The sequence below is a fragment of the Herbaspirillum rhizosphaerae genome (genome assembly GCF_001189965.1).
GTDB lineage: Bacteria > Pseudomonadota > Gammaproteobacteria > Burkholderiales > Burkholderiaceae_D > Herbaspirillum > Herbaspirillum rhizosphaerae.
This window is the reverse complement of the sequence record NZ_LFLU01000005.1, coordinates 171,245-228,915: the sequence shown is the minus strand read 5'-3', so window position 1 is coordinate 228,915 and position 57,671 is coordinate 171,245. Positions and strand designations below refer to the sequence as shown.

Here is a 57,671-nt window from a genome sequence, read left to right as displayed (position 1 = left end):
AGAACGGCGCGCTCGCCTTCCGCATTCTCGTCGACGCGGTCGAGGCGGCCGTGCAATTCGATGCCGCCGCCCGGCCATTCCAGCATGTGCTGCAAGGCGATTTCACCGAAGGCGAAATGCCAACCCTGCCCTTCGCGTTCGTTGGCCCAGACCAGGTATGCTGGCATCACCTTCTGCCAGCGCGCAGCGTAGCCGAGCGCAGCCGGATGCTGGCTGATGGCTTTGCCGAATACCTGGTCGGAGATCGTTGCAAGCAAGGCTGCACGTTGCTCCAGCGGCGTCTTCTGATCACGCACGGTCTCGTGATAAGTCATCAGGATTTCATGCAGCCAGCCGCCGTAGTCGCGTTTCTCAGGCATATCGGACAGTTCATCCATGACGCTCACGCGCAGCATGCGCAGTGCGAAGAATTGATACGGGCAGGCGACGAAAGTGTTGTAGCCGCTGGCCGACAATTTCGGCGGCAGCAGCGTCGGCGCCGACGGCGTGGGCATGCTTGCCGGCTGCGCCTGCAACTGCTGCGCCGGCAGCGGATGGCGCAACACGCGTATCGGATCCATGCCGGCCCTTGCCAGACACAGCTCCATGCGCTCCAGCCAGGGGCTCATGGGATTGGGTTCGCCGTCCTTGTGGGTCTGCCAGCTCAGCACTACTTCGCGGTTGGCGCACAAGAGTTCGGTGAGATCGCGCAATTGCTGATGCTGGCGGCTCAGGCGCGTCGGCAAACCGAGTTCGTGCCGCACCGCGTTGGAGAAGAACAGAGTTTCCTGCGGCTGCGACGGCAGATGCTCGGCATCGGCGCCGATCACCAGCACCGCGTCGAAGTTGCGCAGGCGCGCGCCGTTAAGCGGCAGCATCACCACGCGGCGATCGGTGATCGGTGGCATGAAGGTCACCGCATCGAGTTGCAGGTTCAGCAGGGCGCGCCACTCGGCGAAAGAAAACAGTTCACCGCCATCGGCATTGCGGGCGCTGTCGTCGCCCAGATCCTGCAGCAATTGCAGCGCCTGCTGGCCGGCAGTGTCCTCTTCGAACGCACGGCGCATGTCGAGCGCATCCAGCAGTTGCTGGGCGCAGTCGCTCCATGCCGACAGGCTCTTGCGGCCATCGAAGACGGCAGCTTGCCGGGCAACCGCGTTGAGACAATCGGCGGCAGCGGATTCATTGTTGAACACGGCGAGGATGCTGCGCCATTCGCTGGCGATGTTCTGGCGCCGCAATTGCCACTCGATCTGCATCACGGCGGCCGGCTTGTCCGCCATGCCGGCAAAAATGAACGGCGACTTCAGCAAGTCCAGCAAGGCGGTGGTTTCGCCGCGCGAAGTGACGACGTCGCACCATGCAGCCAGCGCTGCGGCGGCGCGCGTGGTGGACAGCTTCCATCCGGTTTCGTCGGCGACCGAGACCTCGGCGCGCTCCAGCAGGGCGCGCAGACGGCGGGCGCTGACGCGATCCTGCGCGACGATGGCGATGTCCTTCTTGCCTTGCTGCAGCCAGTCGAGCACGACCAGCGCGCTTTGCTGCGAGGCTTCTTCCAGGCTGCCGGCCGGGCACAGCGCCATGGTCGGCGCGTCCATCTGCGGCGCGAACAGATCGTCGGGCATCGGGGCCAATTCTGCATCGCACAACTCCGGCCAGGCAGTCTGATAGAGCAAGGGAATATCCGGTCCGCGCCAGTCGATGACGACCGGCTGCACGTCGGTGTGCGCGGCATAGGCTTCGAGAAAGGCCAGCTCCATCGGCTCCGGCGCGACCGGGCTGATCCAGATCAGCGGCGCCAGTGTGCCATGCAGCGGCGGCTGCGCCAGGGCCAGCATGCGGGCATAGCGCCGCACGGTTTTGTCGTTGCCGTCGAGCTGGCTCTTCCAGATCGACCACACCAGTTGCGCCTCGTCCGAGAGCATGCTGCGCGCCGACGGCGACAATTGATTGAGGGCGGCTTGCCAGCGCTCGTCGGCATCGCCGGGCGCTTTTTCCATGGCGGGCAGCAGCGCCTGCGTGAGTTCGTCCGAGAGCGACAGCAGTGTTTGCGCCAGCGGCAGCAGATCGGTATTGCGGCGCGCGGTGAACATCTTCTTGAGCCAGCCGTGCTGGCGCAATTGCGCGTACAACTGCATCAGCCGCTCGCTGTCGGCGGTGGCCGGCTCGGGTTCCTGCATGGCCAGCCAGCCGGCCATGGTGTTGATGCGCGGCGGGATGAAAGCGCGCGTGCCTGGAGCGATCTTCGCCAGCTCCTGCGCCAGCGCAGCGCGCCAATGCACCGCGTGCGAAAACGCCGGCACCACCACCTGATAGCCGGAAAAATCGCGCGATCCGGCGCGCACCGCCTGGCCCAGCGCATGGTCGGCGTCCAGCAGCGCGGCGGCGGTCTGCGGCCAGAAATCGATGGACGGGCTGATCAGCAAGGGCGAATGAAGCATGCGATGGGAATCGGGGCGAAAAAGAGGTGGAAGCGCAAAAAAACGCAAAATAAATATCTATCGAAAGCATTGCCGGAAACTATCGCCGGACCATGCCTTTGCGGCATTGTATGCGAGAGCCCGCCCGAATGCGCGGGCACATGGGCCATGGCGCAGGCAAACGCCCGCGCAACAAGGCTTTCAATCTGAAACGCACTTTTTTCAAAAATGGGTTATGATTGCCTCCGTACCCCGCCGATTACCCGCTGCCGCACTTCAAAATAACTTGAATTAGGGCGCAACGACTCCATCTGCTTTAAGCAATGACTTAATAAGCACTTAGGCATTTCAGGAAGCGTTGATGGCATAGCCACGCAAGCGGTATGTTCCCACGGCGCTATTTGACTACTTATATATCCCTCATACCGAGGAAATACCATGAGCGAAAACATCAAACATATCTCCGACGCATCTTTTGAAGCTGACGTTTTGAAATCCGACAAGCCGGTCCTGGTGGACTTCTGGGCTGAATGGTGCGGACCTTGCAAAGCGATTGCGCCGATTCTGGAAGAAGTCGCCAAAGAATATGACGGCAAGCTGCAGATCGCCAAGCTGGACGTCGATTCCAACCAGGCTATTCCAGCCAAGTTCGGCATCCGCGGCATTCCGACGCTGATCCTGTTCAAGAACGGTGCGGCAGCTGCGCAAAAAGTCGGTGCTTTGGCCAAGGGCCAGCTGACCTCGTTCATCGACAGCAACATCTAAGAAGATTCAAGGCGGCGATACGCTCGTATCGCCGCTTGTTATGCTTACCGGTAGCCTGATTAGATACAAGTAAGCTTGTTCTTTAATTTACACACCACGCAACTCCCTCCCCCACCTTTTACTATTCCCATCCCGGGACACTCATATGCACTTATCAGAATTAAAGGCGTTACACGTCTCCGCATTGCTCGAAATGGCAATTGGCCTGGACATCGATAACGCGGCGCGCCTGCGCAAGCAAGAACTGATGTTCGCGATCCTCAAGAAACGCGCGAAATCGGGAGAACAGATTTTCGGCGACGGCGCCCTTGAAGTCCTGCCTGACGGCTTCGGCTTCCTGCGCTCGCCCGACGCCAGCTACATGGCGTCCACCGACGACATTTACATTTCGCCCTCGCAAATCCGCCGCTTCAACCTGCACACCGGCGATTCCATCGAAGGCGAAGTGCGTACACCAAAAGACGGCGAGCGCTACTTCGCGCTGGTCAAGGTCGACAAGGTCAACGGCGAAGCGCCTGAAGCTTCCAAGCACCGTATCCTGTTCGAAAACCTGACCCCGCTGCACCCGAACAAGATCATGCAACTCGAGCGCGACATGCGCGGCGAGGAAAACATCACCGGCCGCATCATCGACCTGATCGCACCGATCGGCCGCGGCCAGCGCGGCCTGCTGGTGGCGTCGCCGAAGTCCGGCAAATCGGTCATGCTGCAACACATCGCCCACGCGATCACCACCAACCATCCCGACACCGTGATGATCGTCCTGCTGATCGACGAACGTCCGGAAGAAGTGACCGAAATGCAGCGCTCGGTGCGCGGCGAAGTCGTTGCATCGACCTTCGACGAACCGGCAACGCGTCACGTGCAGGTCGCCGAAATGGTGCTGGAAAAAGCCAAGCGCCTGGTTGAAATGAAAAAAGACGTGGTCATCCTGCTGGACTCGATCACCCGTCTGGCGCGCGCCTACAACACCGTGATCCCGGCATCCGGCAAGGTCCTGACCGGCGGTGTCGACGCCAATGCGCTGCAGCGTCCGAAGCGTTTCTTCGGCGCTGCGCGTAACGTCGAAGAAGGCGGCTCGCTGACCATCATCGCCACCGCGCTGATCGAAACCGGCAGCCGCATGGACGACGTGATCTACGAAGAATTCAAGGGCACCGGCAACATGGAAGTCCACCTGGAACGCCGCCTCGCCGAGAAGCGCGTCTATCCGGCGATCAACCTCAGCAAATCCGGCACCCGCCGCGAAGAACTGCTGATCAAGCCGGACCAGCTGCAAAAGATCTGGGTGCTGCGCAAGCTGATGTACGACATGGACGAAATCGAAGCGATGGAATTCATCCTCGACAAGATGAAGTCGACCAAGAACAACGCCGAGTTCTTCGACATGATGCGTCGCGGCAGCTAAGCGTCATCCATGCAATGCCGCTGACGGCATTGCAAACCTGCCGTACAAAAATCCGCCGAGCAATCCGGCGGATTTTTTTGCGCCCGCATTTCCGTGTCATCCGACAGACATCGTTCAACACGGCGTTCACATTTTCTCCTTGCAGTCTGCAAGAAGGCGCTGCTGCATGCGAAGAACGGCGAGGCTCTTCACGGTTTCGTTTCAGGTAACGACCAGCGAACCCGACATGCTTTCATGGCCGGAGCCGCAGAAGATGTCGCAGTAGAAGGTGAATTCGCCGGTCTTGTCCGGAATGAACCGGAGCTTCGCAACCTTGCCCGGCAACATGTCGGCGCGCACGCCGAAGTCCGGCGCGTTGAAACCCATCGGGATGTCGAGGCTGGTCAGCTCCAGAGTCACCGGCACGCCTTTCTTCAACGGGATCACGCTCGGCGAAAAATCGAAGCGCTTGGCCGTCACTTTGATGACCTTCTCCTTGGGCTGGGCTACGGCAATCGCCATCGCGCCCAGTCCGCCTGCCGCGCAACCGGCCAACAACAAACGTCGTTTCTTGTTCATCATATTCATGCTCATGATTTCGCCGCTCCTACGGCCAGTTCGGCCAGGGTGTATTCAGTGTTGCGTGGGCGCGGTTCCGGCTTCACCGTCCGCACGCCCAGTCCTTGGTAAGGATGCGCGGCATCCCAGGCCAGCGGCGTGCGCCTGGGTTGCGAGCCCGGCGCCGGCAACGGGAAGATCAGCGACTTCGCGGAGTGATGCGCGATGTGGCCGGTCATGTGATGGTTTTCCTGATGAATGTGGCCGTAGAACACGGTGACGTTGGAGTACGGCATCAGCAGCTCCACCGCCCTGGCGCCGTCGCGTGTGGCCCAATCCCATTGCGGATACAAATCGAACAGCGGGCGATGCGTGAACACCACGATGCGGGCGTCGGCCGGCTGCTGCTTCAGGTCGGCCGCTAGCCAGGCGAGCTGCTCGTCGCCGATGCGCGCCGCCGGATCGGAGACATTGTCCAGCACGATGAAGTGCACGCCCTTGTGATCGAAGGTGTAGTGCGTCTTGCCGAAGAATTCCTGATAAGCCTTGCCGTTATCCAGCGCGGCATCGTGCTCGCCCGGCATGTAGTAGACCGTCTTGACCTTGAGCGCCGAGACGATGTCGCGAAACTGCGCCAACCGCTGGCGCCGCTCGCGCGGGTCGTCCGTGGTGTGTGTCAGATCGCCGGTGAAGACGATGAAATCCGGCGTCTGCTCCAGTGCGTTCACCGTCGCGACGGCTTTCTGCAAGGTGCCTTTGGCGTCGGGATTGACGTCGCCTTCAAACCCCCAATGCGAATCCGACAGCTGCACGAAGAAAAAATCTTGCGCCGCAGTCATACCGCCCGCAGAGCCGCTCGCCTCCGCCGCATCGGCCCAGCCGCTCAGGCCGGAGGCAAAGATGACGCCGCCCAGCCCGGCCAGGCGCAGAAAGCTGCGCCGGTCGACGCCGCTGCTGGTGTCATTGTCGATGCCATTGCTGAAATCGCTATTTGTGCCATTGTTCGTATCATTGCTACTATCGTTGCCCATGACGTCCTCCAAGGTTGGACCGATCACCTGATCGATACCGACCTAAACCGGCGTCCCGGCAAATTTATTCCCATTATTTTTTCGCCGTATCGGGAATAAAAAGAAGAGATTTCCAGTTTCAGCCTGATAACCATGGAAACGCGTGCATGACCGATCCGATAAAGAACCGACGATTTCACATGCTGGTGATGCCGCATCTGAACTCGGCATTCAACCTGGCCTGCTGGCTGACGCGCAGCCGCCACGATGCGGAAGATCTGGTGCAGGAAGCCAGCCTGCGGGCCTTCCGCTTTTTTGATGGATTCCATGGCGACGATGCCCGTGCGTGGCTGCTGACGATCGTGCGCAATACCTTCTACACCTGGTATCAGGAGAATCATGCGCAACAGCAGAACACACTCTTCGACGAAGAGTTTCACAGCCTCGACACTACGGATGCCGTCGACATGCACTACCGCGACAACAATCCGGAAAAACTGCTCTTGCGCAAGGACAGCGAACGCCAGTTACAACAGGGACTTGCCGCCTTGCCGCTGGAGTTTCGCGAGGTGATGGTCATGCGCGAACTGGAGGATCTGTCGTACAAGCAAATCGCCGGCATCGTCGGCATCCCGATCGGCACGGTCATGTCGCGCCTCGGCCGCGGCCGCAAGCTGCTGGCGAAAATTCTTGCTCCGGCAAATCAGGGGGAATGATGGAACACAGCGAAATCATGGAACTGCTGCCGGCCTATGTGGACCAGGAGCTCGGCATTGCGGAAACGCTGACCGTGCAACGCCATCTGGACGGCTGCCTTGAATGCCGGCGCGAATACACCGAACAAGCGGCGCTGAGCAAACGCGTCCGCAGCGAAACCGCATACTTCAAGGCGCCGCCGGATCTGGCCGCCCGCATCGCCACGCATATTCCGGATACCTTGCCGCAGGACAAGCCCCGGCGGATCAGCCTGCCCAGCTTTCCGGCAAACTGGAATCTGAGCTGGCTGCAGCTTGGCACGGCGATGGCAACCTTGCTGGTTGCAGTCTGGAGCGCCGGCCTGTACCTCAACCTGCCGACAGCGGATGACCGTATCACCGAAGAAGCCATCTCCAACCACGTACGCTCCTTGCAAGCCGACCATCTGACCGATGTCGCCTCCACCGATCAGCATACGGTAAAACCGTGGTTCAACGGCAAGCTGAATTTTGCGCCGACGGTGATCGATCTCGCGCCCCAGGGCTTCGTGCTGGAAGGCGGCCGGCTGGATTACCTCGACGGCCATCCGGTCGCGGCGCTGGTCTATCGCCGCCAGAAGCATCCCATCAATCTGTACATCTGGCCGGCCAACGGCAAGGACGCCGGGCCGAAGGCCGAGAGCAGCCGCGGCTACCACGTGGTGCGCTGGACGGCGGACGAGATGCATTACTGGGCGGTATCCGACGTGGAAGAAAGCGAATTGCTGAAGTTCTCCGGGATTTTGCGCCTGGCGACGCATCAGTAAGCCCGCCAGCCGATTTCCCCCTGAAAAGCCGTGACGCCCGTCGCGGCTTTTTTATGTGCAACAGTCGCTGAAAAACCGCTTGACCGTGATTTTCTGCGTACACTACTATTTCAGGCACGCTGCGGTCAGGACGGGAAAGAACCGGGGCAAAAAAACAAATAAGAATCAAAGCAGAGACAAACACAAAAAAGTACCAGCAGCCAATCCTCCGGCAAATATTTCATCACCAGCAAGCGCAGCATCGTTGTATTTTGGAAGCGTTGTAGAACCAGCGGCACACCGGTCATGCATCCATGCCGGCGCAAGAGAGCACCGCGTTAAAGCAGCCGTCCATCAGACGGTATAAAAACAGCAGCATCGAAGACACAACCAATCAGGAGGAGCAACAGATGAACGTCACCAAGACAGCCATCGCGGCGACCGTGGCCGCCGCATTTGCAGGGGGATTCGCCGCACCGGCGGCAGCGCAGATTTCGGGAGATGTGGTCAAGATCGGCATCATCACCGACTTGTCGGGCGTCTATATCGACATCGACGGCCAGGGCGGCATCGAAGCGATCAAGATGGCGATTGCCGACTTCGGCGGCACGGTCAACGGCAAGAAGATCGAACTGGTCACGGCCGACCATCAGAACAAGGCCGATATCGCCGCCTCGAAAGCACGCGAATGGTTCGACCAGCAAGGCGTGGACATGCTGATCGGCGGCACTAATTCCGGCACCAGCCTGGCCATGGCCAAGGTAGCCGGCGAAAAGAAAAAGACCTTCATCGCCGTCGGCGGCGCCACCGCGCGGCTGACCAATGAAGAATGCACGCCCTACACCATCCACTACGCTTACGACACCGTCGCGCTGGCCAAGGGCACCGGTTCGGCCATCGTCAAGAACGGCGGCAAGAGCTGGTACTTCCTGACCGCCGACTACGCTTTCGGCGCCTCGCTGGAGAAGGACACCTCCGACATCGTCAAGGCCAACGGCGGCACGGTGGTGGGCGCGGTCAAGCATCCGCTGGGGGCGTCGGACTTCTCGTCCTTCATGCTGCAGGCGCAGGCTTCCAAGGCGCAGATCCTGGGCCTGGCCAACGCCGGCGGCGACACCATCAACTCGATCAAGGCCGCCAACGAGTTCGGCATCAACAAGACCATGAAGCTGGCCGGCCTGCTGATGTTCATCAACGACGTGCACGCACTGACGCTGCAGGTGACGCAAGGCATGTACCTGACCGACGGCTGGTACTGGGACATGAATCAGGAAACCCGCGACTGGTCCAAGCGCTACTTCGCCAAGATGAAGCGCATGCCGTCGATGCTGCAAGCCGCCGACTACTCGGCGACGATCCAGTACCTGAATGCGGTCAAGGCTAGCGGCACCGACGATTCGGACAAGGTCATCGCGCAGATGCACAAGACCAAGATCAACGACTTCTTCGCCAAGAACGGCTACATCCGCCCGGACGGCCGCATGGTGCACGACATGTATCTGATGGAAGTAAAGAAGCCGTCCGAGTCGAAGTATCCGTGGGATTACTACAAGGTGGTGCAAACCATTCCGGCGGAACAAGCCTGGACCACCAAGGCGGAATCCAAGTGCGCGCTGTGGAAATAAGTTGTTCATGACAAACTGACAAGCCCGTCCGCCGGATCTTGCATCCGGCGGCAATTCGGACTGCCGGCTGACTTGTCTCTGAGACCAAAAAGCGTCCCGATCTGCGGAAAACAACATCCCAGCTTGGCAAAAGCCATTCAGGCTTGACGCAAACCCATGATTTCATTGTATAATTTCGGACTTTTCACCCCCGGCAAGTGATCGACAATCGGGTCAAGAAGCAAGACGACCGACGAAGTGATGATTGGCTACCATTAATTTTCAAGGCAAAAAATGAAACAAGGCATCCATCCTGATTACCGCGAAGTTCTGTTCCACGACGTTTCGAACGACTTCAAGTTCATCACCCGCTCGACTATCGGCACTCGCGAAAAGGCTGAATTCGAAGGTAAAGAATACCCACTCGTGAAGATTGAAGTTTCTTCCGAATCGCACCCGTTCTACACCGGCAAGCACAAGATCGTCGACACCGCTGGCCGCGTTGAAAAGTTCCGCCAAAAATTCGGCACAGTCGGCTCCAAGACTGCAGTCGCGGCAGAATAATCTCTGCACGATGTCAAAAAAGGCAGCTCAGGCTGCCTTTTTTGTTTTTTGTCCGCCGCTTGCGCGGCAACTGTCGCATCTGTCTCAACCGGGGTGTATTCGTCCCTATGGCCGTTACGGTCAAATACAACTTTTAACAGGGTTTTGCTGCACAATATCGCCTGCAAACTCGTCGACAAAACGATACCCTGAATTTGCACTCCAACAGTGCATCAAAACTAGACAAGAGCAATAACACCTTGATGAAGCCAGTCCGTCTCCCTGCCGCTGCGACCAATGCACTGCCTCGCTGGGGCCTGCTCGCCATCGGCCTGCTCTATATCCTGCCCGGCCTGATCGGCCGCGACCCGTGGAAGAACGACGATGCCGCCAGCTTCGGCATCATGTGGACCATGGCGCACGGCAATCTGATGGATTGGCTGGCGCCGAACATCGCCGGCATGGCGATGCCGGCGGAAAGCCCGCTGGCCTACTGGTTCGGCGCGCTGTGCATCAAGCTGTTCGGCTGGCTGCTGGGCGATCCGCTGGCGGCGCGCATTTCGACCGTCGCCTGCTTCCTGGTCGGCTCGCTGTCGATCTGGTACGCCACTTACCTGCTGGGCCGCCGCAATGAAGCGCAACCGCTCAAACTGGCCTTCGGCGGCCAGCCGGAGCCGCGCGACTTCGGCCGCACGCTGGCCGACGGCGCCTTCCTGATCTACCTCGGCTTCCTCGGCCTGCTGCTGCACAGCCATGAAACCAGCGCCAAGACCATGCAGATCGCGCTGGTCTCGTATGCGCTGTACTGCTCGACGCGCGTGTTCGACACCAACAAGCTTGGCCATGCCCTGATGCTGGGCGCGACGCTCGGCCTGCTGGTGCTGACGCATGGCTGGATATTGCCGAGCGGCCTGCTGCTGGGCTTGCTGGTGCTGTCGGGCCTGTATTACCGTCCTGTCTTCAAATCGCTGCTGGGCGTGTCGCTGCCGGCAGCGGCGGGCATTTGCGTGATCTGGGTGCTGTCCATCCGCGCCTTGCTGCCGGAAGCCAGCGCACAATTCTCGACCTGGCTGAGCTGGAACATCTATCAGCTGAACTGGCCGACCATGGCCTCGCTGAAATTCTTCCTCAAATACGGCGTCTGGTTCGCCTGGCCGGCCTGGCCGTTTGCCGGATGGGCCGTGTACGCCTGGCGCCGCCAGCCGCATTCGCTGCATATCTCGCTGCCGCTGGCCTTCTTCATCCCCCTGACCTTGCTGGTGCTGCTCAACGTGCACAGCGAAGAAGGCATCCTGCTGCCGTTGCTGCCGGCATTGGCCATCCTCGCGGCATTCGGCCTGCCGACCATGAAGCGCGGCGCCATCAATGCGGTGGACTGGTTCTCGGTGATGACGCTGACCACCTGCGCGGCCTTCATCTGGATCGGCTGGATCGCCAAGGAAACCGGCTGGCCGGCACAGATCGCGAAGAATGCCTACAAGCTGGCGCCAGGCTATCAGCCGGGCTTCAACATGATTGCGCTGGCGATTGCGATCCTGACGACCGTTTTCTGGATCCTGCTGGTGCATTGGCGCATCTCGCGCCGTCCATCGGTGCTGTGGCGCGCGGTGGTGCTGTCGTCCGGCGGCGTGGTGCTGTGCTGGGTGCTGCTGATGACGCTGTGGCTGCCCTGGGTCAATTACGGCAAGAGCTACGCCGGCGTAGCACAGCAGATCGAAGAAAAGATGTCGGCCGTGAAGCAATGCGTGGAATCCAACGTCGGACCGGCGCAGCGCGCTTCGTTCGCCTATTTCGGCCACGTCCGCTTTGAAGACCGCCCGGACATGCGCTGCGACTTCCTGCTGCTGCAAGACAGTATCGATAATCAGAACGCCGAACAGATGTTGCGCCAGTACCAGGGCAACTGGCAATTGCTGTGGGAAGGCCGCCGTCCGTCCGACCGCGACGAGCGCTTCCGCCTGTATCGCCGCATTGGGCGATAATTGAGGGCAGCGCGCAGCAGATTGCCGTCTGCTGCGCATGAATCGGACGAGACGTCTGCACCGGCCCCGTGCTGCCGCCAGGCCAGAAAATCTTAGAAAGAAAAGAGCGCGCAGACTTCCGCAAGAAGCCTGCGTCGATTGTTTATCCGCATGAATCAACGCTTCCATACCTTCCGCATCGCGTCGCTGGCCTGGCCCATTCTGATCGGCCAGCTGGCGCTGATCGCCAACGGCGTGATCGATACCGCCATGGTGTCGCGCTTTTCGGCGATGGATCTGGCAGCGCTGGCGCTGGGCGTATCGATCTATGTGAGCGTCTTCGTCGGTCTGTCGGGCGTGCTGCAGGCGCTGCTGCCTATCATCGGCCAGCTCTACGGTGCGCGCCGGCTGGAAGACATCGGACGCGAAGTGAAACAGGGACTGTGGCTCGCGCTTTTTCTCAGTTGCATCGGCTGCCTGGTGCTGGTGTTCTCCCCTGCCTTCCTGTCGGTCGCGCAAGCCTCGCCAGAACTGGCGGAAAAGGCCACCCTTTACTTGCGCATCGAAGCGCTGGCGCTGCCGGCGACGCTGGGGTTTCGCGTGTATGCCGCATTGAATACGGCGATTGCGCGTCCCAAGATGGTCATGACGATCCAGATCGGCGCGCTGCTGCTGAAGATTCCGCTCAACGCCTGGTTCATCTTCGGCGGACTCGGCTTGCCGGCGTTCGGCGGTCCGGGCTGCGCCATCGCCACCAGCCTGATTGCCTGGCTGATGCTGCTGACCGGTTGGATGCTGGTGCGCAAGGCGCCGATCTATCGCGAGCTGAAAGTGTTCGGCAGCGGCTTCATCAAACCGCAATGGGCTGCGCAACGCAGCTTGCTGAAACTCGGCATTCCGATGGGCCTGAGCTATTTCATCGAGGTCACGGCCTTTACGCTGATGGCGATCTTCATCGCGCGCCTGGGCGCGGTCGCCGTGGCCGGGCATCAGATCACGGCCAACGTCGGCACCGTGCTGTACATGCTGCCGCTGTCGCTGGCCAACGCGACCGGCACGCTGGTGGCGCAGGCCATCGGCGCGCGCGACTGGCGCATGGCCAAGACCATCTCGCGCGCCGGCATCCGCTTGTCGGCGATCCTGTCGGTGTTGATCGGCGTGGCGGTCTGGTTTGCGCGTGAACAGATCATCCGCGCCTATACGCCGGACGAAGTGATCATCGCCTCGGCCTTGCCCTTGTTCCTGTTCATCGCCTTTTACCAGTTGTTCGACTCGCTGCAAGTGACGACGGCATTCGTATTGCGCGCCTACAAGGTCGCGGTGATCCCGACGGTGATCTATGCGGTGGCGCTGTGGGGCGTGGGACTGGGCGGCGGCTACGTTCTGGGACTGGACCCGTTCGGATTCTCGCCACCCTGGCTGCATGGCGCAGCCGGCTTCTGGCTCGGCAACAGCGCCAGCCTGGGCGTGGTGGCGTTTTTCCTGATCTGGTATTTGCGCGTGGTACAGCGGCGCATCGCCGTCGCCAACTGACAAGGGCCGTTCAGGCGAAAGCGCGTCCCGGCCCCAGCAGTTGTTGCATGTCGGCGGCGGCAGCGGGACGCCCCAGCAGGAAGCCCTGCATCTGATCGCAATTGAGTTTTTGCAGCGCCTCCAGTTGCGCCTCGGTCTCCACGCCTTCGGCCACCACTTCCATATTCAGGGCATGCGCCAGCGCGATGATCGCCGAGACGATGGCCGGGCCGGAGTCGCCGCCTTGATCGAGACGCGAGGTAAAGAAGCGATCGATCTTGATCTGGCGACAGTGGAATTGCTGGAGATAGGCGAGGCTGGAATAACCGGCGCCGAAATCGTCGATGGAGATGTCAAAGCCAAGCGCCTGCAGATCGGTAATGATGCGCACGCTCTTTTCGACGTTCTTCATGGCCGCCGTTTCCGTAATCTCGAACATCAGCCGTTGCGGCGCAATGCCGGCCTGCCCGACGATGGCGGTCACGCTGTCAACCAGATCCGGACGCAACTGCAACGGCGACAGGTTCAGCGCCACCTTGACCGGCGGCCTGCCTTCGGCATCCCAGCGCGAAATCTGCGCGCACACCTCGCGCAATACCCAGTCGCCGATAGGAATGATCTGGCCGGAGCGCTCGGCGATCGGGATGAATTCGGTCGGGCTCATGCTGCCCAGCTCGGGATGATTCCAGCGCAGCAAGGCTTCCACACCCGTCAGCGTACGCTGCCTGCCGTCGAACTTGGGCTGGAAATGCAGCGACAGCTGGTCGTGTTCCACCGCCTGTTGCAGCGCATGCCGGATCGTCAGGTGGCGCATCGCGCTGGCATGCATGGCCGGTTCGAAGAAGCGATAGGTATTGCGGCCGTTTTGCTTGGCTTCGTACATCGCGGCGTCAGCGTTCTTCATCAGCGCGTCGACCGTTTCGCCGCTGTTCGGATATACGGCGATGCCGATGCTGGACGTCACGCGCAGGGTCGCTTCATCGACGCGAAAATCCTGGCGTAAAACGCTGAGGATATTCTCGGCCAGATTCTCCACTACTTCCGGCGTCGCCAGGTTGCTCATCACCACAACGAATTCATCGCCGCCGATGCGCGAGACCATGTCTTCACCGCGAATGCAAACGCGGATGCGCTGGCCGACCGCAATCAGCAAACCGTCGCCGACCGCGTGGCCGAGCGAATCGTTGATCGCCTTGAAACCGTCCAGATCCATGAACAACACCGCGAACGACAGACCGCTGCGCTTGGACACATGAATCGCATGCTGGATGCGCTCCGCCAGCAGCGCGCGATTGGGCAAACCCGTCAGCACATCGTGCGTGGCGAAGTGCAGCAGCTTGTCGTTGGTGCGCCCGACGATCTTCTTGAGCAGCTTGGTCTTTTGCGCGCCGCTGAAAATCAGCGCGGCGATCAGGACGAACAAGGTGCCAAGCAGCACCACGCTCATCAGGTTGTCGCGATCCATGTTGCCGTAGGTGCTGCTGATGCTGTCCGGCGAAAAGCGGGCGGCCGCCAGGTTCAGGCCATGCATGCAGAAGATGCCGAAACCGAGCGCCGCAGCCAGCGTGATGCGTTTCCAGAAGTGATCGCTCTTGCGTGCGTTGAGTGTATAGATGACCCAGATATTGAGCACCGCCACACCCGTGGTCAGCAGCACCGACAAGATCTCCAGCCAGGGCGTGTAATGCACGGCCGGCGTGATCTGCATGGAATGCAGCCCGAGGTAATGTACCAGCGCCATGCCGGCGCCCAGCGCAACGCCGTCGGCCAGCATGCGCGGCCAGCGCAGGCGGCGCTGGGTGGCGCGATGCAGGAGGTAGAACGACAGTGCGATGCACAGCAGCAGCGACAACGTCGTCAGCAAGGCGTTGTAGCCGACATTGATCGGCAGCTGGAACGCCAGCATGCCGGTGAAGTGTGTGGCCCAGATGCCGACGCCGAACACCATCGCGCCGCCGCCTAGCCACATGCGGCGATAGCGCGCAGTTTCCTGGGACGCAATGCGTTCAGCGATTTCCAATACTGTGTACGAAGCCAGCGTCGCAACGAATAGTGAAAAACAAATCAGCAAGAAATTATAGGAGCCGGCCATGATCTGAAAAATCCGTGTGCATCTTCCGTTTCAACTGCAAGTGACGAAATGAAGCTAAATAATTCACAACAACCAATGCTGCTGATCCCATGCACACACCGCGTGCAACGGGCGTCAGATTTTTATGTATTCAAGGCCGGAGAAAAAGCATCGCGAAAATGCGACGCATAAGCAGTTGGTCCACGTTGATCCGCTTTTATCTTTTCAGCGCCTGTTTTGCGATCGCCGTTTGCTCATTGTTCATTCGCGACGATCGGCGCAATCCCTTTATCCGCGCCTATTCTAGCCTGTCTGCACCAAAAAATCCCGGCTTCTTCAAGCCGCATTTCCGTAACGAAAGTTAACTGATTATTTTAACAATTTATCAAATTTCCTTTACTTGCCAGACGACATGATACGAGATTACATACGCCCTGGTAGTTTGTCGAAAAAATGACGCCGGGAAAATTGCGTTACCGGCCTGAAAGTCTTGCTGGGCGTCATGTTGACAGATTCAGACACGTTACAATTGTTATCTATCAGTCAAGTTAAAAATAAGACAAGATGAACAAAACGAGGCCGCAATTTGCCGAGTTGATTACAAGTCACATCCTCCGCGTAATTATTCAGAAACGCAAACGTACCCAATTTTTAGCTACTAGGCAGTAACTTCCCGTCATGGAAAACGCGAACGAAAAATTTGCAAAACGACTGCGCGCCTCGATGGAAAAAGCGGGATATGAGCCTAAGCCTGCAGTCCTGGAACGCGAGTTCAATTTGCGCTATTGGGGGAAACCGATGACGTTGCACGGTGTGCGTCGTTGGCTTCTCGGTGAATCAATGCCGAATCAGGACAAGCTGGAGACGCTTGCCGAGTGGTTGATTGTCACGCCGCAACATCTGCGCTTCGGCGAAGAAATCGGCAAGCGCATCGACAAGCGCCGCGCGCGCTGGGAAGAAGCCATCGGCTACCGCGAAAGGGAAGCGTTCGAAGCCTTCATCAATCTTCCTGCGCCGCAACGCAAGATCGTCAAGGAAGTAATCTTTGCCTTCGCGCAAATCACGGCGCCTGTGGTCGCCAAGGCCGGCACAAAAACCAAAGCCTGATTGCGGCATCACCAGCACAATAAAAAAAGATACGAGTACTGCAGCCCTGCTCGCTTACCTGACGCCGCCATCTCGCCGACGGCTGATCGGCACTGCTGCGGCAGCTTACCGCGCAGCAATCTCCGCAGCGACGGCAACGCAATGTTCCACTTGTTCAACAATTGCTTCAGGCACAGATTTCTCACCGGCCAACACGGCCTTGATCCAGCGCGCGGTCGCCTCGGCATCGCGGCCTTCCGGCAAGTCCGGAATCTCTTCCGCCACTTTTTGTTTTTCCACCAGCAGCGTGCGTTCGCCGGCATGGAACCAGTCGATCTGTTGCGCCCGACGCGCGTTGGCGACCGTCTCGCCTTCGGTGCCGCGCATCAGGAAAGCATCGCCGCGTTCATGCGGCGCAGCGGTGACGAAATAGCTGGCCAGCATTTCCAGGTATTCGGGATGCGTGTAAGACGTCAGACGCAATGCCGGACCGGCGAAGGGCTGCATGATCTTGACCAGCGTATGCGTGGAGTTGCGCACGCCCAGCACGCGCCGCATCGCCAGCATGCGCGCCATCTTCGGCGCCAGCGACTGGATCGGCATGAACGCCGGTTCGCCGCGCGCCAATGCCGCTTGCGCCGCGTCGACATCGTGGGCGTGATGCATGCCTAGCGCTTCGAAAATCTCTGCGCTGGTGACGCGCTGCGGGTCGTGCGTCACGCCATGCATCAGCACCGGTACGCCTTCACGCGCCAGCAACAAGGCCAGCAGCGGTGTCAGGTTGGCCATGTGGCGCGAACCGTTGTAGCTGGGAATGACGACCGGCGCGTAGTTTCCGGGCGGCGCCTGCAGCGGCGTGAACGAAGCTTCGGAGGCATCCAGGAAGCCGGCGATTTCTTCCACCGACTCGCCCTTGACGCGCATCGACAGCAAGATGGCGCCCAGCTCAAGATCGCTGACGCGGCCGTCCAGCATCGCGCCGTACAGCAGCGCCGCATCCTCGCGCGACAAACTGCGCGCGCCGTCCTTGCCGCGACCGATCTCTTTGATGAAGCGGGCCGCTGCCAGCATTTCTGTGCCTGAGTCCTTTGCATCCGTCATGTTTTACTCTCGTCCATTGCGCTCATTTTTCATGTGCGCAAGGGTACACCAAGCGGCATTCCTTGTGCGCAGCCGGGGCCAGCCGCGCCTTTCCTTTACAATAGCGCCTTCGAACGCATCGGCGTTCTCACTGTTTCCCCTGCTGCAATGATAGTTCTCGGTGTCGAATCCTCCTGCGATGAAACCGGCCTGGCGTTATACGACACGCAAAAAGGCCTGCTCGCCCACGCCCTGCATTCGCAAATCGCCATGCACGAGGAGTACGGCGGCGTCGTCCCCGAGCTGGCCTCGCGCGACCACGTGCGGCGCGCCATTCCCTTGCTAAAGCAGGTCTTCGAAAAAAGCGGCATCGCCCACAGCGACATCGACGCCATCGCCTACACGCAAGGTCCCGGACTGGCGGGCGCCTTGCTGGTCGGCGCTTCGGTCGCCTGCGGACTGGGGCTGTCGCTGGACAAGCCGGTGTTCGGCGTGCATCATCTGGAAGGTCATTTGCTGTCGCCGCTGCTGTCGTCCGATCCGCCGCAGTTTCCCTTTGTCGCCTTGCTGGTGTCCGGCGGTCACACGCAATTGATGCGCGTGGATGGCGTCGGCCGCTATGAACTGCTCGGCGAGACGCTCGACGACGCTGCCGGCGAAGCCTTCGACAAGTCGGCCAAGCTGCTCGGCCTCGGCTATCCGGGCGGACCGGCGATTTCGCGCCTGGCGGAATTCGGCGAGCCCGGCGTGTATCAGTTGCCGCGCCCGATGCTGCACTCCAAGAACTTCGACTTCAGCTTCTCTGGCCTGAAGACTGCCGTGCTGACGGTGGTCAAGAATCAGACCACAAATATCTGCGAACAGGACAAGGCCAACATCGCACGCGCCTTTGTCGACGCCATCGTCGACGTGCTGGTCGCCAAGTGCATGAACGCGCTCAAGCACACCGGCATGAAGCGCCTGGTGATCGCCGGCGGCGTCGGCGCCAACAAGCAATTGCGCGAAGCCCTGAACGCTGCGGCGGCCAAGCGCCGTTATCAGGTGTTTTATCCGGAACTGGAGTTCTGCACCGACAACGGCGCGATGATCGCCTTCGCCGGCGCCATGCGCCTGCAGGAACATCCCGAAGCCGCCAGGCGCGACTACGCCTTCAGCGTGCGGCCGCGCTGGCCGCTGGATGAACTCAATCAAGAAACAAGGACTATCTCCCCGTAATACGATTCCCCCAGGAAACACCCCCGGCTAAGATGCGTCCTTTTTTCAGAAAAAGATGTCTCATAGCGACTTTGAAGCTTTCGCGATCAAACACAAAGCCAAATTCAAAAGAATCTCGGCTGCCACAAAAGGGGAATATGAAGCGGAAGATGTGATCGGCGAAGCGTGGCTGATGGCCGAAAAGATGCGTATCAAACAGGGATCGGAAATCGATTTCCATAACCCGGCCCACATCGATTTGCTATTCAGCTATCTCTACCAGCACCTGGTGAATTACACGGAGAAACAAGTGCGCATGGCGGTGCGGCTGGACGCCTGGGATTACGGCGACGATCCGGAGCACGACTGTCACCCTTTGCTCAATAAGCTAAGCAGCGACAATGCAGATAATCCATTGACCGTATTGGAGTTGAAAGAAACGGCTGCTGCAGAACACGCCGTCAACCCGCATCATTCACGCGCCGCGGCCTATCTCAAACTTCTTGGGCACTGCGACAACAACATTGCACAGCTTGCCAACTATCTGCTGATTTCCACATCCTGGTGCTACCGCTGCTATAACCGGGCCAAACACACAGTGGAACGGCAAAGGCAATTGCCGGAGACAATGAAGACTGATTTCATGCCGCGAACATGGCGCAAATTCCAGCTGTTCCGCAAAATGTCGCCGCAACAACGGTCGTTTAATTTTCTGTTGCCCTGGGAAGGCTAATCATCCCTCGGGCCATGCGACCGCTTGCAGCCTACTTCTTCTTCGAACCGATCTTGCTTTCCTTGCCGGCCAGCAGATTGGCGATGTTCTTGCGATGACGGTAGATCAGCAAGGCGCTCATTGCCAGCACCGCCAGCAGGATGCCGTCGGCGCTGCCGAACAGCAGGCCGTAGTAGAACGGCGCAAACACGCTGGCGATCAGCGCCGCCAGCGAGGAATAACGGAAGGCGTAAGCGATCACCAGCCAGGTCACCAGCGTCGCCACGCCGAGCCAGACGTTCAGCGCCAGCAAGATGCCCAGCGCCGTCGCCACGCCCTTGCCGCCGACGAAGCGGAAGAACACCGGCCACAGATGACCGAGGAAGACCGCGATCGTCACCAGCGCGATGCCGGTGTCGTCGACGCCGTATTGCGGACCGAACTTCATCGCCAGCCAGACTGCCAGCCAGCCTTTGAAACCGTCGCCGATCAGGGTCAGTACGGCAGCCTTCTTGTTGCCGCTGCGCAGGACGTTGGTGGCGCCGGGATTCTTGGAGCCGTAGGTGCGCGGATCGGACAGGCCGAAGGCTTTGCTCACCACTACGGCGAAGGAAATGGAGCCGATCAGGTAGGCCGCGATTGCAAACAATACTGTATTCATCTGTTCCTCTATTACTCTTTTGTTTTCTTCTCTGTGCCGCCTCTTTATTGCAGCGGCTTTGGGTTGCTTATTCTTCCAGCGCGCAGTGTACAGGTTTGCCGGACAAGACCCTGGCAATCACCTCCGGCGCGATGCCGATCAGGAAACCGCGACGCCCGCCGTTGATGTAAATCTTCGGCAATTCGAGGATGCTGCCTTCCACATACACCGGCATGGCCTTGCGCGTGCCGAACGGCGAGGTGCCGCCGATCAGGAAGCCGGAATGGCGGTTGGCCACCTCGGGCTTGCAAGGCTCCACCGATTTGCAGCCGATCTGGCGCGCCAGGTTCTTGGTCGAGACCTTGCGGTCGCCGTGCATCAGCACCAGCATCGGTTTGGCGGCTTCGTCCTGCATCACCAGCGTCTTGACCACGACGTGTTCGTCCACGCCCAGCTCGCGCGCCGACACGCTGGTGCCGCCATGTTCTTCGTAGGCGTAAGGATGTTCGGTAAAGGAAATGCCCTGCTTGCGCAAGAATTGCGTGGCGGGAGTTTCGGAGATGTGGTCTTTTTTGGAGCTCATTTGATACGCTTGCGGAACCCGGAGTTGGCGCACATTATGCCACCACTTTTACCTCTGCCCGTTCAACCGCGAGGATGATGTTCGGCGTGCAATTTCTTCAATCGTTCGCGCGCCACGTGGGTATAAATCTGGGTGGTCGAAATATCCGCATGCCCCAGCAGCAGCTGCACCACGCGCAAGTCGGCGCCGTGGTTGAGCAGATGCGTGGCGAAGGCATGGCGCAAGGTGTGCGGCGACAGCGGTGCGCGAATGTCGCCCTGCATGGCGTATTTCTTGATCAGCGTCCAGAACATCTGGCGCGTCATGGCGCCGCCGCGTGCGGTGACGAACAGGGCATCGTCGATCTGGCCTTCCAGGATCAGCGGGCGGCCTTCGCGCAGGTAACGCTCGATCCAGCTGCGCGCTTCTTCGCCGAAGGGCACCAGGCGCGTTTTGTTGCCCTTGCCGGTGATGCGCAGCACGCCTTCGTTCATGCCGACTTCCACCGACTTCAGCAATACCAGTTCCGACACGCGCAAGCCGCTGGCGTACATCAGCTCCAGCATGGTGCGGTCGCGCAGGCCCAGCGGCGTGGAGACGTTCGGCGCGGCCAGCAGCGCATCGACCTGGCCTTCCGACAACACCTTGGGAAAGCGCGGCGGCTGCTTGGCCGAACGCAGGCGCAGGCAGGGATCCTGGGTGATGCGATTCTGGCGCAACGCCAGCAGGAAGAAGCGCTTGAGCACCGCCAGCCGGCGATTGGCCGAGCTGGCCTTGGTGTCGGCATGGCGCGCGGCGAAATAAGCGTTGAGATCGTCCGCGGTGGTCGCCAGCAGATCCTTGCGGCGTTGCGTCTGCAGCCAATGTGCGAACAGCGTCATGTCGCGCCGGTAGGCTTCCAGCGAATTCTTGGCGAGGCCGTCTTCCAGCCAAAGCGTGTCGCAAAACTCGTCGATGGCGGCCAGGCTGGCGCCGGTGGCTTCGACCTTGGGGGCTTTGCCGCTGGCGACCTTGCGCGGCTTGGCTGCAGGCCTCTGTGCGGGCTTGGCGGCCTTGGTCGCCTTGACCGGCTTGATCGGTTCGGCGACCTTGTCTGCTTCAATAGCCATCGACACCTTCGTGCGCCAGCAGCCAGCGTTTCACGCTCAGGGGAAAGCCGTCTTCGTCGTCATGATGCGAGAAACCGCCGAGTCCGCCCGACGCTGTTACGCGATGGCAAGGAATCACCAGCGAAAACCAGTTGGCGCCGCAGGCCTGCCCTACCGCACGCGGCGCCGACCGGATGAATTTGGCGATCTGGCCGTAAGTACGCACCTCGCCGCACGGAATCGACGAAATCGCAGCCCAGACCTTGCGCTGAAATTCGGAGCCGGTCTCGGCCAACGGCAGCTTGAACTTGTAGTCCGGTTTGTCGATGTAACGCAGGATCTGTTTGGCGGCCTTGTCGGCCAGCGCGTCGGTGGCGTCTTTTTCGCGGAAGTGCTTGGGCAGGTACACCATCTCCTGAATCACGCCCGCCGAGGTGCGGATGCCGATGCCGCCGAACGGTACGTGTACGATGGCAGAAAAAATATCGCCCGCCTGGGTATTCTTCATCATTCAGACATATAAATGGAATACGCTATTTAAGCACATCGTCGCCGGTCCCTGCCAATCCTACGAAAGAACAAGACGCCCATGCCAGTCAGCCACGCCGATCACCTCGTCATCACCGCCCCCACGCTCGCCGAAGGGATTGCCTACATCGAACAGACGCTGGGCGTGTCGCCGCAAGCCGGCGGCGAACATGTCCGCCTGGGCACCCACAACGCCCTGCTGAAACTGGGACGCGGGTTTTACCTGGAGGTGATTGCGATCAACCCGGCCGCGCCGCCGGCCGACCGTGCGCGCTGGTTCGGGCTGGATCATCTGGCCGCAGGCAGCAAGCCGCGCCTGGCAAGCTGGGTGGTGCGCACCGACGACATCGAGGCGGCAGCGGCAGCGTCGGAAATTCCGCTGGGCCCGGTCGAAGACATGAGCCGCGGCGCGTTGCAATGGCGCATCACCATTCCGCTGGACGGCAAGCTGGTGATGAACGGCGTGATGCCCAGCCTGATCCAGTGGAGCAGCTCCAGCCATCCGACCGACAACATGCAGGATCAGGGCTGTTCCCTGGCGAAGCTGGAAGGTTTTCATCCCGAGGCCGAAGTCATCACGGAAAACCTCAGGCTGATCGGCCTGCAAAGCCAGATCGCCATGCATCGTCCGGCCGCCGGGCAGACGCCGCACCTGCTGGCGCTGATACAGACGCCGACCGGCATGCATCCGCTCGGGCTGTCGGGCTGAATGCAAGAGCAGAAGACGAACCCGGCGCACAAAATAAAAAAGGCGCATCTCACGATGCGCCTCAAACTAACCCCTGTGCGTTCCGGCCGTTTCAACAGTCTCTTGAACCCACGTCTCCTCAGTATCCTCGGTATCAATACCGTTTGTTATGTATCACCCACTTAAAATTCTATTTTTAAAGCATGACCGACAACAATACTGCGACTACAAATTCTGACGTCTTTCCAGACGAAGGTCGCACTTTAACAGTACTTGTTCTGCATTCAAAGTAATTTTTGCGCAAACGAAAAACATACTTTTCAACAACATCTCACCAAAACAACAATGCCGCCAGAAGCCCCTGTCTACGGGCCCCGGCGGCAATTGCATCAGTCAAATACCAGGTTCGGCAACCACAGCGAAATCTGCGGCACGTAGGTCACCAGCGCCAGGAACGCCAGCATCGTCAGCAGCCATGGCATGACCGCCACGGTCAGCTCGGTGATACCCATCTTGGTGATCCCGGAGGCCACGTACAGATTCAGGCCGACCGGCGGATGGCACATGCCGACTTCCATGTTGACCACGATCAGGATGCCGAAGTGCACCGGATCGATGCCCAGCTTCATCGCCACCGGGAACAGGATAGGCGCCATGATCAGCACGATCGAAGACGGTTCCATCACGTTGCCGGCCAGCAGCAGCAGCACGTTCACCACCAGCAGGAAGGTGATCGGACCCAGGCCGCTGTCGGTGATCATCGCCGCCATTGCCTGCGGGATGTTTTCGCTGGTCACCAGGAAAGAGAACAGCACCGCGTTGGTGATGATGTACAGCAGCATCGCCGACATCGAAGCGGAGTCCAGCAAGACCTTGGGCACCTGCTTCAGGCTCATGTCCTTGTAGACGAACACCGCAATGATGAAGGCATACACCGCCGCCATCGCCGCCGCTTCCGTCGGCGTGAACACGCCGGTGTAGATGCCGCCCATCACGATCACGATCAGGAACAAGCCCCAGCCGCTCTTGCGGAACGCCGCGCCGCGCTCAGCCCAGCTCGCCTTGGGCAAGCGGGGGTAGTTGTGCTTGCGCGCCAGATACCAGGTCGTCAGGCCGAGCAGGAACGCCAGCATCAGACCCGGCACCACACCGGCCATGAACAGCTTGCCCACCGAGGTATTGGTCGAGACCGAGTACATCACCATCACGATCGACGGCGGAATCAGGATGCCCAATGCGCCCGAGGTCGTGATCACACCCGCGCCGAACTTGTTCGGGAAGCCCTGGCGCACCATCGCCGGCAGGATGATCGAACCGATCGCCACCACGGTAGCAGGCGACGAGCCGGACACCGCGGCAAACAAGGCGCAGGCCATCACGCCCGCCAACGCCAGACCGCCGTGCCAGTGACCGACCATGGCCGTGGCGAAGTTAATCATGCGCCGCGCCACACCGCCGTGGGTGAGGAAATTGCCGGCCAGGATGAAGAACGGAATCGCCATGATTTCGAACTTCTCGATCCCGGTAAACAACTTCAGCGCCACCGACTGGATCGGCACGTCGGTCATCGTGAACAGGAAGGTCAATACCGTCAGGCCGAGCGAAATCGAGATCGGCATGCCGGTCAGCATCAGGCCGAACAGCAGGATAAAGATAATGGCTGCGTTCATGCTTTTTCTCCTTTGATTTCTTCGTCCAGACCTTCGACGTAAGCGTGGTCATGTTTAGGCAATTCACCGGTCTTGATGAACGCCCATGCCACCTGGAGAAAACGGAAACACATCAGGTACGAACCCAGCGGCACCGCCAGGTAGACGATCCACATCGGCACTTCCATGACTTCGGAAGTGCTGGAATGCTGGCTGATTTCCCAGACAAATTCTGCACCGAGGGTGCCGACGATGCCGGTGAACAAAGCGCCGGCAAGCAGGCCGAACACCACGAACTTGTTGCGCCATGGCGTGTTCATCCGATTGATCAGCACATCGACGCCGACGTGGATGCCGGTACGCACGCCGTAAGCGGCGCCGAACTTGGCCATCCAGACGAACATGTAGATACACAGCTCCTGGGCCCAGCTGGTGTTGATCTGGATCAGTTCGTCCTGCAGCCAGGGGATCGGCAAACCGGAAGCATAGCGGTGCACCACCGCGATAAAGATAATGACGGTCGCCGCCGCCATCAGGAATGCAATGAGCCACTCTTCCAAGTGGTCGAGAAATTTCAACATCGTGTCTCCTCAGTGGGTGGGAAAGTAAAACTTGCCCTTCCCTGCCAGTATTTTTTCGGCGCGGTACAGGGAATTTCCTGCACTGCGCCGAACGTTCTTAGAACATTTTTATTTCTGACTGATATACGACTTATTTCTGGCCTAACGCCGCCGCTTCCTTGTTCACTGCAGCGATCAGGTCCTTGCCGATACGGTCGGCCATTTGCGTCTGCACCGGCGCCAGGGCTTTGCGCCATTCGGCCTTTTCCTTGTCGTTGAGGGTATAGATAGTGGTCTTGCCGGTCTTTTGTACGGCAGCCAGCGCGGCGTCGTTCTCTTGCTGAGCGATGGCATTGGCGTACTTGGTGGCATCCTTCATCGCGCCTTCCAGTGCGGTGCGGATATCAGGCGGCAAGCCGTCCCAGAACTTCTTGTTGACGATGACCGCATAGCCCAGGTAGCCGTGATTGGAGATGGTCACGTGCTTCTGCACTTCGTGCATCTTCTGGGTGTACAAGTTGGATGGAGGATTCTCGGTGCCGTCGACCACGCCGGTCTGCAGCGCCTGATACACCTCGGAGAAGGCCAGCACTTGCGGATTGGCGCCCAGTGCGCGCATCTGCGCGTCCAGCACCTTGGACGACTGGATACGCATCTTCAGGCCGCGGAAATCGGCCGGCACGTGCAGCGGCTTGTTGGCCGACATAACCTTGAAGCCGTTATCCCAATACGCCAGGCCGGTGATGCCCTTCGGCTCCAGCTTCTTGAACAGATCCTTGCCGATCGGACCTTCGGTCACGCGATACAGCACTTCCTTGCTCGGGAAAATGTACGGCAAGTCGAACACTTCGAATTCTTTCACGCCCAGCGGACCGAACTTGGCCAGCGACGGCGCCAGCATCTGCACCGCGCCCAGTTGCAGCGCTTCCAGTTCTTCCTTGTCCTTGTACAGCGTGCTGTTCGGATAGACCTCGACCTTCACGCGGCCTTTGGTGGCTTTCTCGGCCAGTTCCTTGAAACGCTCGGCGGCTTTACCCTTCGGCGTATCGTTGGCCACCACGTGGCTGAATTTGATCAGGATAGGCGCCTGTGCGCAGGCATTACCGGCAATAATCGCCGCTGCAGAAAGTGCAAATACCAATGACTTGAGTTTCATTGTCGTCCCCTTTTTGGTTATAGAAATAGGTAGTCACAATTTTGACTTGAGCGCATTTTGCCATGAGGGAATTTCAAGACAAGTGTGGATAACCACAATTTGCATGGTGCATCGCATCATCTTCCCGACTCGTCCCATCGCGCCGTAAGCACGCTAAACTAGCCGCACTTCATCTCCATCGACAAACAGGGCGCCATGACCCCGCCGCAAATTTCTTCGCCCTCTCACCTGCTGTCGCCCGGACGCCGTCATCTGCTGCGCTGGGCCATGCCCATCCTGCTGGTGCTGCTGTTCCTGATGACGTTGATCTGGCTGCCGCGCCAGGCGCAGCAAATGGAGTCCAGCGAGCGGCAGGAGCAACTGATCGCCGACTCGTTGTGGGTCGAACAGGCCATCCGCTTCCAGCTCAGCCGCGACGACGAGAGCATGCGCCTGATCGCGCGTGAAATCGTCGGCGATCATCTGAAGAAGGAGCAGTTCCGCACGCGGCTGAACGCGCTGCTGCGCAACAACCGCGAGTTCTATCGCGTCACCTGGTTCAACGCCGACGGCAAACCCGTGGCCTCGACCGACGATTTCCCGGTGGCGCGCAATGCGCTATCGGCGCCGTCGCAGCAAACCGAAGAACATTCCCGCACCATTCGCAGACCGCTGTATAGCGCGCCGGCCGTACCGCCCGGCATCGCCGAACCGACCCTGATGGACTACCACATCCCGCTATTCCGCGATCACCACTACGTCGGCAGCGTCGTGGCCAGCTATTCGGTCTCGCGCGTGCTCAATGAAATGGTGCCGTGGTGGTTTGCCCAGGACAACGAAATCGTCCTCACCGACACCGACGACAAAGTCGTGGCGCGCCGCACCGCCGGCGGTCCCGGCCTGAACGTCTATACCCATCGCCGCGAGCTGGAGTTGCCGGGCCTGACCCTGCGCCTGCACACCAACAGCACCAAGAGCGCACCCAAACTGCTGCCGAACCTGCTGGTCGGTTCGGTCATCGTGCTGTCGCTGGGCCTGCTGTGGAGCCTGTGGGCGCTGTGGCGCGACATCAACCGCCGCATGACGGCCGAAGACGCGCTGGTCAATGAAGTCTCCTTTCGCAGCGCGATGGAAAACTCGCTGGTGACCGGCATGCGCGCGCGCGACCTGGAAGGCCGCATCACCTACGTCAACCCGGCCTTCTGCAAGATGGTCGGCATTGCCGCCGACGAGCTGGTCGGCAAGATCCCGCCCATGCCCTACTGGGCGCCGGAAGCGATGGACGAATACCAGGAACGTTTTTCCAAGGTGCTGGCCGGACGCGTCACGCCGCAATTCGAAACCATCTTCCAGCGCATCGACGGCGAACGTTTTCCGGTGCTGATTTTCGAATCGCCGCTAGTGGACCAGAACGGCAAGCAAACCGGCTGGATGGGTTCCATCCTCGACATCAGCGACCGCAAACGCGCCGAAGACCTGAATCGCATGCAGGAAGAAAAACTGCAGGCCAGCGCGCGCCTGGCCTGCATGGGCGAAATCGCCTCGACGCTGGCGCACGAGCTGAACCAGCCGCTGGCGGCCATCTCCAGCTACACCACCGGCGCACTCAACATGATGCAGAACGGCACGCTCGATCCGGCCTCGCTGCAACCGGCGCTGGAAAAAATCAACACCCAGGCCCAGCGCGCCGGCAACGTGATCCGCAGCGTGCATCAGTTCGTCAAGAAGCGCGAACCGGAACGCCAGCCGATTTCCATCAAGAGCATCGTCGACAACGTCACGCCGCTGATCGAACTGCAGGCGCAGCAATTCCTGGTGGTGCTGCAGACCGCCATCCCCGCCAACCTGCCGAACGTGCTGGGCGACGCCGTGCTGCTCGAACAGGTGCTGCTGAACCTGACCCGCAACGCCATCCAGGCGATGGCGGCCATCTCGCCGGAGCGCCGCATCCTGCGCATTGCCGCCGCGCCGGATCGCAACACTTCGTCGTCGCAGTCCAGCCAGCAGGCTATCGTCGTCTCCGTGATCGACCAGGGACACGGGATTCCGCCCGAGGTTGCGGCCGGCCTGTTTTCACCGTTTTTCTCGACCAAGGCCGAGGGCATGGGCATGGGTCTGAACATCTGCCGCACCACCATCGAATTCCACGGCGGCACGCTGACCTATGCCAACAATCCCACAGGAGGTACAATCTTCCGCTTCTCCCTGCCTGCTCAGGGTTCCGCCAATTGAATAAAAATAAAGACGCCCGCCGAGGCAGAGCGTCGCAAACTCATTCATCCGATGCTGCACATTGTTGACGACGAAGAAATCATTCGCGACTCGCTCACATGGCTGGCGCAATCGCGCGCCATCGCGGCGACCGCCTACGCCGGCGGCGCTGAATTTCTGGCAGCGATGGAACAGGCCGGCGACTTCGACGCGCAAGGCGAATGCATTTTGCTGGACGTGCGCATGCCCGATCAAAGCGGCGTGGCGCTGTTCGATACGCTGAAGAGCCGCGGCATCACGCGGCGGCGTCCGGTGATTTTTCTGACCGGCCACGGCGACGTGCCGATGGCGGTCGACATGCTCAAGAACGGCGCCTTCGACTTCTTTGAAAAACCTTTCAACGACAACCAGCTGATGGACCGCGTGCTGGAAGCCCTGCAGGCATCGCTGGCAACCGGCGAACAGGATGCCGTGCGTGTGCGGCTCGAAGCGCTGTCGACGCGCGAGCGCGAAGTGCTGGACCTGATCCTGGCCGGCAAGATGAACAAGATCATCGCTGACGAACTCGGCATCAGCATGCGCACGGTGGAAGTCCACCGCGCCCATATTTTCGACAAGATGAACGTCAAGACCGCAGTCGAACTGGCGCGTCTGCTCAAGTAAACATACAACACCATGCAAGTTGCTTCGCTCCTCCTCCCCGATTTCACGCTCATTCTGATGGGCGTGGTGATTTACCGCATCACCGACTGGGGCGACGCCTTTTGGGCCGGCATGGAAAAGATGGTGTACTACCTGCTGTTCCCGGCGCTGCTGTTTTACTCGACCGCGCGCCTGCAGCTGCACCTGGAAACCACCGGAAAATTCCTGCAGGTCGGCGTGCTGGCGCTGCTGGCCGGCATCGCGCTGACATGGATAGGCAAACCCTTCATCAAAGCCAGCCCGATGACCTACGAATCAGGCATGCAGACAGCCTTTCGCTTCAATTCCTACATCGCATTGGCGATCGCCTCGCGCCTGGCCGGCGAACAAGGCGTGGGGCTGATGGCGCTGCTGATCGGCTTCGGCGTGCCCCTCTGCAACATGGCCGCCGTGCATGCGCTGGCGCATCGCAGCGGCAACCTGTTCAAGGAACTCGGCAAGAATCCGCTGCTGATCGCCACCGGCTCGGGCCTGCTGTTCAGCCTGTGCGGCCTGACCCTGCCGGAAGTCGCCGGCGCCGTGCTGTCGCGATTGGGCAGCGCCTCGATTGCGCTTGGCTTGCTGATGGTCGGGGCTGGCCTGCGCTTGTCGGGCATGCGCGAAGGCAAGCTGATGTCGGCCTATTTCACCGCCATCAAATTGTTGGCCGTACCGGCCGTCGCCTATTGCCTGGGACGCTGGATGGGCCTGCCGGACCTGCAGCTGCAAATCGTCGTGCTGTTCTGCTCGCTGCCGACGGCGTCGAGCTGCTACATCCTCGCTGCGCGCATGGGAGGCAACGGGCCGGTGACGGCCTTCCTGATCTCACTGGGCACGCTGGTGTCGGCGGTGACGATTCCGTTCTGGCTGACGCTGGTGCATTGATTGCGGCGCCTTCCTGCTCCGCCCTGTCTCTCCAGCGAAAGCCGGAACCCAGCGACCTCAAGACACCGGGTCCCGGCTTGCGCCGGGACGACAGCATCTCGTTGACTGACTTACTTCACACGCTTTACCTGGCAGGCTCCAGCACGATCCTCTGCGTCGTCGCCTTCTCCACCGCCTTGCGCGAATACAGCAGCGGGAAGTATTCGCCGTTCAGCCACTTGTCGGCCAGATCGCGGTAATGCGGGCTGTCCGGATCGCCCGATTGTCCCGGTGAATTGACGGCCACCGACTTGTCCCAGTTGCCGACGTCGACCACCACGCGGAACGACGGGCCATTGGTCTGACGGAAGTCGCTCGGGCGATAGGTCGACTGGTTCGGCGAATACGCGCCGCCGTGCTTCGGCAACGGACCGACATTCAGCCTGGCGCGTGTCGCGTCGTCCACCACACCGGCCAGCGGATGCTCCATCAGATTGTGATGCAGCTTGCCCCATTGCCATTTGCTGGCGTCGTCACCCTGCAGTTTGACCATCTCGGCATACGCGCCGCTGAGGCTGGCAAGCATGATCTCGTCGCGCTTCTTCGCCGCGTCGGCGGCGTTGCTTCCCAGGCGTGTCTGCGGCTGCTCCAGCGTATCGAGCACGACCGCCACGTCGGGTGCCCCCATGGCTGCGGCGGCTTCCTTGCTCAGGACTGCGTCCTTGAAGGCCTTGCCGAGATGGCGCGTCAGCCAGACCTCATACAGCGCGGCTTGCGGCGAATCGACGCGTTCGACATAGTCCCAGCCGTTGAACACGTTCAATGCCGCCTGCGTCTGCGCATCGGATGAAGACAGCGGTTTGAGCAGCGTCGCCAGACGGCGCGCCGGAATCGACAAGTCGTCGTTCTGCAAACGCATGGAATCCTTCAGCGATACCTTTTTCAGCGACGCCAGCACTTCGCTGATACGGGTGAAGCGTGAATTGTTGGTCCATTCGAAACCGAGCTTGCGCTCCTGATACGGATAGTCGTCCGGCAGGTTCATCTGATTGGCGGAGGCGAACCAACCCTTCTTCGGATTGTAGGTCGACGGCAGCTGATCGCCGCTCCAGAATCCGTTCCATTCGTAACGTCCGTCGCCCGGCACCGGCATCAGGCCGTCCCAGTTGGGACGCTTGGGCGCGAGGCCGCCCGGCACCCAGCCGATGTTGCCTTTGACGTCGGCATAGACCTGATTCTCGGTCGGCGCGCCCCAGTTGAGCATGGCGCGCTTGAAGGATTTGAAATTCTTCGCGCGCATGTAATCGATGCTGCCGAAGTAAGGCGACATGCCCGGCTCCAGCCAGCCCGAGCGCACCGCGAAGGCGCGGTTCTTTTCTTTTTCGACGAAGATCACCGGACCGTGACGCGTGAAAGTCAGATCGGCAGTGACCGGTGCGCCGCCCTTGACCTCGATCTGCTCGTGCAACACGGTGAACGGTTCCCACTTGCCCTGGTATTTGTACTCGTTCGGATTGTCGGGATTGAGCTCGTAGACGTAGAGGTCTTCCTGGTCGATGTTGAAAATCGTGAGGCCGAAAGCGATGGTGCCGTTGTGGCCGATGGAAATGCCCGGCAAGGCCGGTTCGCCGGCGCCGATGACGTTCATGCCGGGCGCGCTCAGATGCGTGATGTAACGCAGCGACGGTGCGGAGTAAGCACGATGCGGATCGTTGGCCATGATGGCGCGGCCGGTGGCGGACTTCGACGGCGCCACCACCCAGTTGTTGCTGCCTTCCATGGTTTCTTCGAGGTTTTCCGCGGCAGCGATTTGGATGCTGTCGCCGTGATCGTCCGCCCGGGCATTCAAACTGTCTTTGGTGATCTTGACGTTTTGCGTGGCCAGCTGGAATACCTTGAGCAAGTCTTTCGGCAGGCAGGGATCGAGCCCCTCCGGCATCGTCGCCTCCCATTTCGGCGTCAGGCCGAAGCGGATCTCGTCGGACTTGAGATCGGCCTTGCAGGCGACGTTGGCGCGCGCCACTTCGCTGGTCAGATTGCGCGTCAGGCCGTGGCTGCGGATGCGCACCACGTCTTCCGGACGCCATCGTGCAGGCAGATAGGCGAGTTGTTTGAATTCATAGGGAAGACGCTCAGAATGGGCGGTGACGAAATCGACGTAGGCGTTGATGCCGGCGACGAAGGCAGTCGCCACGCGCTGCGATTCCTTGCCGTAGGAATCCCATTCGCGCTGCATGTCGCCGCGATACAGGAACAGCCGCGTGGCCTGGTCCTGCGCCACATAGGCGGGACCGAACACTTCCGACAGTTGGCCCAGGCCGCGGCGGCGCCACAGGTCGATCTGGAACAGGCGATCGCGCGCCGCATTGAAGCCTTGCACGAAAAAGGCGTCGGTCTGGCTGGCGGCGTAGATGTGCGGCACGCCCCATTTGTCGATGAGGATTTCGGCCTTCTTGTACAGGCCGGCGACCTGCAGGGTTTCAGTGGCGGCATCGTTGGCCGCGGCATGCGCCAGCGACATGGCGGCGCAACCGGTCAACAGCAAGGCCAGCGAGAGCGGTTTCAGTTTTGACATCTCTTGTCTCCATCTTTGTTTTTTGTGGAGACAACACTTTACAAGGAATGTCGCTCCAGCGCCCATTCGACATGCTCGCGCACGAGCGCGGAAGGATGTGCGAGCCGCGCTTGCAAAGCCGCGACGATGGCCGGTTCGCCTTTGTGCGTCGCGGCGGCGTTGCCAAGACCGACCGCCATGTTGCGCAACCAGCGTTCATGCCCGACGCGGCGGATCGCGCTGCCCTCGGTGTTGCGGTTGAAGTCGTCTTCGCTCCAGTTCAGCAGCTCGATCAGCGAAGCGCTGCCGAGGCCGTGACGCGCGTCGAAGTCGGGCAAGGTCGAGGTTTGCGCGAACTTGTTCCACGGGCAGTACAGCTGGCAGTCGTCGCAGCCGTAGACCCGGTTGCCGATCAGGCTGCGCAGCTCCACCGGGATGCTGCCCTTGAGTTCAATGGTGAGGTAAGAAATGCAACGGCGTGCATCGAGTTCGTAAGGCGCGACGATGGCCTGGGTCGGGCAGACGTCGATGCAGCTGCGGCATTGCCCGCAATGCGGCGTGACCGGTTCGTCGACCGGCAGCGCCAGGTCGGTGAACAGTTCGCCGAGGAAGAACATGGAGCCGGCTTCGCGGTTGAGCAGCAAGGTGTGCTTGCCGCGCCAGCCGAGGCCGGATTTTTCCGCCAGGGCGACTTCCATCACGGGCGCGGAGTCGGTGAAGACGCGATAGCCGAAGCTGCCGATTTCGTTTTCGATGCGGCCGGCCAGTTGCTGCAATCGCGCGCGCAGCACCTTGTGATAGTCGCGCCCGCGGGCGTACAGCGAGACCACCGCGGCGCTGCCGTCGGCGCCGCGCGCTTCTTCCCGTTCCCGCCAGTCGGGCGACGTCGCGCGCGGCAGGTAGGGCATGCGCGCGGTGATCACGCGCACCGTGCCCGGCACCAATTCCGCAGGCCGGGCGCGCTTCATCCCGTGGCTTGCCATATAATCCATCTCGCCGTGGTAACCCTTGTCGAGCCACGCCTGAAAACCGGCTTCCCGATGCGACAGATCGACATCGGCAATGCGCAGGTCGGCGAACCCGAGTTCGCGCCCCCAGGCTTTGATGGTGTCGGCAAGTGCTACCAGGTCAGTCATCGCATCACAGTCATTACGTCTTTACACAAAATTTTTGCAGCCTTCTTCGCCATCCATGCCGCCTGAACATATCCGACACACCCATTTGCAGGACGAAGCCGGCACCGCTGCGCTGGGCGCCGCGCTGGCGCAAGTGCTGGAGCCGGGCATGGCGATCTATCTGCACGGCGACCTCGGCGCCGGCAAGACCGCCCTGACGCGCGCGCTGCTGCACGCCGCCGGCTATGCAGGCCGCGTCAAAAGCCCGACTTACACGCTGGCCGAGCCCTACCCGGTCAAGCTCGCAGACCGCATGGTAACCGTTATCCACTTCGACCTCTACCGCATGGCCAGTCCGGAAGAGTTCCTGGAGGCGGGTTTTCGTGAACATTTCAACGAAAACAGCGTCTGTATCATCGAATGGCCGGAAAAAGGCGAGCCAGTGTTGCCCGCCCCCGACATCCATATTTCGCTAACGGTTGCAGGACACGGACGTGATGTAGAATTACGAGCGTTGTCTGACAAGGGTCATCAATGCCTCGCTCGACTGAAATTCGCACCAAATCTCTGATATCCAAGACTCGCCGCACCATCCTGAAGGCAGGCGGCACGCTCCTCGTCTCCGTATTGACTCCCATGCCGGCGCTGGCATCGCAAATTCTGGCGGTGCGCGTGTGGCCTTCCGACGACTATACCCGCGTCACGCTGGAAAACGACAGCAACCTCAAGGTCACCCATTTCGTCGTCAAGAATCCGGAACGCCTGGTGGTCGACATCGAAGGCATCGACCTGAATTCGACACTGAAAGACCTGGTCGCCAAGATCCAGCCCAACGATCCCTACATCAAGCAAGTCCGCGTGGGCCAGAACCGCCCCAGCGTAGTGCGCCTGGTGTTCGACCTGAAGGACGAAATCAAGCCGCAGGTGTTCACGCTGGAACCGGTCGGCGAATACAAATACCGCTTCGTCATCGATCTGTATCCGGCCAACCCGCCCGATCCGATCGCCGCGCTGATCCAGAAGGGCAACTGGCCCAAGGATCAGCAGACCGAGATCAAACCGCCGCTGGCCGAAGCCAGGCCGGACGCCAAACCCGCGCCGCAAGCACAAGCGCAGGATGACGATCCGCCGCAGGTCGCCAAGGCCAGGCCGCAGGACGACACCAAGCTGCAACTGACGCGCATGATCACCATCGCGCTCGACCCCGGCCACGGCGGCGAAGATCCCGGCGCCATCGGCAGCCGCGGCAACCGCGAAAAAGACGTGGTGCTGTCGATCGCCAAGCGCCTCAAGAAAAAGATCGAAGAACAGCCGAACATGCGCGTGATGCTCACCCGCGACGCTGATTTCTTCGTGCCGCTGGGCATGCGCGTGCAAAAGGCGCGCAAGGTGCAGGCCGATTTGTTCATCTCGATCCACGCCGACGCCTTCGTGCAACCGACCGCGCGCGGCTCGTCAGTGTTTGCCTTGTCGGAAAAAGGCGCCAGCTCGACCGCTGCGCGCTGGCTCGCCAACAAGGAAAACGCGGCCGACATGATCGGCGGCGTCAACATCAAGACCCACGACAAGCAACTGGCGAGCGTCCTGCTGGACTTGTCGACCACGGCCCAGATCAACGACAGCCTGCGCATCGGCAACGCCGTGCTCAGGGAAATCGGCGGCATCAACAAGCTGCACAAGGGCGCCGTCGAACAAGCCGGTTTCGCCGTGCTGAAAGCGCCGGACATCCCGAGCATCCTGATCGAGACGGCGTTCATCTCCAATCCGGAAGAAGAAGCCAAGCTCACCGACAACAGTTATCAGGATGACATGGCCGACGCCATCATGACCGGCATCAAGAAATACTTCTCCAAGAATCCGCCGCTGGCCAAGAACAAGCTGACCTGATCTGATTCAGATCTGACTTACGTACAGTAACGACACGCTCCCGATGCCCCCCGCATCGGGAGTTTTATTTTGCGCCCTCCCCTGGCCTCCAATATTTCTCCCGCGTAACCGATTTGCGATTGTTTTACGTACTTCTTGCAAACAGATCGGTATAAGCACGTCATTTCCCCGCATGGCCGACCGAAGCGGCAATCGTATGATGGTTCCGGAGTCTGATTACGCTTAGACAGCGCTATTTATTTGCTTCTTGTCCATCCATGAACAATGATGGAAGAGCAGCCCCGCGCTCGCAGCAATATTCTTTGCTCAAATTTTTCATCACGTCGTAGCCGCATTGCCCGGCAGCACCGCCCGATTCTTTTCAAACAGCAACATTGTCATTGCATGTTTTACAGAGGGGAGAAACACGTGAAGATTGCCAACATTACGATCAGCAGCCGTCTCTGGCTCGGATTCGGTCTGCTCATGCTGCTCATGGTCGCGATGGCCGTGGTCGGGGTCAACCGGCTATCGCAGCTCAACCGCCAGATGAACGACGTCATTCATGACAAATACCCCAAGACCGTCATCGCCGGCGACATCATCGACCAGCTCAATCTGGTGGCGCGTTCGGTGCGCAATATCCTGCTGCTCAAAGACGCCCAGCAGATCAAGAGCGAAAGCGACCGCATCGTCGGCGCCGAAAAAGCCATCCAGACCCAACTGGCCGAACTCGACAAGCGCCTGACCGACGACCAGAGCCGCACGCTGCTGGCCAATCTGCTGACCGCGCAAAAGAACTACCTGGAAAAACGCGACCAGGTGCTCAAGCTGGTCGCCGAAGGCACCAAGGAAGGCGCGATCGATCTGCTCATCAGCGACGTGCGTCCGGTGCAGAGCGCCTACATGGGCGCAGTCGAGAAATTGATCAAACAACAACACGAAATGATGCAGGCTTCCGGCGAAGAAGTTGATCGCAATTATCAGCACGCCAGCAACATGCTGATTTTGCTGGCGGCGGTCGGGCTGGCGATGGCCGGCTTCATCGCCTTCACGATTACGCGCAGCATCACCAGGCCGCTCAACCGCGCCGTCGCCGTGGCGAAAACCGTGGCGGCCGGCGACCTGACTTCCGAGATCGACACCAGCGGCAAGGATGAGACCGCGCAGTTGCTGGGCGCGCTCAAGACCATGAACGACAACCTGCAAAGCATCGTGCGCCAGGTGCGGCGCGGGACCGACACCATCGCCACCGCGACGACGGAAATCGCCAGCGGCAACCTCGACCTCTCCTCGCGCACCGAGCAGCAGGCCGGTTCGCTGGAAGAAACCGCCTCCGCCATGGAACAGCTCACCTCCACCGTGCGCCAGAACGCCGACAACGCGCGCCAGGCCAACCAACTGGCGGTGTCGGCATCGGAAGTGGCGATGCAGGGCGGCAGCGTAGTCGGCAAGGTGGTCCACACCATGGAGTCGATCAATGAATCGTCGAAGAAGATCGTCGACATCATCAGCGTAATCGACGGCATCGCCTTCCAGACCAATATCCTGGCATTGAACGCGGCAGTGGAAGCGGCGCGCGCCGGCGAGCAGGGACGCGGCTTTGCGGTGGTCGCCTCCGAGGTGCGCAGCCTGGCGCAACGCAGCGCCTCCGCCGCCAAGGAAATCAAAACCCTGATCAACGATTCCGTGGAAAAGGTCGGCAACGGCAGCAAGCTGGTCGAGCAAGCCGGCCATACCATGGAAGAAGTGGTCTCCAGCGTGCGGCGCGTGACCGATATCGTCGGCGAGATCACGTCGGCCGGACAAGAGCAAAGCGACGGCATCGAACAGATCAACCATGCCATCACCCAGATGGACGAGACCACGCAGCAGAACGCCGCACTGGTCGAACAGGCCGCTGCTGCTGCGCAATCATTGCAGGATCAGGCCAGCCATCTGGCGCAGGTAGTGGGCGTCTTCAAACTGGATGAACGCCAGCTGATCGGCGAGCCCTCAGCGCCGGCGACCTCGGTGCAACCGGCACATCCTGTCCGCACGGCACGCGACATCACGCCGCGGCCGCCGACAGTCGGCGCGACGCCGGCCAGGAAGCTGGTAACCAGCAAGGCAAGCGCCCCCGGCACCGCCGATGCGCACTGGGAGGAATTTTAAGAAAACAGGAGACGGCGTGAGGAAAAGCCCGGCGCAGATTTATTTGCGCCGGCCGAACTTGCGATAGAACTGCCACAAGCCGCCCAGGATGATCGGCAAGATGGCGGCGGCGATGCCGATCAGCACCAGCGTATTGAGATTCTGGCGCACCCACGGCAGGTTGCCGAACAGGTAGCCGAACACCACCAGCCCGACCACCCACAGCAAGGCGCCGATGATGTTGAAGAACTGGAACTTGATGAAGGTCATTTCCGAGACGCCGGCAATGAATGGTGCAAAGGTGCGGACGATGGGCGTGAAACGGGCCAGGATGATGGTTTTGCCGCCGTGCTTTTCGTAAAAAGAGTGGGTCTTGGCCAGCGCTTCCGGATTCAGCCAGCGGTAATTGTGCGTAAAGACCCTGTGTCCGATCGCACTGCCTATCCAATAATTGAGCGTGTTGCCGGTGATGGCGGCGACCACCAGCAGGAACATCAGCAGCCAGATATTCATCGCGCCGGTAGCGCAGAAGGTGCCGGCAATGAACAGCAGCGAATCGCCGGGCAGAAACGGCAGCACCACCAGGCCGGTTTCGCAGAAGATAATCAGGAACAGCACTACATAAATCATCGTGCCGTATTGCTCTATCAGGATGCCGAGGGACTTGTCGACGTGCAACAGCACATCCAGTAACTGCAAGTAATCCATACACTCATTTCATTGATCGCGGCCAACGCGGGAAAGCCCCTATCACCGACTGTTGCCGACTATTCATTACGCTCAGTTGCTCTTGATTACTCTTCCATGCTGCGCCGGAATCATACACTACTCATCCTTTCGCCTTGCCATCAACGCAAAAGCGGATGCCAACGGAACAGAATGACGGGAAAAGCACAAGGTTTCAAGTGAAATAAATGCGGTAAAACTTATTTGTTTCCGATGCTCAAGAACAAGAATGTTCGTTCCGATAACGTCTGATATGTCCACTGTTCACACCCCCGCAAAAGTGGCAGGCGCATATAAATAAAAAAGGGAGAATCAAATGCGCATCACCAATCTGAAAATCGGCGTCCGCCTGGGCGCCGGTTTTGCCATTCTTGTAGCGCTGCTCATCATCACCGGTTTCGTAGGCGGCAACCGCTTGTCAGCCCTGAACCAGCAGATGTCCGCGGTCGTCAAACAAACCTATCCGAAAACCGTCTACGCCAGCGACATCATCAATCAGGAAAACCTGATCATCCGCGCCACGCGCAATCTCCTGCTGATGACAGATCCGGCGCAGCTCAAGCTGCAGAACGACCTGATCCCCGTGGCGATCAAGATAGTGGCGGCCGACATGGACAAGCTGGACAAATCCATCAAGTCGGAAAAAGGCCGTGCACTCTTTAATGAAATCCAGCGCGCCCGCGCCGATTACGCCGCCGCCAGCGACCAGGTGCTCAAAAGCATCGCTGTCGGCGACAAGGACAAGGCCCTGAATCAGCTCTTTACCGGCGGGACCTTCGACCTCCAGCAGCGCTACCTGAAATCGCTCAACGAGCTGAACAAATTTCAGGACCAGCTGATGCAGGATGCTGCCGCCAGTGTTGAGCAGGAATACGCCAGCGCCCGCAATCTGATTGTCGCATTGACCGCCGTCGCGATTATCCTGGCCTGTGCGATCGCTTACGTCACGACGCACAGCATCACGCAACCGCTCAACCGCGCCGTCAATCTGGCGGAAACCGTCGCCGCCGGCGACCTGACCTCGCATATCGACAGCAGCAGCAAGGATGAAACCGGCAAGCTGCTCAAGGCGCTCAAGACCATGAATGCCCGCCTGCAACAAATCGTCGGCGAAGTGCGCGTCAGCACCGACACCATCGCCACCGCTTCCGGTGAAATCGCCACCGGCAACCTCGATCTGTCTTCGCGCACCGAACAGCAAGCCAGCTCGCTGGAAGAAACCGCCTCGGCCATGGAAGAACTGACCTCCACCGTCAAGCAAAATGCCGACAACGCGCGCCAGGCCAATCAACTGGCGGCGTCGGCCTCGACCGTCGCGGTGCAGGGCGGCAGCGTGGTCGGCCAGGTGGTCGACACCATGGAATCGATCAACGAATCGTCCAGGAAGATCGTCGACATCATCAGCGTGATCGACGGCATTGCCTTCCAGACCAATATCCTGGCGTTGAACGCCGCAGTGGAAGCTGCCCGCGCCGGCGAACAGGGGCGCGGCTTTGCCGTGGTCGCTTCGGAAGTGCGCAGCCTGGCGCAACGCTCGGCAGCGGCGGCCAAGGAGATCAAGACGCTCATCGACGACTCGGTGGAAAAAGTCGGCCAGGGCAGCAAGCTGGTGGCGCAAGCCGGCGTCACCATGGATGAAGTGGTCGCCAGCGTCAAACGCGTGACCGACGTCATGGGCGAAATCACCGCCGCCAGCCAGGAGCAGAGCGACGGCATCGAACAAGTGAACCAGGCCATCACGCAAATGGATCAGACTACGCAGCAAAACGCCGCACTGGTGGAGCAGGCTGCTGCGGCCGCACAATCTTTGCAAGACCAGGCCGGCCGCCTGACTCAGGCCGTGAGCGTGTTCAAGATTTCCGGCGCCGGCATGGTCAGTGCGCCGGTGCGCAAGCCGGCGCCGCCAAGGCCTGCGGCTGCGGCATCCCAACCGCCTGCCGTTGCCGCACAGAAAGCGAAAGCGCCTGCCGTCTCCGTCAAAACCGGCGCCAGCGCCATCGCCGCTCCGAAGGCCGACGGCGACGATCAGTGGGAACAGTTCTGAAGCAAACAAAAAAAATGCCGTTAATTGTCGTAACGTAGTCGCATCGGACCGCCACAAGAATTAAAAGCGGCATATGATCGTTATCGGACGGGGGAAGTGCGCGTACCGATGCAGACACGCAAGCAGTCACGCAACTAAGGGAACAGGCGAGGGAACAGTCCATGATGATGGATGGCGAGCATATCAGCCAGGAACTCCAACAATGCCGTGCCTCTCTGGAGGAGAAGGACGCGCTGCTGGCAGCGTTTTCCCGCTCCATGGCGATTCTCGAACTCGCGCCTGACGGCACGATCCTGAGCGCCAACGACAACTTCCTGACGCTGATGGCGTACCGGCGCGGCGATATCGTCGGCCACCATCACCGCATGCTGTGCAATCCCGAATACGCCAAATCCCCCGAATACGCCGAGTTCTGGCGCCGCCTGCATGCCGGCGAAGTGGTCGCCGGCACGCTGCAGCGCATGCGCAGCGACGGCTCGCGGCTGTGGCTGGAAGCGACCTGCAATCCCGTCTTCGACGCCGACGGCAAACTCCAGCATGTCGTCTCCATCGCAGCCGACATCACCGCGCATGTCGACGACTCGCAGGAAAACCACAGCGTCTTGCGCGCCCTCAACCGCTCGCTCGGCGTGATCGAGTTTTCCGCCGACGGCGTCATCGTGGCCGCCAACAGCAACTATCTGAAGACCATGGGCTATCTGCCCGAAGAGATTGTCGGCAAACACCACGGGCTGTTATGCGATCCGGAATATGTCGCCAGCCAGGAGTATGAAAACTTCTGGCGCGACGTCAATCAGGGGCGCTTCTTCTCGGGGCGTTTCAAGCGGATCGCGCGCGACGGCCGTCCGATCTGGTGGGAGGCGACCTACACGCCGGTGCTGGACGTCGACGGCCTGCCGATCAAGATCATCAGCATCGGCTCCGATGTGTCCTACCGCATGGTGCGCGAGCAGCGCGACCGCGAATACCAGCACCTGCTGTCGCTGGGCATCAATGAAACCGACAACGCCGTCTTCATCACCAACGACGCCAACCACATCGTCTTCCACAATATCGGTTTCAGCCGCATGCTCGGCTTCGCCGCCGAAGAAGTTATCGGCAAGCGGCCGCGCGAGTTGTTCGAAGGACAGACTGCGATCCTGAAACTGATCGACGACTGCTACGACGTCATCGCGCAGGGCAACAGCTTCCACGGCGAAGAGATGATGGTCGACAAGCAGGGCCACCCGCTGTGGGTGTCGACCGTGGTCAATCCCATCCTCGACGGCGACGGCAAGCTGCTCAACGCGGTCTGCATCCTGACCGACATCACCAACACCAAGATGCACGAGGTGCTGCAGTACAAGGCGCTCAACGCCATGGTGCGCGAAGCCAGCCTGCAGGAAGTGCTGACCATGGTGTGCCTGGAGCTGGAACACATCGCACCCGACGTCATCGCCTCGGTGCTGCGCGTCGATGAGCAGGGCCTGTTGCACCCGGTGGCCGGTCCGCGCTTGCCGGAAGCCTACAACCAGGCCATCGAAGGCGTGCCGATCGGCCCGATGGTCGGCTCCTGCGGCACCGCCGCTTTCCGCGCCGAACCGGTGGAAGTGACCGACATCGCCAACGACCCGCTGTGGGAAGACTACAAGCACCTGGTGCTGCCGATGGGATTGCAGTCGTGCTGGTCGACGCCGATCAAGTCGGCCGACGGCCGCGTCATCGGCACCCTGGCCTTCTACTATCACGGCAAGCGCAAGGCCGATGCCTTCCACCATCGCCTGGTCGACGTCAGCCTGCACCTGTGCGCGCTGGCGCTGGAGCGCGAGGAAACCCGTTCGCGCATCCATCAGCTGGCGTTCTACGATTCGCTGACCGGCCTGCCCAATCGCAGCCTGCTCATGGTCAAGGCCAACCAGGCCATCGCCAATGCTGCCCGCACCAGGATTCCGCTGGCGGTGCTGTTCATCGATCTGGACCGCTTCAAGCAGATCAACGATTCGCTCGGCCATCAGGCCGGCGATGAACTGCTGCGCACCGTCGCCGCGCGCTTGCAGATCGAAGCGCGCAAGTCGGATATCGTCGGCCGCCTGTCGGGCGACGAATTCGTCATCGTGCTGGCGCAATGCGATCTGCACCGCGTCACCGATGTCGTCAAACGCATCCAGACCAATCTGTCGCTGCCCTGCCATATCGCCGGCGTGGCGCTGACGCCGCTGGCCAGCATCGGCATCGCCCTGTTCCCGGACAACGGCGACACCATCGAGATCCTGCTGCATCGCGCCGACATGGCGATGTACCAGACCAAGGAAAAGAATCGCGGCCGCTTCAGCTTCTTCAGCGATGAAATGAATACCCAGGCGCAGGAACGGCTGGCGCTGGAAGGCGCCTTGCGCGACGCCTTGCGCGGCGGCGATTTCGAGTTGCACTACCAGCCGCAGGTGGATGTCCGCACCGGCCTGCTGCACGGCGTGGAAGCGCTGGCGCGCTGGCATCACGATCAGTTGGGCCAGGTATCGCCGGCGCGCTTCATTCCGATTGCGGAAGAATGCGGGCTGATCGGCGAACTGGGCAAGTGGGCGCTGGAAGAAGCCTGTTCGCAACTGAACGACTGGCGCCGGCGCGGCATCAAGGTGCCGTCGATCTCGGTCAACCTGTCGTCGACCAACTTCCACGATCTCGACCTGCCGCAATTCATCTCCGGCCTGCTGCAGCGCTATGAACTGTCGCCCGGCGACCTGACGCTGGAAATCACCGAAACGGTGATGATGGACACCAACCCCAGCACCACCCGCACCATCCACGAGATCCACGCCCAGGGCGTCAAGCTGGCGATGGACGATTTCGGCACCGGCTATTCCAGCCTCGGCTATCTGCGCAACCTGCCAGTTTCCGAGCTGAAACTGGATCAAAGCTTCGTGCGCGACATGAACCGCGACGAAACCGTGCTGGCGCTCACCAATGCCGTCATCCGCATCGGCGAAAGCCTCAAGCTGACCGTCGTCGCCGAAGGCGTGGAAGACAAGGCGCAATACCAACTGCTGAAACAGCAAGGCTGCGACGTCGCCCAGGGCTATCTGTTTTCACGGCCGATGCTGTCCGAGATTTTTGAGCATTGGCTGAAAAATTTCAAAATCGACAACTTTCTTTGAAAAGTTTTATCAAGGAAACAATTTTTCGTGACATTGTTGCATCGCTTTTAAAGGTCTTACCGTAAAAAGTGTTTCATAAACAACCAGTTACGTGAAATATTTCGCTCAATGAAACCAGTTTGACGGGGAATTTGGCTATACTTCCTCCCCTTCAAACCCAAGCTTTACACCACTGCCGCGCACGCGCAAACGTTTGCAATTGCTTTGCAACAACGTCTCAGACACGTTTGCTCGCGGTATCCGGCGCCTTCGCGCCCAACAAAAAGAACACCACACTATGCAAACTTCTGCCTTCCATTACCGGAGCTGGGCCGTCGGCACCAAGCTCACCTCTCTCACCCTCGCGCTGGTGGGAGCATTGTTCATCGCGGCCATGCTGCTGATCAGCTACGCCACCTCGACGATGCTGGAGCACCGGTCGATGAACCAGATCGCCGGCGAGACGCGCGGCGTCGTCAACATGGTCGAGATGTTCGACCGCTCGGTGAACAGCCAGGTGGAACGTTTCTCCAACATGTTCACCAATTCCTTCCCGGAAAAGTTTTCGCTCGACACCGGCCGCACCATCCAGATCGGCGACAAGGCGACGCCGGTGCTACGCAACGGCAATACCGATCTCAACCTGGACTTTTCCATCCCCGACCGCTTCACCGCGCAAACCGGCGTGACCGCAACCATCTTCGCCAAGACCGGCGACGATTTCGTGCGTGTGTCGACGTCGGTGAAAAAGGAAAACGGCGAGCGCGCCGTCGGCACCCTGCTCGACAGAACGCATCCCGGCTACGCGGCATTGCTGGCCGACAAATCCTATAGCGGCATCGCCACGCTGTTCGGCAAGCAATACATCACCAAATACACACCGATCAAGGACGCCGCCGGCCAGCTGATCGGCGTGCTGTACGTGGGGGTCGACATCTCCGGCGACATCACCGCGCTGACCAACAAGATCAAGGCGCTCAAGATCGGCGAGACCGGCTACTTCTATGTGATCAACGCCAAGCCGGGCAATGACTACGGCAAGCTGATCGCCGGCCCGAAAGACGAAGGCAAGAACCTGCTGGGCCTGAAAGACGTCAACGGCAAGGAATTCATCAAGGACATGCTGACGCAGAAGGAAGGCGTCATGCGCTACATGTGGGACAACCCCGACACTGCCGGCCACGCAGGCGAGGACAAGATCGTTGCGTTCAGCCAGTTCCCGAGCTGGAACTGGGTTATCGCCGGCGAGACCTACACCGCCGAAGTGACCCGCGAAATCGCCGCCATGCGCAACCGCTTCATGCTGTTCGGCGCCATCTTCCTGCTGCTGGTGGGCGGCGTTCTGGTGATCGTCATCAGGCAGGTCGTGACCCGTCCGCTGGCGCGCGCCCGCGAAGCCGCCGACAAGCTGGCCGGCGGCGACCTCACCGCGCGCCTGCACGTCAACCAGCAGGATGAAATCGGCCAGCTCATGCTCGCCGTCAACGGCATCAGCGACGGCCTGGCGCACGTGGTTGCCGACGTCCGCCAGGGCACCGAGCAGATCACCACCGCCTCGACGGAAATCGCCAGCGGCAATCTCGACCTGTCCTCGCGCACCGAACAGCAGGCCGGCTCGCTGGAAGAAACCGCCTCGGCCATGGAAGAGCTGACCTCCACCGTCAAGCAGAACGCCGATAACGCGCAGCAAGCCAACCAATTGGCGCAGTCCGCCTCCGAAGTCGCCATTCAGGGCGGCGCCGTGGTCGGTCAGGTGATCGACACCATGGGCTCGATCAACGCGTCGTCGAAGAAGATCGTCGACATCATCAGCGTGATCGACGGCATCGCCTTCCAGACCAATATCCTGGCGCTGAACGCCGCTGTTGAAGCCGCCCGCGCCGGCGAACAGGGCCGCGGCTTTGCCGTGGTCGCGTCGGAAGTACGCAGCCTGGCGCAACGCAGCGCCTCGGCCGCCAAGGAAATCAAAGTCCTCATCGACGATTCCGTCGACAAGGTTGAAGCCGGCAGCAAGCTGGTCGAACAAGCCGGCGCCACCATGACCGAAGTGGTCGCCAGCGTGCGCCGCGTCACCGACATCGTCGGCGAGATCAGCTCGGCCAGCCAGGAACAGCGCGACGGCATCGAGCAGGTCAACCACGCCATCACGCAGATGGAACAAACCACGCAGCAAAACGCCGCGCTGGTGGAAGAGGCCGCCGCTGCCGCTCAGTCGCTGCAAGACCAGGCGCACCAACTGACGGCTTCGGTCAGCACCTTCAAACTGGACGAGACGCATGCCATGTCGTTCACGGCTGCGGCTGCATCTGCTCCATTGCGCACCATGACCGCCAAGCCTGCCGCCGCCATCAAGCGGGCCGCGCCGGCAGCGACTGCAGCCGCCAAACTGCCTGCCGCAAAGAAGGCCTTGTCATCGCCCGACAAGGATAGCGACTGGGAACAGTTCTGAGATGTACATGCGTACATGCCGCCGGCCCGACAGGAAATTCCTGACCCGGCTGGCGGTATAATCGCAGGATGAACGCACCCGATCGCCCTACCCGCCCCATTCGTCCCATCCAGGCCCTGCCCGACCAGTTGATCTCGCAGATCGCTGCGGGCGAGGTGATCGAACGTCCCTCCGCCGTCGTCAAGGAGTTGCTCGAAAACGCACTCGATGCCGGCGCCACGCAAATCACCGTGCGTCTGGAGCAAGGCGGCGTCAAGCGCATCGCCATCACCGACAACGGCCGCGGCATTCCGCCCGAGCAGATGCCGCTGGCGCTGGCGCGCCACGCCACGTCCAAGATCGCCTCCCTGACCGATCTGGAAAACGTCGGCACCCTCGGCTTCCGCGGCGAAGCCCTGGCGTCGATCGCCTCGGTCGCGCAACTGACGCTGACCACGCGCACCGCCGACGCCGCGCATGCATGGGAAATCACCGGCTCGCAGGAAGGCAATGTCGTGCCGGCTTCCGGCGCGCCCGGCACCACCATCGACGTGCAGGATTTGTATTTCAATACGCCGGCGCGCCGCAAGTTTTTGAAGTCCGAACAAACCGAATACGGCCACTGCGCCGAAGTCGTGCGCCGCATTGCGCTGGCGCGTCCCGACGTCACCTTTTCGCTGACGCATAACGGCAAGACCGTCGACCACTGGAACATCGGCGAGTTTGCCAAACGCAGCGCGCACATCCTCGGCGACGAATTCGCCAACGCGCGCCTGCCGGTCGACGAAAGCGCCGGCCCCTTGCGCATCCACGGTTTCATCGGCTTGCCGACCGCCTCCAAGGCGCGCGCCGACGGCCAGTATTTTTACGTCAACGGCCGTTTCGTGCGCGACAAGCTGCTGGTGCATGCGGTGCGCGCCGCCTATCAGGACGTGCTGCACGGCGACCGCTATCCGTCTTACGCGCTGGCGCTGGATCTGGATCCGGCGCTGGTCGACGTCAACGTGCATCCATCCAAGATCGAAGTGCGCTTCCGCGATAGCCGCAGCGTGCATCAATTCGTCTTTCATGCCGTCAGCCGCGCGCTGGCCGCGACCTCCGCGACTTCCTTCGGCAATGCGCCGGCGCCGCAAGCCGCCGGCAACGGTCCGCTGCCGTGGATGCGCGACCAAACCCAGCAACCGTATCAGCAGCCTCAGCACCAGGCGGAATTCGGCGCCCAGCTGCGTCCGAATTTCTCCGCCGGCGGTTTCGGCGTGGCGCAGAACACCGCCGACTACGGCGCGATGTTCCGCCCCGGCACGCAAACCGATCTGGACATGGCCTCCGCCTCAGGTAGCGAAACAAGGGCCGGCGCATTCACCATGCCCGTCGCCGCCAACACGCAAAGCCTGCCGACCGACGACTTCCCGCTCGGCTTCGCGCTGGCGCAGTTGCACGGCATCTACGTGCTGGCGCAAAACAGCAAGGGCCTGGTCGTAGTCGACATGCACGCCGCGCATGAACGCATCCTCTACGAACAATTGAAAAACGCGCTCGACGACAACAGCATGTTCGTGCAGCCGCTGCTGATCCCGGTGACCTTCTACGCCGACGCCGTCGAAGTCGGCACCGCGGAAGAGCATCAGGAGACCCTGAGCGCGCTCGGCTTCGACATCGCCGCGATGTCGCCGACCACGCTGGCGGTGCGCGCCGTGCCTGCGCTGCTCAAGAACGCCGATGCTCAGACGCTGGCGCGCGATGTGTTGCGCGACGTGCGCGAATTCGGCGGCTCGCGCGTGCTGCTGGAACGCCGCAACGAGCTGCTCGGCACGCTGGCCTGCCACACCGCCGTACGCGCTAACCGCAACCTCACAGTGCCTGAGATGAACGCGCTGCTGCGCCAGATGGAAGCCACCGAGCGCGCCGACCAGTGCAACCACGGCCGCCCGACCTGGAGCCAGTTGGCCTTGTCCGACATGGACAAACTCTTCCTGCGCGGTCAATAAGATGGCGGTCGCTGCACCATTGGCGGTCGCCATCATGGGCCCGACCGCTTCCGGCAAGACGGCCGCGGCGCTGGAAATCGCGAAACATATTCCCTGCGAAATCATCTCGGTCGACTCCGCGCTGGTGTATCGCGAGATGGACATCGGCACCGCCAAACCGAACGCCGAAGAACTCGCCAGCGTGCCGCACCACCTGATCGACATCCTCGATCCGACCGAGTCCTATTCTGCGATGCAGTTCCGCAACGACGCCCTGCGCCTGGCGCAAGATATCCGCGCGCGCGGCAAATTGCCGCTGCTGGTGGGCGGCACCATGCTGTATTTCAAAGCCCTGCGCGACGGCCTCGACGATTTGCCGGAAGCCGATCCCGCCGTGCGCGAACGCCTCGACGAAGAAGCCGCGCGCGCCGGCGTACCCGCCCTACATGCGCGCCTGGCCACGCTCGACCCGGAAACCGCGGCCCGCCTCAAACCCAACGACAGCCAGCGCATCCAGCGCGCGCTCGAGATCATCGAACTGACCGGCAAACCGATGTCGGCACTGCTGGCGCAGAAAGAAACCGAAGCCCTGCCCTTTACGCTGCTACCGCTGGCGCTGGAACCGTCCGACCGCGCCGTCCTGCACGAACGCATCGCGCGCCGTTTCGACCTCATGCTGGAAAATGACGGCCTGCTGGACGAAGTCCGCAAACTGCGCGCGCGCGGCGACCTGCACCTCGGCCTGCCGGCGATGCGTTGCGTCGGCTACCGCCAGGCCTGGGAATACCTCGACGGCCAGTACGACTACGCCGAAATGCGCGAACGCGGCATCATTGCCACCCGACAACTAGCCAAGCGCCAGATCACCTGGCTGCGCTCCACACCGGGCCGCGTAGTCATCGACTGCAATGCGGCCAACGCCACGCAGATGGTGATGGAGCATGTGCGGAAGGCGTTGGAGACCTGAATTTGCCGCGTTTCTTGCTGAACGCGTCTCGGAAAGCAATTAACCGACGGTTTAAATTCCCCCGAAAGCGATTAACCAGCGGTTTAAATTCTCTTGACAGGGGCTCCGTCGGCTAGCATAATTGCGGGCTTGCTTTTGGTGATATAGCTCAGTTGGTTAGAGCACAGCACTCATAATGCTGGGGTCGGTGGTTCAAATCCACCTATCACCACCAAAGACACTGTAAGCCGTTGATCCGAAAGGGTCAGCGGCTTTTTTGTTTTTGCGCAACGGAACAAGTATTTGCCATACATAAAAAGAGCGGCACACACCAACCAATCCTCCTCACCCCACCAATCATGAAACGGAGACTACGTTTTTGTCAGCCCAGTGAAGCCGATTTCCAAATGCGAGATGTATAAAGACATGCCAATTTGAATTGCTTGCTCACTCCGTAATTCCTGGGCAAACCGCAGCATTGCGGTGACCACATCATTCCCGCAATCCAGACGCATTGCATATTACGTTATTGACAATGCCAGTCACGTATTAGCTGCGAGACAGCACTCAAGAAAAAGCTGCTCCCATGTTATAAACCCATGACTGAATCCATAAATTCAATATAACAATATGAAAATTGACCAACTCAAATTCATTCCCAAGAGATTTTCCAAAGGCATAACGCTTTTCTTAGCAGTCAGTTCATTGCTGTTTACTGCCGGGACAGTCTGGTTTTTCTTACAAAAAGACTTAGAGAATGCCAAGTTCTTCGCCGACTTCACCAAACTTCTCTATATCGGACTTGGCATCTGGATTTATTTTCTATTGAAGGAGAAGGCGTTCGGCACTAAGGAATTGCTTGAGCAAACCGAAGTTTTTCTCATAAAGGAAATTCCACGCGCGCTCCAAATGGTTTCAATGAATCAGGTCAGTTTCGGCGATGAGATTAAGTACTTGAGCAATGAAACATTGGTTCAGACAAGAACGATTTACCTCAAAGGAAATACCCATTGCTTCTATGAAATAGCGATACAAGGCAGCGATAAAAAATACTATGCATATGTGCAACTTAATGTGTATCGCTTGGTGGTCGTGTATTTCTTGGAAAAAGATCTGGATCCGATATGGGAAAATACATTTAAGAGCACTATGACTGGCGCCAAAAATGCCGGATGGGAAACCGACTATGGCGGCGTCAAAAAAACCGACTGGTTCCCCGTATCAATGGATTTCCTGGAAATTCGCATGCTTCGCCATATGAAACGTGATTTTCTTCACGACGCGAATGAACAGCTTTTCATCTCCAACGATATCGGAGCAATGACTCGTAGCGTCATCATCGATTGTCAACGCGCACTCTCCAATGAAAGCACACCATGAATCAATAAAGGGAGAAAGAATCGCAGGCACGCCATGTCCCCCTCCCTTCCACCTTACAGTGCTTATAAGCGGACATTAGCCAACTAAGGCTGCTGCATCCCGCACCACCGTCGCAAACCGATCCGCCAGCGCCGCCAGTGCCGCGCGCTGCACCTCCGCCGCCGGCACCACGCCATTGCCCAAGGCATCCGGCAAATCGCGCGTGGCGCACGCCGCAGCCACCACCGTCGACACATAACCATGATCCAGCGCTGAGCGCGTGGTCGCGCTGATGCACATATGGGTGGCGAAGCCGGCGATGATCAACTCCTTCTTTCCAACCTTCTTCAATTCAGCATCGAGTGTCGTGTTCGCGAACGAATTCGGCAACGCCTTGACGACGGTGACTTCGCCTGCTTGCGGCTGCAGGCCGTCGATGATGCCGACGTATTCGCGCTGCGGATCGAACAGCGCGGCGCCGGGCTTGGCGTGATGGACCACGTGGAAGACCGGTGCACCGGCGGCGCGCGCCTGTTTGAGCAGTTGCGCGATCTCGCCAACGGCAGCGTCGATGCCAACCAGCGGCACGCCGCCGGCGGTGTATTCGGTCTGATGATCGATGAGGATCAGCGCGGCATCCCTCCATTGCGGGGTGCGCGGCGCGGCGCCGGCGATTTGCAGCAGGGTTTTGGGTGTGGACATGGCGGACTCCTTGTTGTGAAGATGAATGTAGTGATTCCATCGTAGATGGTTAAAATACGTACATCAATTCGTAAAAACAGGTAGCCGGCCGTGAATAAATTAACAGCACCGTCACAGACTCCCCCGCAGGACTTGCCTGCGGACTGGGAAGGCTTGCGCACCTTTGCCGCCTTTGTCGAGTCGGGCAGCTTCTCCGGCGCCGCGCGCATGCTGGGGGTGACGCATGCGACCGTGAGCAGGCGCCTGCAGATGCTGGAGCACGCCTTGCAAGGACCGCTCTTCACCCGGCGCGGCGACGATACCGAACTGACCCGCCTGGGCGAAACGGTGCTGGGCGCCGCGCGCGCGATGCAGGCGCAGACGGCGCAACTGGCCCGCCGCCTAGCCGGCGAAGATATTCGCATGGAGGGCAAGGTACGCATCGCGAGCACCGATGCGCTTGCCACGATGTTTCTGGCGCCGCGCCTGCCTTCGCTGCTGGATCAATGGCCGAACCTGGACGTCGAGTTCAGCATGAGTCACCACACCGTCAGCCTGGCGCGGCGCGATGCCGATCTGGCGATCCGCTTTGCCCGACCGCAGGACGGCGACCTGATTGCCCGGCGTCTCGGCAAGATCAGCTATTTCCTGTGCGGCAGCAAGGCGCGCGTGGATGACTGGCGCCGCAACCCGGCCTCGACAGCTTTCATCGGCTACGACGACGGCGTGCCGGAAATCCCGGAAACCCTGTGGCTGGCCGACCATGCGGGCAACAATCCGGTGCGCTTTCGCAGCACCAGCCTGGTGGCGCAATGCGTGGCGGCGCGCGCAGGCGTGGGGCTGGCCTTGCTGCCGCACTACCTGCTGGCGCCCGATCTGGAACTGGCGGAGGCGGCATCCCAGCTGCAGCGCGAAGTCTGGGTGGTCTATCACCGCGACCTGAAGTCCTTGCCGCGCCTGCGCGCCGTGCTGGACTGGCTGGAGGGGTGCTTTTCAGCGCAAGCCTGACTTGTTGCACAAATAGCATTTTTTCAGAGTGTTGCAGAAGCTCGCCGCAGATGGCTCCCTGCCCGGCCCCATAGGGCATCCGGTGCTATAATCGCGAACCTTGGAAGTGCATGGGACTACGATCCGCACTCGCCTTGCCCGCGCCGCAAAACAGCCGTCTCGCTGTTTTTGCAACTGAATGCGATCCGCACCGGGCGGCAACAATACGCGACTCGCCTCTGCTTCCCCCTGCCGGCACCGACTCTGATTCCCTGCCGCGCCCTCATGCTTGAATGACATTTATGCAGAAAAAAGTATTCATCAAAACCTTCGGCTGCCAGATGAACGAGTACGACTCGGACAAGATGGCCGACGTGCTCAACGCCTCCGACGGCCTGGTCAAGACCGACAAGCCGGAAGATGCCGACATCATCCTGCTCAACACCTGCTCGGTGCGCGAGAAGGCGCAGGAGAAAGTGTTTTCCGACCTCGGCCGCCTGCGCGAGCTGAAGAAGAGCAATCCCGACCTGCTGATCGGCGTCGGCGGCTGCGTGGCGTCGCAGGAAGGCGAAGCCATCGTCAAGCGCGCGCCTTACGTCGACATGGTGTTCGGCCCGCAAACCCTGCACCGCCTGCCGCAGATGATCAGCGAACGCCGCTTCAGCGGCCGCCCGCAGGTCGACATCAGCTTCCCGGAAATCGAAAAGTTCGACCACATGCCGCCGGCCCGCGTCGAAGGCGCGACGGCGTACGTGTCGATCATGGAAGGTTGCAGCAAGTACTGCAGCTATTGCGTGGTGCCTTACACGCGCGGCGAAGAAGTCTCGCGCCGCTTTGAAGACGTGCTGACCGAAGTGGCCGGACTGGCCGCACAAGGCGTCAAGGAAGTCACGCTGCTGGGCCAGAACGTCAACGCCTTCCGCGGCGAAATGGCCGATGGCGAGATCGCCGACTTTGCGCTGCTGATCGAATACATCGCCGACATCCCCGGCATCGAACGCATCCGCTTCGTCACCAGCCATCCGAAGGAATTCACGCAGCGCCTGATCGACACCTACGCCAAAGTGCCGAAGCTGGTGGATCACCTGTACCTGCCGGCGCAACATGGTTCCGACCGTATCCTGGCGGCGATGAAGCGCGGCTATACGGCGCTGGAATACAAGTCGGTGCTGCGCCGCCTGCGCGAAGTGCGTCCGAACATTGCGATTTCGAGCGACTTCATCGTCGGCTTCCCGGGAGAGACGGATGAAGACTTCAATGCGCTGATGAAGCTGATCACCGACATCGGCTACGATTCCAGCTTCAGCTTCGTGTTCAGCCCGCGCCCGGGCACGCCGGCCGCCAACCTGGCCGACGACACGCCGTACGAAGTCAAACTGAAACGCCTGCAGCATCTGCAAGCCGTGGTGCAGGACAACGCCAACAAGATCAGCCAGAGCATGGTCGGCTCGGTGCAGCGCATCCTGGTCGAAGGCCCGTCGAAGAAAGATCCGAACGAGCTGCAAGGCCGTACCGAAAACAACCGCGTGGTCAATTTCGACGGCGGCCCGAACGGCGCGCGCCTGATCGGCCAGATGGTCGACGTTTCGATTCTGCAAACATTCTCGTTCTCGCTGCGCGGCGAGATCGTGGTCAAGCAGTAACGCAGTCCAATCAAGTTCTACTTACCCTTACCGATACCGAGCCAGATTGAAAAAATCACCCAGCCAGCCTCACTACTTCATCCCGCAACCGCTCGACAATAAACGTCTGGCGAATCTGTGCGGTCCTTTGGATGAAAACCTGAGGCAAATCTCGTCCGCGCTCGACGTGACGATTTTCCGCCGCGGCGAGAAATTCATCGCCAGCGGCACCAACGCCGAGCGCGCAGCGGCCATCCTCGAACGGTTCTATGCTCTGGCCGACAAGCCGGTTTCAGTGGAGGATATCCAACTGACGCTGGTGGAACAACGCGCCACCGCGACCATCGACGCTGAGCTGGACGGCGCCGACGCAGCCATCGACAAGACTGAAAAAACCGAAATCGAAAGCCCGGTGCTGAAGACGCGCAAGCACGACCTGCGCGGCCGCACGCCGCATCAGGCCGAATACCTGCATGCGATCCTGGAGCACGACATCACCTTCGGCGTCGGCCCGGCCGGCACCGGCAAGACCTATCTCGCGGTCGCCTGCGCAGTCGATGCGCTGGAACGCGACGCCGTGCAGCGCATCGTGCTGACGCGCCCGGCGGTGGAAGCCGGCGAACGCCTCGGCTTCCTGCCCGGCGATCTGGCGCAAAAGGTGGATCCGTATTTGCGCCCGCTGTATGACGCGCTGTACGACCTGCTCGGTTTCGACCGCACGCAGAAGCTGTTCGAAAAACAGGCGATTGAAATCGCGCCGCTCGCCTACATGCGCGGCCGCACGCTGAATCATGCGTTCATCATTCTCGACGAAGCGCAGAACACCACGCCGGAACAGATGAAGATGTTCCTCACGCGCATTGGCTTCGGCAGCAAAGCGGTGGTCACCGGCGACGTCACGCAGATCGATTTGCATCACGGCCAGAAGAGCGGCCTGATCGATGCGCTCAATGTATTGCACGATGTGCGCGGCATCGCGTTCTCACGCTTCACCAGCAGCGATGTGGTGCGTCACCCCATGGTGGCGCGCATCGTCGACGCCTACGAGGCGCACGCAGGCACAGCGTCCATCGGCAACGCCCACATCACGTCCAACAATGCCGTCAAACGTCTCAGCCAGGGCCTGACTCAGTCGGCCAAGCCACGTCATGCAAAAAAATAAACTGACCCTGTCCGTTCAGTACGCCGATCCGCGTCTGAAGGAAAGCGTGCCGCGCACGCAGATCCGGCGCTGGATTCAGGCCGCGCTGTTCGCACCCGCCGAACTGACGATCCGCTTTGTCGATGCCGAAGAAGGCCAGACCCTGAACCGCGACTATCGCGGCAAGAACTACGCCACCAACGTGCTGACGTTTGCCTACACGGAAGATGAAGACAGCGAAGTCACCCAGGCCGACATCATTCTGTGCACCGACGTGCTGGAGAAGGAAGCTGCTGAGCAAAAGAAACCGCTGTTGGATCATGCCGCGCACCTGATCGTGCATGGCGTGCTGCACGCCCAGGGTTACGACCACGAAGAAGAGGAAGAAGCGACCGAGATGGAAGCTTTAGAGACGGAAATCCTGGCCGGCCTGGGTTTCGACAATCCTTACGCCGATCGCGGCTGAGGTTGACACCGGCGATTGAAGTTACTTCTGCACGTTGCGGCAATTTCCATCTTGCATGATGTTGCCGCAACGCATGTCCTTACTGTTTATTCCCCATCGCGATAGCGTCTGACCGCTGTCCGCAAAAATCCCAACTGCCGGCCGAAACGCGTGCAATGGTCGCAAATGGCCAGATGCCAGCGCAATGCCAGCCGGCGTGCAAACGACAGTTTGTTGTCTTGCGCTTCGCACAAGACGCGGTGTGCTTCCTTGCATTTCATATGATTGCTCCTGTGACGTCATTGTAAATGACGCGCCATGCCTCGACTCTCCGGTGCCATATCGCTTAGTCGGCGAGCTCCTTGAATTCTTACATTTTGCTGACCGGTTTTTAATCGAATTCTTCGGCGTTTGCAAAATAGTGTTCCGCTTTTCACTCTTTTTCTTACCTTGTGTAAGAAATCGCCGGGTCGCTGCGACCAAGGGGCATAGAATCGCAAAACGCCTCGCATGAATCGGATTGAAGACGTTTTGCATTGCACGATGTACTCAGGAGACGATTGTGAAAGCTTCCCTATCGGTCTTGCCGACCACACCAGCAGCGCCGCACGCCACGGTTCATCCTTTGTGGCTGCGCGTGACGCACTGGATCAATGCCCTCTCCGTGGTGATCATGATTGCCAGCGGCTGGCGCATCTATAACGCCTCGCCGATTTTCCCCTTCGTCTTTCCGAAAGAATGGACGCTGGGCGGCTGGCTGGGCGGCGCACTGCAATGGCACTTTGCTGCGATGTGGCTGCTGGCGATCAATGGCGTCATTTATCTTCTGCTCAATCTGTTGACCGGACGCGCGCAGCGCAAATTCTTCCCGCTGCATCCGAAAGAAATTTTGCATGACTTCGTGCAAGCCCTGAAAGGCAAGCTGCAGCATGCATCGCTGGATCATTACAACGCTGTGCAAAAGCTGGCTTACCTCTCGGTCATCGCCGATCTCGTGCTGATCGTGATCTCCGGCCTGGCGGTCTGGAAGTCGGTGCAACTGCCCTTGCTGCGCGACCTGATGGGCGGTTTTGACAATGCGCGCATCGTGCACTTTTTCGCGATGACTTTTCTGGTGCTGTTCATCGTCGTGCATATCGTGATGGTGGCGCTGGTGCCGCGCACCTTGCTCGCCATGCTGCGCGGCCGTTGAGAAAGCGAAGGACATCATGATCAAAAAACCCAATCGTCTGCCGTCCGCGCTGGACAGCGAACTCATCATCAAGGATGCGCGCCGCGAACTGGAACTGGCCATGCCCTCGCGCCGGCTGTTCGGCAAGCGCGCGCTGACGCTGGGCGGCTTGTCGCTGCTGACCGGCTGCGAAATCACCGACAACGAATCGGTCAATCGCATGCTCACCAAAATCTCGCGCATGAACGACGGCGTGCAGGGCTGGCTGTTCGATCCCAACCTGATGGCGCCGACTTACCCGGCGTCGATGATCACACGGCCGTTTCCGTTCAATGCGTTTTATGGCGAAGACGAAATCACCGAAGTCGACGGCGACGACTACCGCCTGGAGATCAAGGGACTGGTCAGCAACAAGAAGTCGTGGACGCTGCCGGAGCTGCGCCGCTTGCCGCAGGTGGAGCAGATCACGCGCCACATCTGCGTGGAAGGCTGGAGCGCCATCGGCCGCTGGGGCGGCGTGCCGTTTGCCGGCTTCCTGAAGCACATCGGCGCCGACATGAGCGCGAAGTACATCGCCTTCCGCTGCGCCGACGACTACTACACCAGCATCGACATGCCGACCGCACTGCACGCACAAACGCAACTGACGCTGACCTACGACGGCGAGATCCTGCCGCCGAAGTACGGCTTCCCGATGAAGCTGCGCATGCCCACCAAGCTGGGCTACAAGAATCCGAAGCATATTGCTTCAATCGAAGTAACCAACACTTACCCCGGCGGTTACTGGGAAGACCAGGGGTACAACTGGTTCGGCGGTGCTTAGCAAGCTGCTAAGTCTTTGTCGGATTCATGGCGCTTTTGCCACTTTTTTGCCAATTTAATTTCTAGGAGATTCACATGAAAAAAGCACTCTCTACGCTGTTCGCCTGTCTGATGATGGCTGCCGTTTCGGGCGCCTACGCTGCCGACACCATGGCCAAGGACGACATGTCCAAGGATTCCATGTCCAAGGATTCCATGTCCAAGGACAGCATGAAGAAAGACGGCATGAAAAAGAAACACATGAAGAAAGATTCCATGAGCAAGGACTCCATGGCCAAAGACGGCATGGCGAAGGACGGCATGGCCAAGGATGAAATGAAGAAATAATCTTCGTTTCTTTCGACATGTCCGCGGCATGCGCATGCTGCGGACATGTCCGTTGGGAAACTGTTGCAATTTACGACACCTGGGATGTTGCATTCCTTCCCCGCCCCAGGCGAGAAATGGGGTTTTAGTAGATTTGTCATATATTTGTTGTATCCTATGGCTCATCGAAACAACGTCGGACCCACGGCTCACGCCATATGCAAGATCACCCTAGTAGCGTCAAATCCATTGACGCTAAACCCCACCGTTCTTTATTTGA

General features: G+C 60.2%; 49 protein-coding genes and 1 tRNA gene (2 of these 50 running past the window's edge). 33 read left to right on the top strand and 17 right to left on the bottom strand.

Annotated elements, in window-relative coordinates; genetic code table 11:
• A protein-coding gene (locus tag AKL25_RS10010; RefSeq protein ID WP_050477493.1) for a PD-(D/E)XK nuclease family protein crosses the window boundary here: on the bottom strand, nt 1-2,420 show its 5' portion. 316 nt of this gene lie to the left of the window's left edge; only the first 2,420 of its 2,736 coding nucleotides appear in the window; the start codon lies at nt 2,418-2,420; its stop codon lies beyond the left edge, outside the window.
• Nucleotides 2,421-2,837: 417 nt separating this feature from the next.
• Here AKL25_RS10010 and trxA point away from each other — a divergent pair, with 417 nt between their 5' ends.
• Nucleotides 2,838-3,164: a thioredoxin TrxA gene (trxA, locus tag AKL25_RS10005; protein WP_050469112.1), complete on the top strand. Its 327-nt coding sequence runs from the start codon at nt 2,838-2,840 to the stop codon at nt 3,162-3,164.
• Between the two features lie 145 nt (nt 3,165-3,309).
• Entirely contained in the window at nt 3,310-4,572 is a 1,263-nt protein-coding gene (gene rho, locus AKL25_RS10000; protein ID WP_007876631.1) for a transcription termination factor Rho, read from the top strand.
• A 201-nt stretch (nt 4,573-4,773) separates the two neighbouring features.
• On the opposite strand, the gene AKL25_RS09995 is transcribed toward rho, so the two are convergent.
• Nucleotides 4,774-5,145 (bottom strand): cupredoxin domain-containing protein, encoded by a 372-nt coding sequence (locus AKL25_RS09995; RefSeq protein ID WP_050477492.1) that lies wholly within the window; start codon nt 5,143-5,145, stop codon nt 4,774-4,776.
• A complete protein-coding gene (locus AKL25_RS09990) occupies nt 5,142-6,140 on the bottom strand; it encodes a metallophosphoesterase family protein (protein ID WP_083444631.1) in 999 nt (332 codons plus the stop codon). Before AKL25_RS09990 ends, AKL25_RS09995 begins: the two co-directional genes overlap by 4 nt.
• Nucleotides 6,141-6,286: 146 nt before the next feature.
• Between AKL25_RS09990 and AKL25_RS09985 the strand changes: the two genes are divergently transcribed.
• The 6 genes from AKL25_RS09985 (at nt 6,287) to AKL25_RS09960 (ending at nt 13,240) form a co-directional block, all read left to right on the top strand.
• Nucleotides 6,287-6,835, top strand: a complete 549-nt coding sequence (locus AKL25_RS09985) for a sigma-70 family RNA polymerase sigma factor (RefSeq protein WP_050477491.1) — start codon at nt 6,287-6,289, stop codon at nt 6,833-6,835.
• Nucleotides 6,832-7,620, top strand: a complete 789-nt coding sequence (locus AKL25_RS09980) for an anti-sigma factor family protein (RefSeq protein ID WP_240475696.1) — start codon at nt 6,832-6,834, stop codon at nt 7,618-7,620. Before AKL25_RS09985 ends, AKL25_RS09980 begins: the two co-directional genes overlap by 4 nt.
• Nucleotides 7,621-8,009: 389 nt before the next feature.
• Nucleotides 8,010-9,224, top strand: a complete 1,215-nt coding sequence (locus tag AKL25_RS09975; RefSeq protein ID WP_050477567.1) for an ABC transporter substrate-binding protein — start codon at nt 8,010-8,012, stop codon at nt 9,222-9,224.
• 273 nt (nt 9,225-9,497) lie between these two features.
• Entirely contained in the window at nt 9,498-9,767 is a 270-nt protein-coding gene (locus AKL25_RS09970) for a type B 50S ribosomal protein L31 (protein ID WP_007876624.1), read from the top strand.
• A gap of 242 nt (nt 9,768-10,009) precedes the next feature.
• The gene (locus tag AKL25_RS09965; protein WP_050477489.1) at nt 10,010-11,728 is read left to right on the top strand and encodes an ArnT family glycosyltransferase; all 1,719 of its coding nucleotides are present in this window, start codon (nt 10,010-10,012) and stop codon (nt 11,726-11,728) included.
• 150 nt (nt 11,729-11,878) lie between these two features.
• Nucleotides 11,879-13,240 carry an MATE family efflux transporter gene (locus AKL25_RS09960; RefSeq protein ID WP_050477566.1) on the top strand — a complete coding sequence of 454 codons (1,362 nt, stop codon included), beginning with the start codon at nt 11,879-11,881 and terminating at the stop codon, nt 13,238-13,240.
• A gap of 10 nt (nt 13,241-13,250) precedes the next feature.
• Here AKL25_RS09960 and AKL25_RS09955 read toward each other — a convergent pair whose 3' ends face one another.
• A complete protein-coding gene (locus AKL25_RS09955) occupies nt 13,251-15,311 on the bottom strand; it encodes a putative bifunctional diguanylate cyclase/phosphodiesterase (protein ID WP_050477488.1) in 2,061 nt (686 codons plus the stop codon).
• Nucleotides 15,312-15,968: 657 nt separating this feature from the next.
• On the opposite strand from AKL25_RS09955, the gene AKL25_RS09950 reads away from it, so the two are divergent.
• Nucleotides 15,969-16,397: a hypothetical protein gene (locus tag AKL25_RS09950; protein ID WP_050477487.1), complete on the top strand. Its 429-nt coding sequence runs from the start codon at nt 15,969-15,971 to the stop codon at nt 16,395-16,397.
• Nucleotides 16,398-16,502: 105 nt separating this feature from the next.
• Here the strand turns inward: AKL25_RS09950 and ybiB are convergent, their stop codons facing one another.
• Complete coding sequence (gene ybiB / locus AKL25_RS09945) at nt 16,503-17,477, bottom strand: DNA-binding protein YbiB (RefSeq protein WP_050477486.1); 975 nt, start codon at nt 17,475-17,477, stop codon at nt 16,503-16,505.
• 147 nt (nt 17,478-17,624) lie between these two features.
• Between ybiB and tsaD the strand changes: the two genes are divergently transcribed.
• Nucleotides 17,625-18,671, top strand: a complete 1,047-nt coding sequence (tsaD, locus tag AKL25_RS09940) for a tRNA (adenosine(37)-N6)-threonylcarbamoyltransferase complex transferase subunit TsaD (protein ID WP_050477485.1) — start codon at nt 17,625-17,627, stop codon at nt 18,669-18,671.
• A gap of 55 nt (nt 18,672-18,726) precedes the next feature.
• Nucleotides 18,727-19,383 carry an RNA-dependent RNA polymerase family protein gene (locus AKL25_RS09935; protein WP_050477484.1) on the top strand — a complete coding sequence of 219 codons (657 nt, stop codon included), beginning with the start codon at nt 18,727-18,729 and terminating at the stop codon, nt 19,381-19,383.
• Between the two features lie 31 nt (nt 19,384-19,414).
• Here the strand turns inward: AKL25_RS09935 and plsY are convergent, their stop codons facing one another.
• From plsY to AKL25_RS09915, 4 genes are all read right to left on the bottom strand, one after another.
• Nucleotides 19,415-20,023, bottom strand: a complete 609-nt coding sequence (plsY, locus tag AKL25_RS09930) for a glycerol-3-phosphate 1-O-acyltransferase PlsY (RefSeq protein ID WP_007876612.1) — start codon at nt 20,021-20,023, stop codon at nt 19,415-19,417.
• Between the two features lie 67 nt (nt 20,024-20,090).
• Nucleotides 20,091-20,585 (bottom strand): Cys-tRNA(Pro) deacylase, encoded by a 495-nt coding sequence (gene ybaK / locus AKL25_RS09925; protein ID WP_050477483.1) that lies wholly within the window; start codon nt 20,583-20,585, stop codon nt 20,091-20,093.
• Between the two features lie 62 nt (nt 20,586-20,647).
• Complete coding sequence (xerD, locus tag AKL25_RS09920) at nt 20,648-21,673, bottom strand: site-specific tyrosine recombinase XerD (protein ID WP_240475695.1); 1,026 nt, start codon at nt 21,671-21,673, stop codon at nt 20,648-20,650.
• Complete coding sequence (locus AKL25_RS09915) at nt 21,663-22,160, bottom strand: methylated-DNA--[protein]-cysteine S-methyltransferase (RefSeq protein WP_050477482.1); 498 nt, start codon at nt 22,158-22,160, stop codon at nt 21,663-21,665. The genes xerD and AKL25_RS09915 overlap by 11 nt, the downstream gene beginning before the upstream one ends.
• Nucleotides 22,161-22,241: 81 nt before the next feature.
• Here AKL25_RS09915 and AKL25_RS09910 point away from each other — a divergent pair, with 81 nt between their 5' ends.
• Nucleotides 22,242-22,889: a VOC family protein gene (locus AKL25_RS09910; RefSeq protein ID WP_050477481.1), complete on the top strand. Its 648-nt coding sequence runs from the start codon at nt 22,242-22,244 to the stop codon at nt 22,887-22,889.
• A 368-nt stretch (nt 22,890-23,257) separates the two neighbouring features.
• Here the strand turns inward: AKL25_RS09910 and AKL25_RS09905 are convergent, their stop codons facing one another.
• From AKL25_RS09905 to AKL25_RS09895, 3 genes are all read right to left on the bottom strand, one after another.
• A complete protein-coding gene (locus AKL25_RS09905; protein WP_050477480.1) occupies nt 23,258-24,538 on the bottom strand; it encodes a TRAP transporter large permease in 1,281 nt (426 codons plus the stop codon).
• Nucleotides 24,535-25,095 (bottom strand): TRAP transporter small permease, encoded by a 561-nt coding sequence (locus AKL25_RS09900; protein ID WP_205627230.1) that lies wholly within the window; start codon nt 25,093-25,095, stop codon nt 24,535-24,537. The genes AKL25_RS09905 and AKL25_RS09900 overlap by 4 nt, the downstream gene beginning before the upstream one ends.
• A 133-nt stretch (nt 25,096-25,228) precedes the next feature.
• Complete coding sequence (locus tag AKL25_RS09895) at nt 25,229-26,233, bottom strand: TRAP transporter substrate-binding protein (protein ID WP_050477478.1); 1,005 nt, start codon at nt 26,231-26,233, stop codon at nt 25,229-25,231.
• Between the two features lie 195 nt (nt 26,234-26,428).
• Here AKL25_RS09895 and AKL25_RS09890 point away from each other — a divergent pair, with 195 nt between their 5' ends.
• The 3 genes from AKL25_RS09890 to AKL25_RS09880 are packed head-to-tail and all read left to right on the top strand — an operon-like array spanning nt 26,429 to nt 29,989.
• The gene (locus tag AKL25_RS09890; protein WP_050477477.1) at nt 26,429-28,444 is read left to right on the top strand and encodes a two-component system sensor histidine kinase NtrB; all 2,016 of its coding nucleotides are present in this window, start codon (nt 26,429-26,431) and stop codon (nt 28,442-28,444) included.
• 51 nt (nt 28,445-28,495) lie between these two features.
• Nucleotides 28,496-29,086 (top strand): response regulator transcription factor, encoded by a 591-nt coding sequence (locus tag AKL25_RS09885; RefSeq protein ID WP_050477476.1) that lies wholly within the window; start codon nt 28,496-28,498, stop codon nt 29,084-29,086.
• Between the two features lie 12 nt (nt 29,087-29,098).
• Nucleotides 29,099-29,989 carry an AEC family transporter gene (locus AKL25_RS09880; protein WP_050477475.1) on the top strand — a complete coding sequence of 297 codons (891 nt, stop codon included), beginning with the start codon at nt 29,099-29,101 and terminating at the stop codon, nt 29,987-29,989.
• Nucleotides 29,990-30,113: 124 nt separating this feature from the next.
• Here the strand turns inward: AKL25_RS09880 and AKL25_RS09875 are convergent, their stop codons facing one another.
• Entirely contained in the window at nt 30,114-32,543 is a 2,430-nt protein-coding gene (locus AKL25_RS09875) for a penicillin acylase family protein (protein ID WP_050477474.1), read from the bottom strand.
• Nucleotides 32,544-32,581: 38 nt separating this feature from the next.
• Complete coding sequence (gene queG / locus AKL25_RS09870) at nt 32,582-33,658, bottom strand: tRNA epoxyqueuosine(34) reductase QueG (protein ID WP_050477473.1); 1,077 nt, start codon at nt 33,656-33,658, stop codon at nt 32,582-32,584.
• Between the two features lie 55 nt (nt 33,659-33,713).
• Between queG and tsaE the strand changes: the two genes are divergently transcribed.
• From tsaE to AKL25_RS09855, 3 genes are all read left to right on the top strand, one after another.
• Nucleotides 33,714-34,208, top strand: coding sequence for a tRNA (adenosine(37)-N6)-threonylcarbamoyltransferase complex ATPase subunit type 1 TsaE (gene tsaE / locus AKL25_RS09865; RefSeq protein ID WP_050477472.1), 495 nt, complete (start codon nt 33,714-33,716; stop codon nt 34,206-34,208).
• Nucleotides 34,172-35,524, top strand: a complete 1,353-nt coding sequence (locus AKL25_RS09860; RefSeq protein WP_050477471.1) for an N-acetylmuramoyl-L-alanine amidase — start codon at nt 34,172-34,174, stop codon at nt 35,522-35,524. Before tsaE ends, AKL25_RS09860 begins: the two co-directional genes overlap by 37 nt.
• A gap of 384 nt (nt 35,525-35,908) precedes the next feature.
• Complete coding sequence (locus tag AKL25_RS09855; RefSeq protein WP_083444630.1) at nt 35,909-37,657, top strand: methyl-accepting chemotaxis protein; 1,749 nt, start codon at nt 35,909-35,911, stop codon at nt 37,655-37,657.
• 39 nt (nt 37,658-37,696) lie between these two features.
• On the opposite strand, the gene AKL25_RS09850 is transcribed toward AKL25_RS09855, so the two are convergent.
• Nucleotides 37,697-38,344, bottom strand: coding sequence for a VTT domain-containing protein (locus AKL25_RS09850; RefSeq protein WP_050477469.1), 648 nt, complete (start codon nt 38,342-38,344; stop codon nt 37,697-37,699).
• Between the two features lie 334 nt (nt 38,345-38,678).
• On the opposite strand from AKL25_RS09850, the gene AKL25_RS09845 reads away from it, so the two are divergent.
• The 7 genes from AKL25_RS09845 (at nt 38,679) to AKL25_RS09815 (ending at nt 50,237) form a co-directional block, all read left to right on the top strand.
• Nucleotides 38,679-40,406, top strand: coding sequence for a methyl-accepting chemotaxis protein (locus tag AKL25_RS09845; protein ID WP_050477468.1), 1,728 nt, complete (start codon nt 38,679-38,681; stop codon nt 40,404-40,406).
• 164 nt (nt 40,407-40,570) lie between these two features.
• The gene (locus AKL25_RS09840) at nt 40,571-43,537 is read left to right on the top strand and encodes a sensor domain-containing protein (RefSeq protein WP_420840709.1); all 2,967 of its coding nucleotides are present in this window, start codon (nt 40,571-40,573) and stop codon (nt 43,535-43,537) included.
• Between the two features lie 277 nt (nt 43,538-43,814).
• A complete protein-coding gene (locus AKL25_RS09835) occupies nt 43,815-45,965 on the top strand; it encodes a methyl-accepting chemotaxis protein (RefSeq protein WP_050477466.1) in 2,151 nt (716 codons plus the stop codon).
• Between the two features lie 68 nt (nt 45,966-46,033).
• Entirely contained in the window at nt 46,034-47,932 is a 1,899-nt protein-coding gene (gene mutL / locus AKL25_RS09830) for a DNA mismatch repair endonuclease MutL (RefSeq protein WP_050477465.1), read from the top strand.
• A gap of 1 nt (nt 47,933) precedes the next feature.
• Entirely contained in the window at nt 47,934-48,878 is a 945-nt protein-coding gene (gene miaA, locus AKL25_RS09825; RefSeq protein ID WP_050477464.1) for a tRNA (adenosine(37)-N6)-dimethylallyltransferase MiaA, read from the top strand.
• A gap of 137 nt (nt 48,879-49,015) precedes the next feature.
• A tRNA-Met gene (locus AKL25_RS09820) sits at nt 49,016-49,092 on the top strand.
• A 395-nt stretch (nt 49,093-49,487) separates the two neighbouring features.
• Complete coding sequence (locus AKL25_RS09815; protein WP_050477463.1) at nt 49,488-50,237, top strand: hypothetical protein; 750 nt, start codon at nt 49,488-49,490, stop codon at nt 50,235-50,237.
• Nucleotides 50,238-50,312: 75 nt separating this feature from the next.
• Here AKL25_RS09815 and AKL25_RS09810 read toward each other — a convergent pair whose 3' ends face one another.
• Complete coding sequence (locus tag AKL25_RS09810) at nt 50,313-50,918, bottom strand: cysteine hydrolase family protein (RefSeq protein ID WP_050477462.1); 606 nt, start codon at nt 50,916-50,918, stop codon at nt 50,313-50,315.
• Nucleotides 50,919-51,008: 90 nt separating this feature from the next.
• Here AKL25_RS09810 and AKL25_RS09805 point away from each other — a divergent pair, with 90 nt between their 5' ends.
• The 4 genes from AKL25_RS09805 (at nt 51,009) to ybeY (ending at nt 55,113) form a co-directional block, all read left to right on the top strand.
• The gene (locus AKL25_RS09805; protein WP_240475694.1) at nt 51,009-51,905 is read left to right on the top strand and encodes a LysR family transcriptional regulator; all 897 of its coding nucleotides are present in this window, start codon (nt 51,009-51,011) and stop codon (nt 51,903-51,905) included.
• A gap of 281 nt (nt 51,906-52,186) precedes the next feature.
• Complete coding sequence (gene miaB / locus AKL25_RS09800; protein ID WP_050477460.1) at nt 52,187-53,527, top strand: tRNA (N6-isopentenyl adenosine(37)-C2)-methylthiotransferase MiaB; 1,341 nt, start codon at nt 52,187-52,189, stop codon at nt 53,525-53,527.
• Between the two features lie 46 nt (nt 53,528-53,573).
• Complete coding sequence (locus AKL25_RS09795; protein ID WP_050477459.1) at nt 53,574-54,668, top strand: PhoH family protein; 1,095 nt, start codon at nt 53,574-53,576, stop codon at nt 54,666-54,668.
• Entirely contained in the window at nt 54,655-55,113 is a 459-nt protein-coding gene (gene ybeY / locus AKL25_RS09790) for an rRNA maturation RNase YbeY (protein ID WP_050477458.1), read from the top strand. The genes AKL25_RS09795 and ybeY overlap by 14 nt, the downstream gene beginning before the upstream one ends.
• Before the next feature lie 86 nt (nt 55,114-55,199).
• Here ybeY and AKL25_RS09785 read toward each other — a convergent pair whose 3' ends face one another.
• The gene (locus AKL25_RS09785; RefSeq protein ID WP_007876557.1) at nt 55,200-55,373 is read right to left on the bottom strand and encodes a zf-HC2 domain-containing protein; all 174 of its coding nucleotides are present in this window, start codon (nt 55,371-55,373) and stop codon (nt 55,200-55,202) included.
• 281 nt (nt 55,374-55,654) lie between these two features.
• Between AKL25_RS09785 and AKL25_RS09780 the strand changes: the two genes are divergently transcribed.
• The 4 genes from AKL25_RS09780 to AKL25_RS09765 all read left to right on the top strand — a co-directional run.
• On the top strand, nt 55,655-56,284 hold the full coding sequence (locus AKL25_RS09780) for a cytochrome b/b6 domain-containing protein (protein ID WP_083444629.1): 630 nt from the start codon (nt 55,655-55,657) through the stop codon (nt 56,282-56,284).
• Nucleotides 56,285-56,300: 16 nt separating this feature from the next.
• Nucleotides 56,301-57,086, top strand: coding sequence for a molybdopterin-dependent oxidoreductase (locus AKL25_RS09775; protein ID WP_157050560.1), 786 nt, complete (start codon nt 56,301-56,303; stop codon nt 57,084-57,086).
• A 74-nt stretch (nt 57,087-57,160) separates the two neighbouring features.
• A complete protein-coding gene (locus AKL25_RS09770) occupies nt 57,161-57,412 on the top strand; it encodes a pentapeptide MXKDX repeat protein (RefSeq protein WP_050477456.1) in 252 nt (83 codons plus the stop codon).
• A 197-nt stretch (nt 57,413-57,609) separates the two neighbouring features.
• On the top strand, nt 57,610-57,671 hold the start of the coding sequence (locus tag AKL25_RS09765; protein WP_050477455.1) for an HlyC/CorC family transporter. The gene runs 826 nt beyond the window's last position; only the first 62 of its 888 coding nucleotides appear in the window; its start codon is at nt 57,610-57,612; the stop codon falls past the right edge of the window.

Excerpts from the sequence above, each read along its gene's own strand:
- trxA (WP_050469112.1), top strand. The coding sequence starts at position 2,838 with ATGAGCGAAAACATCAAACATATCTCCGACGCATCTTTTGAAGCTGAC.
- rho (WP_007876631.1), top strand. The coding sequence starts at position 3,310 with ATGCACTTATCAGAATTAAAGGCGTTACACGTCTCCGCATTGCTCGAA.
- AKL25_RS09995 (WP_050477492.1), bottom strand. The coding sequence starts at position 5,145 with ATGAGCATGAATATGATGAACAAGAAACGACGTTTGTTGTTGGCCGGT.
- AKL25_RS09990 (WP_083444631.1), bottom strand. The coding sequence starts at position 6,140 with ATGGGCAACGATAGTAGCAATGATACGAACAATGGCACAAATAGCGAT.
- AKL25_RS09985 (WP_050477491.1), top strand. The coding sequence starts at position 6,287 with ATGACCGATCCGATAAAGAACCGACGATTTCACATGCTGGTGATGCCG.
- AKL25_RS09980 (WP_240475696.1), top strand. The coding sequence starts at position 6,832 with ATGATGGAACACAGCGAAATCATGGAACTGCTGCCGGCCTATGTGGAC.
- AKL25_RS09975 (WP_050477567.1), top strand. The coding sequence starts at position 8,010 with ATGAACGTCACCAAGACAGCCATCGCGGCGACCGTGGCCGCCGCATTT.
- AKL25_RS09970 (WP_007876624.1), top strand. The coding sequence starts at position 9,498 with ATGAAACAAGGCATCCATCCTGATTACCGCGAAGTTCTGTTCCACGAC.
- AKL25_RS09965 (WP_050477489.1), top strand. The coding sequence starts at position 10,010 with ATGAAGCCAGTCCGTCTCCCTGCCGCTGCGACCAATGCACTGCCTCGC.
- AKL25_RS09960 (WP_050477566.1), top strand. The coding sequence starts at position 11,879 with ATGAATCAACGCTTCCATACCTTCCGCATCGCGTCGCTGGCCTGGCCC.
- AKL25_RS09955 (WP_050477488.1), bottom strand. The coding sequence starts at position 15,311 with ATGGCCGGCTCCTATAATTTCTTGCTGATTTGTTTTTCACTATTCGTT.
- AKL25_RS09950 (WP_050477487.1), top strand. The coding sequence starts at position 15,969 with ATGGAAAACGCGAACGAAAAATTTGCAAAACGACTGCGCGCCTCGATG.
- ybiB (WP_050477486.1), bottom strand. The coding sequence starts at position 17,477 with ATGACGGATGCAAAGGACTCAGGCACAGAAATGCTGGCAGCGGCCCGC.
- tsaD (WP_050477485.1), top strand. The coding sequence starts at position 17,625 with ATGATAGTTCTCGGTGTCGAATCCTCCTGCGATGAAACCGGCCTGGCG.
- AKL25_RS09935 (WP_050477484.1), top strand. The coding sequence starts at position 18,727 with ATGTCTCATAGCGACTTTGAAGCTTTCGCGATCAAACACAAAGCCAAA.
- plsY (WP_007876612.1), bottom strand. The coding sequence starts at position 20,023 with ATGAATACAGTATTGTTTGCAATCGCGGCCTACCTGATCGGCTCCATT.
- ybaK (WP_050477483.1), bottom strand. The coding sequence starts at position 20,585 with ATGAGCTCCAAAAAAGACCACATCTCCGAAACTCCCGCCACGCAATTC.
- xerD (WP_240475695.1), bottom strand. The coding sequence starts at position 21,673 with ATGGCTATTGAAGCAGACAAGGTCGCCGAACCGATCAAGCCGGTCAAG.
- AKL25_RS09915 (WP_050477482.1), bottom strand. The coding sequence starts at position 22,160 with ATGAAGAATACCCAGGCGGGCGATATTTTTTCTGCCATCGTACACGTA.
- AKL25_RS09910 (WP_050477481.1), top strand. The coding sequence starts at position 22,242 with ATGCCAGTCAGCCACGCCGATCACCTCGTCATCACCGCCCCCACGCTC.
- AKL25_RS09905 (WP_050477480.1), bottom strand. The coding sequence starts at position 24,538 with ATGAACGCAGCCATTATCTTTATCCTGCTGTTCGGCCTGATGCTGACC.
- AKL25_RS09895 (WP_050477478.1), bottom strand. The coding sequence starts at position 26,233 with ATGAAACTCAAGTCATTGGTATTTGCACTTTCTGCAGCGGCGATTATT.
- AKL25_RS09890 (WP_050477477.1), top strand. The coding sequence starts at position 26,429 with ATGACCCCGCCGCAAATTTCTTCGCCCTCTCACCTGCTGTCGCCCGGA.
- AKL25_RS09885 (WP_050477476.1), top strand. The coding sequence starts at position 28,496 with ATGCTGCACATTGTTGACGACGAAGAAATCATTCGCGACTCGCTCACA.
- AKL25_RS09880 (WP_050477475.1), top strand. The coding sequence starts at position 29,099 with ATGCAAGTTGCTTCGCTCCTCCTCCCCGATTTCACGCTCATTCTGATG.
- AKL25_RS09875 (WP_050477474.1), bottom strand. The coding sequence starts at position 32,543 with ATGTCAAAACTGAAACCGCTCTCGCTGGCCTTGCTGTTGACCGGTTGC.
- queG (WP_050477473.1), bottom strand. The coding sequence starts at position 33,658 with ATGACTGACCTGGTAGCACTTGCCGACACCATCAAAGCCTGGGGGCGC.
- tsaE (WP_050477472.1), top strand. The coding sequence starts at position 33,714 with ATGCCGCCTGAACATATCCGACACACCCATTTGCAGGACGAAGCCGGC.
- AKL25_RS09860 (WP_050477471.1), top strand. The coding sequence starts at position 34,172 with ATGCCTCGCTCGACTGAAATTCGCACCAAATCTCTGATATCCAAGACT.
- AKL25_RS09855 (WP_083444630.1), top strand. The coding sequence starts at position 35,909 with ATGTTTTACAGAGGGGAGAAACACGTGAAGATTGCCAACATTACGATC.
- AKL25_RS09850 (WP_050477469.1), bottom strand. The coding sequence starts at position 38,344 with ATGGATTACTTGCAGTTACTGGATGTGCTGTTGCACGTCGACAAGTCC.
- AKL25_RS09845 (WP_050477468.1), top strand. The coding sequence starts at position 38,679 with ATGCGCATCACCAATCTGAAAATCGGCGTCCGCCTGGGCGCCGGTTTT.
- AKL25_RS09840 (WP_420840709.1), top strand. The coding sequence starts at position 40,571 with ATGATGGATGGCGAGCATATCAGCCAGGAACTCCAACAATGCCGTGCC.
- AKL25_RS09835 (WP_050477466.1), top strand. The coding sequence starts at position 43,815 with ATGCAAACTTCTGCCTTCCATTACCGGAGCTGGGCCGTCGGCACCAAG.
- mutL (WP_050477465.1), top strand. The coding sequence starts at position 46,034 with ATGAACGCACCCGATCGCCCTACCCGCCCCATTCGTCCCATCCAGGCC.
- miaA (WP_050477464.1), top strand. The coding sequence starts at position 47,934 with ATGGCGGTCGCTGCACCATTGGCGGTCGCCATCATGGGCCCGACCGCT.
- AKL25_RS09815 (WP_050477463.1), top strand. The coding sequence starts at position 49,488 with ATGAAAATTGACCAACTCAAATTCATTCCCAAGAGATTTTCCAAAGGC.
- AKL25_RS09810 (WP_050477462.1), bottom strand. The coding sequence starts at position 50,918 with ATGTCCACACCCAAAACCCTGCTGCAAATCGCCGGCGCCGCGCCGCGC.
- miaB (WP_050477460.1), top strand. The coding sequence starts at position 52,187 with ATGCAGAAAAAAGTATTCATCAAAACCTTCGGCTGCCAGATGAACGAG.
- ybeY (WP_050477458.1), top strand. The coding sequence starts at position 54,655 with ATGCAAAAAAATAAACTGACCCTGTCCGTTCAGTACGCCGATCCGCGT.
- AKL25_RS09785 (WP_007876557.1), bottom strand. The coding sequence starts at position 55,373 with ATGAAATGCAAGGAAGCACACCGCGTCTTGTGCGAAGCGCAAGACAAC.
- AKL25_RS09775 (WP_157050560.1), top strand. The coding sequence starts at position 56,301 with ATGATCAAAAAACCCAATCGTCTGCCGTCCGCGCTGGACAGCGAACTC.
- AKL25_RS09770 (WP_050477456.1), top strand. The coding sequence starts at position 57,161 with ATGAAAAAAGCACTCTCTACGCTGTTCGCCTGTCTGATGATGGCTGCC.